This is a genomic window from Streptomyces sp. NPDC102451 (assembly GCF_044765485.1).
Classification (GTDB): domain Bacteria; phylum Actinomycetota; class Actinomycetes; order Streptomycetales; family Streptomycetaceae; genus Streptomyces.
In genome coordinates this window covers 57672-114376 of sequence record NZ_JBIWKD010000001.1, presented here as the reverse complement: position 1 = coordinate 114376, position 56705 = coordinate 57672, and the positions used below count along the sequence as shown (strand labels likewise).

At 71.1% G+C, this 56705-nt stretch carries 53 protein-coding genes (2 of these 53 cut by a window edge); 18 read left to right on the top strand and 35 right to left on the bottom strand.

Features of this window, described 5'->3' with window-relative positions; all coding sequences use genetic code 11:
* From nirB to ACIRD8_RS00480, 3 genes are all read left to right on the top strand, one after another.
* A protein-coding gene (gene nirB / locus ACIRD8_RS00490) for a nitrite reductase large subunit NirB (protein WP_403984474.1) crosses the window boundary here: on the top strand, positions 1-633 show its 3' portion. It extends 1956 nt beyond the left edge of the window; the window shows 633 of its 2589 coding nt (coding positions 1957-2589); the start codon falls outside the window, past its left edge; it ends in the stop codon at positions 631-633.
* Positions 630-989, top strand: a complete 360-nt coding sequence (nirD, locus tag ACIRD8_RS00485) for a nitrite reductase small subunit NirD (protein ID WP_403984472.1) — start codon at positions 630-632, stop codon at positions 987-989. The genes nirB and nirD overlap by 4 nt, the downstream gene beginning before the upstream one ends.
* Before the next feature lie 116 nt (positions 990-1105).
* Positions 1106-2272, top strand: coding sequence for an alkaline phosphatase PhoX (locus ACIRD8_RS00480; protein WP_403984470.1), 1167 nt, complete (start codon positions 1106-1108; stop codon positions 2270-2272).
* Positions 2273-2330: 58 nt separating this feature from the next.
* Here the strand turns inward: ACIRD8_RS00480 and ACIRD8_RS00475 are convergent, their stop codons facing one another.
* From ACIRD8_RS00475 to ACIRD8_RS00455, 5 genes are all read right to left on the bottom strand, one after another.
* Positions 2331-2741, bottom strand: coding sequence for a VOC family protein (locus ACIRD8_RS00475; protein WP_403984468.1), 411 nt, complete (start codon positions 2739-2741; stop codon positions 2331-2333).
* Positions 2742-2857: 116 nt separating this feature from the next.
* A complete protein-coding gene (locus ACIRD8_RS00470) occupies positions 2858-3859 on the bottom strand; it encodes an ArsR/SmtB family transcription factor (protein WP_403984466.1) in 1002 nt (333 codons plus the stop codon).
* 506 nt (positions 3860-4365) lie between these two features.
* Positions 4366-7077, bottom strand: a complete 2712-nt coding sequence (ppdK, locus tag ACIRD8_RS00465) for a pyruvate, phosphate dikinase (protein ID WP_403984464.1) — start codon at positions 7075-7077, stop codon at positions 4366-4368.
* A 573-nt stretch (positions 7078-7650) separates the two neighbouring features.
* Complete coding sequence (gene dusB / locus ACIRD8_RS00460) at positions 7651-8799, bottom strand: tRNA dihydrouridine synthase DusB (protein ID WP_403984462.1); 1149 nt, start codon at positions 8797-8799, stop codon at positions 7651-7653.
* Between the two features lie 45 nt (positions 8800-8844).
* Positions 8845-9747 (bottom strand): helix-turn-helix transcriptional regulator, encoded by a 903-nt coding sequence (locus tag ACIRD8_RS00455; RefSeq protein WP_403984460.1) that lies wholly within the window; start codon positions 9745-9747, stop codon positions 8845-8847.
* 149 nt (positions 9748-9896) lie between these two features.
* Here ACIRD8_RS00455 and ACIRD8_RS00450 point away from each other — a divergent pair, with 149 nt between their 5' ends.
* On the top strand, positions 9897-11318 hold the full coding sequence (locus ACIRD8_RS00450) for an MFS transporter (RefSeq protein ID WP_403985599.1): 1422 nt from the start codon (positions 9897-9899) through the stop codon (positions 11316-11318).
* 75 nt (positions 11319-11393) lie between these two features.
* Here ACIRD8_RS00450 and ACIRD8_RS00445 read toward each other — a convergent pair whose 3' ends face one another.
* The 3 genes from ACIRD8_RS00445 to ACIRD8_RS00435 form a co-directional block, all read right to left on the bottom strand.
* Positions 11394-11591 carry a DUF6243 family protein gene (locus ACIRD8_RS00445; protein ID WP_403984458.1) on the bottom strand — a complete coding sequence of 66 codons (198 nt, stop codon included), beginning with the start codon at positions 11589-11591 and terminating at the stop codon, positions 11394-11396.
* Between the two features lie 185 nt (positions 11592-11776).
* Positions 11777-11980, bottom strand: a complete 204-nt coding sequence (locus ACIRD8_RS00440) for a hypothetical protein (RefSeq protein WP_403984456.1) — start codon at positions 11978-11980, stop codon at positions 11777-11779.
* A 94-nt stretch (positions 11981-12074) separates the two neighbouring features.
* Positions 12075-13457 carry a glycine--tRNA ligase gene (locus tag ACIRD8_RS00435; RefSeq protein ID WP_099172485.1) on the bottom strand — a complete coding sequence of 461 codons (1383 nt, stop codon included), beginning with the start codon at positions 13455-13457 and terminating at the stop codon, positions 12075-12077.
* Between the two features lie 258 nt (positions 13458-13715).
* Here ACIRD8_RS00435 and ACIRD8_RS00430 point away from each other — a divergent pair, with 258 nt between their 5' ends.
* From ACIRD8_RS00430 to ACIRD8_RS00415, 4 genes are all read left to right on the top strand, one after another.
* Positions 13716-14705, top strand: coding sequence for a metal ABC transporter solute-binding protein, Zn/Mn family (locus tag ACIRD8_RS00430; protein ID WP_403984454.1), 990 nt, complete (start codon positions 13716-13718; stop codon positions 14703-14705).
* A 41-nt stretch (positions 14706-14746) separates the two neighbouring features.
* Positions 14747-15523: a metal ABC transporter ATP-binding protein gene (locus tag ACIRD8_RS00425; RefSeq protein WP_403984452.1), complete on the top strand. Its 777-nt coding sequence runs from the start codon at positions 14747-14749 to the stop codon at positions 15521-15523.
* Positions 15523-16422, top strand: a complete 900-nt coding sequence (locus ACIRD8_RS00420; protein WP_403985598.1) for a metal ABC transporter permease — start codon at positions 15523-15525, stop codon at positions 16420-16422. The genes ACIRD8_RS00425 and ACIRD8_RS00420 overlap by 1 nt, the downstream gene beginning before the upstream one ends.
* A gap of 66 nt (positions 16423-16488) precedes the next feature.
* The gene (locus tag ACIRD8_RS00415; RefSeq protein ID WP_403984450.1) at positions 16489-16923 is read left to right on the top strand and encodes a Fur family transcriptional regulator; all 435 of its coding nucleotides are present in this window, start codon (positions 16489-16491) and stop codon (positions 16921-16923) included.
* Between the two features lie 63 nt (positions 16924-16986).
* Here the strand turns inward: ACIRD8_RS00415 and ACIRD8_RS00410 are convergent, their stop codons facing one another.
* The 4 genes from ACIRD8_RS00410 to leuA form a co-directional block, all read right to left on the bottom strand.
* Positions 16987-17817 (bottom strand): isoprenyl transferase, encoded by an 831-nt coding sequence (locus ACIRD8_RS00410; protein ID WP_403984448.1) that lies wholly within the window; start codon positions 17815-17817, stop codon positions 16987-16989.
* 22 nt (positions 17818-17839) lie between these two features.
* Positions 17840-18586 carry a DNA repair protein RecO gene (gene recO, locus ACIRD8_RS00405; protein WP_014156371.1) on the bottom strand — a complete coding sequence of 249 codons (747 nt, stop codon included), beginning with the start codon at positions 18584-18586 and terminating at the stop codon, positions 17840-17842.
* 54 nt (positions 18587-18640) lie between these two features.
* Complete coding sequence (locus ACIRD8_RS00400; protein ID WP_403984446.1) at positions 18641-19342, bottom strand: TerB family tellurite resistance protein; 702 nt, start codon at positions 19340-19342, stop codon at positions 18641-18643.
* 202 nt (positions 19343-19544) lie between these two features.
* A complete protein-coding gene (gene leuA, locus ACIRD8_RS00395; protein ID WP_403984444.1) occupies positions 19545-21347 on the bottom strand; it encodes a 2-isopropylmalate synthase in 1803 nt (600 codons plus the stop codon).
* A 292-nt stretch (positions 21348-21639) separates the two neighbouring features.
* Between leuA and ACIRD8_RS00390 the strand changes: the two genes are divergently transcribed.
* Both ACIRD8_RS00390 and ACIRD8_RS00385 read left to right on the top strand, forming a co-directional pair.
* Positions 21640-22716, top strand: a complete 1077-nt coding sequence (locus tag ACIRD8_RS00390) for a M4 family metallopeptidase (RefSeq protein ID WP_403984442.1) — start codon at positions 21640-21642, stop codon at positions 22714-22716.
* A 62-nt stretch (positions 22717-22778) separates the two neighbouring features.
* Entirely contained in the window at positions 22779-23045 is a 267-nt protein-coding gene (locus tag ACIRD8_RS00385; RefSeq protein ID WP_403984440.1) for a protealysin inhibitor emfourin, read from the top strand.
* 56 nt (positions 23046-23101) lie between these two features.
* On the opposite strand, the gene era is transcribed toward ACIRD8_RS00385, so the two are convergent.
* The 3 genes from era to ACIRD8_RS00370 all read right to left on the bottom strand — a co-directional run bounded on the left by era (position 23102) and on the right by ACIRD8_RS00370 (position 25481).
* The gene (era, locus tag ACIRD8_RS00380) at positions 23102-24076 is read right to left on the bottom strand and encodes a GTPase Era (RefSeq protein ID WP_403984438.1); all 975 of its coding nucleotides are present in this window, start codon (positions 24074-24076) and stop codon (positions 23102-23104) included.
* Between the two features lie 52 nt (positions 24077-24128).
* On the bottom strand, positions 24129-24482 hold the full coding sequence (locus ACIRD8_RS00375; protein WP_403984436.1) for a cytidine deaminase: 354 nt from the start codon (positions 24480-24482) through the stop codon (positions 24129-24131).
* Between the two features lie 75 nt (positions 24483-24557).
* Positions 24558-25481, bottom strand: a complete 924-nt coding sequence (locus ACIRD8_RS00370) for a helix-turn-helix transcriptional regulator (RefSeq protein WP_403984434.1) — start codon at positions 25479-25481, stop codon at positions 24558-24560.
* Between the two features lie 100 nt (positions 25482-25581).
* On the opposite strand from ACIRD8_RS00370, the gene ACIRD8_RS00365 reads away from it, so the two are divergent.
* On the top strand, positions 25582-27000 hold the full coding sequence (locus ACIRD8_RS00365) for an MFS transporter (RefSeq protein ID WP_403984432.1): 1419 nt from the start codon (positions 25582-25584) through the stop codon (positions 26998-27000).
* A gap of 21 nt (positions 27001-27021) precedes the next feature.
* On the opposite strand, the gene ACIRD8_RS00360 is transcribed toward ACIRD8_RS00365, so the two are convergent.
* The 5 genes from ACIRD8_RS00360 to ACIRD8_RS00340 all read right to left on the bottom strand — a co-directional run bounded on the left by ACIRD8_RS00360 (position 27022) and on the right by ACIRD8_RS00340 (position 31447).
* Positions 27022-27375 (bottom strand): MmcQ/YjbR family DNA-binding protein, encoded by a 354-nt coding sequence (locus ACIRD8_RS00360; protein WP_403984430.1) that lies wholly within the window; start codon positions 27373-27375, stop codon positions 27022-27024.
* The gene (locus tag ACIRD8_RS00355; protein WP_403984428.1) at positions 27372-28655 is read right to left on the bottom strand and encodes a hemolysin family protein; all 1284 of its coding nucleotides are present in this window, start codon (positions 28653-28655) and stop codon (positions 27372-27374) included. The genes ACIRD8_RS00360 and ACIRD8_RS00355 overlap by 4 nt, the downstream gene beginning before the upstream one ends.
* The gene (ybeY, locus tag ACIRD8_RS00350; RefSeq protein ID WP_277334053.1) at positions 28652-29149 is read right to left on the bottom strand and encodes an rRNA maturation RNase YbeY; all 498 of its coding nucleotides are present in this window, start codon (positions 29147-29149) and stop codon (positions 28652-28654) included. Before ybeY ends, ACIRD8_RS00355 begins: the two co-directional genes overlap by 4 nt.
* A 12-nt stretch (positions 29150-29161) precedes the next feature.
* Positions 29162-30184, bottom strand: coding sequence for a PhoH family protein (locus ACIRD8_RS00345; protein WP_403984426.1), 1023 nt, complete (start codon positions 30182-30184; stop codon positions 29162-29164).
* A gap of 159 nt (positions 30185-30343) precedes the next feature.
* Positions 30344-31447, bottom strand: coding sequence for a carbohydrate kinase family protein (locus tag ACIRD8_RS00340; RefSeq protein WP_403984424.1), 1104 nt, complete (start codon positions 31445-31447; stop codon positions 30344-30346).
* 356 nt (positions 31448-31803) lie between these two features.
* Here ACIRD8_RS00340 and ACIRD8_RS00335 point away from each other — a divergent pair, with 356 nt between their 5' ends.
* Complete coding sequence (locus tag ACIRD8_RS00335) at positions 31804-33162, top strand: MFS transporter (RefSeq protein WP_403984422.1); 1359 nt, start codon at positions 31804-31806, stop codon at positions 33160-33162.
* On the opposite strand, the gene ACIRD8_RS00330 is transcribed toward ACIRD8_RS00335, so the two are convergent.
* The 7 genes from ACIRD8_RS00330 to hrcA all read right to left on the bottom strand — a co-directional run bounded on the left by ACIRD8_RS00330 (position 33126) and on the right by hrcA (position 39586).
* The gene (locus ACIRD8_RS00330; protein ID WP_403984420.1) at positions 33126-34118 is read right to left on the bottom strand and encodes an adenosine deaminase; all 993 of its coding nucleotides are present in this window, start codon (positions 34116-34118) and stop codon (positions 33126-33128) included. The genes ACIRD8_RS00335 and ACIRD8_RS00330 overlap by 37 nt on opposite strands.
* Before the next feature lie 10 nt (positions 34119-34128).
* The gene (locus ACIRD8_RS00325) at positions 34129-35037 is read right to left on the bottom strand and encodes a ribonuclease Z (RefSeq protein WP_403984418.1); all 909 of its coding nucleotides are present in this window, start codon (positions 35035-35037) and stop codon (positions 34129-34131) included.
* 12 nt (positions 35038-35049) lie between these two features.
* The gene (locus ACIRD8_RS00320; RefSeq protein WP_403984416.1) at positions 35050-35409 is read right to left on the bottom strand and encodes a histidine triad nucleotide-binding protein; all 360 of its coding nucleotides are present in this window, start codon (positions 35407-35409) and stop codon (positions 35050-35052) included.
* 82 nt (positions 35410-35491) lie between these two features.
* Entirely contained in the window at positions 35492-36238 is a 747-nt protein-coding gene (locus ACIRD8_RS00315; RefSeq protein WP_403984415.1) for a 16S rRNA (uracil(1498)-N(3))-methyltransferase, read from the bottom strand.
* On the bottom strand, positions 36235-37308 hold the full coding sequence (locus tag ACIRD8_RS00310) for a nitronate monooxygenase (RefSeq protein ID WP_403984413.1): 1074 nt from the start codon (positions 37306-37308) through the stop codon (positions 36235-36237). The genes ACIRD8_RS00315 and ACIRD8_RS00310 overlap by 4 nt, the downstream gene beginning before the upstream one ends.
* A gap of 124 nt (positions 37309-37432) precedes the next feature.
* A complete protein-coding gene (dnaJ, locus tag ACIRD8_RS00305) occupies positions 37433-38569 on the bottom strand; it encodes a molecular chaperone DnaJ (RefSeq protein WP_403984411.1) in 1137 nt (378 codons plus the stop codon).
* A complete protein-coding gene (gene hrcA / locus ACIRD8_RS00300; RefSeq protein ID WP_403985596.1) occupies positions 38570-39586 on the bottom strand; it encodes a heat-inducible transcriptional repressor HrcA in 1017 nt (338 codons plus the stop codon). It lies immediately after the preceding gene.
* Between the two features lie 165 nt (positions 39587-39751).
* On the opposite strand from hrcA, the gene ACIRD8_RS00295 reads away from it, so the two are divergent.
* From ACIRD8_RS00295 to ACIRD8_RS00285, 3 genes are all read left to right on the top strand, one after another.
* The gene (locus ACIRD8_RS00295) at positions 39752-40474 is read left to right on the top strand and encodes an MBL fold metallo-hydrolase (RefSeq protein ID WP_403984409.1); all 723 of its coding nucleotides are present in this window, start codon (positions 39752-39754) and stop codon (positions 40472-40474) included.
* A gap of 42 nt (positions 40475-40516) precedes the next feature.
* Entirely contained in the window at positions 40517-41335 is an 819-nt protein-coding gene (locus ACIRD8_RS00290; RefSeq protein WP_403984407.1) for a DUF3097 domain-containing protein, read from the top strand.
* Between the two features lie 120 nt (positions 41336-41455).
* Complete coding sequence (locus ACIRD8_RS00285; RefSeq protein ID WP_403984405.1) at positions 41456-44341, top strand: ABC transporter substrate-binding protein; 2886 nt, start codon at positions 41456-41458, stop codon at positions 44339-44341.
* A 13-nt stretch (positions 44342-44354) separates the two neighbouring features.
* On the opposite strand, the gene hemW is transcribed toward ACIRD8_RS00285, so the two are convergent.
* The 4 genes from hemW to lepA form a co-directional block, all read right to left on the bottom strand.
* Positions 44355-45587, bottom strand: a complete 1233-nt coding sequence (gene hemW, locus ACIRD8_RS00280; protein WP_403984403.1) for a radical SAM family heme chaperone HemW — start codon at positions 45585-45587, stop codon at positions 44355-44357.
* Positions 45588-45598: 11 nt separating this feature from the next.
* The gene (locus tag ACIRD8_RS00275) at positions 45599-47569 is read right to left on the bottom strand and encodes a SpoIIE family protein phosphatase (RefSeq protein ID WP_403984401.1); all 1971 of its coding nucleotides are present in this window, start codon (positions 47567-47569) and stop codon (positions 45599-45601) included.
* Positions 47570-47762: 193 nt separating this feature from the next.
* On the bottom strand, positions 47763-49652 hold the full coding sequence (locus ACIRD8_RS00270; protein WP_403984399.1) for an AMP-dependent synthetase/ligase: 1890 nt from the start codon (positions 49650-49652) through the stop codon (positions 47763-47765).
* 311 nt (positions 49653-49963) lie between these two features.
* Positions 49964-51838 (bottom strand): translation elongation factor 4, encoded by a 1875-nt coding sequence (gene lepA, locus ACIRD8_RS00265; protein ID WP_403984397.1) that lies wholly within the window; start codon positions 51836-51838, stop codon positions 49964-49966.
* 215 nt (positions 51839-52053) lie between these two features.
* On the opposite strand from lepA, the gene rpsT reads away from it, so the two are divergent.
* Positions 52054-52320, top strand: coding sequence for a 30S ribosomal protein S20 (rpsT, locus tag ACIRD8_RS00260; protein WP_014156344.1), 267 nt, complete (start codon positions 52054-52056; stop codon positions 52318-52320).
* A 218-nt stretch (positions 52321-52538) separates the two neighbouring features.
* Here the strand turns inward: rpsT and holA are convergent, their stop codons facing one another.
* The gene (gene holA / locus ACIRD8_RS00255; RefSeq protein WP_403984395.1) at positions 52539-53528 is read right to left on the bottom strand and encodes a DNA polymerase III subunit delta; all 990 of its coding nucleotides are present in this window, start codon (positions 53526-53528) and stop codon (positions 52539-52541) included.
* Between the two features lie 89 nt (positions 53529-53617).
* Between holA and ACIRD8_RS00250 the strand changes: the two genes are divergently transcribed.
* Positions 53618-53863, top strand: a complete 246-nt coding sequence (locus ACIRD8_RS00250; protein WP_403984393.1) for a hypothetical protein — start codon at positions 53618-53620, stop codon at positions 53861-53863.
* Positions 53864-53925: 62 nt separating this feature from the next.
* Here ACIRD8_RS00250 and ACIRD8_RS00245 read toward each other — a convergent pair whose 3' ends face one another.
* Positions 53926-54810 (bottom strand): YceI family protein, encoded by an 885-nt coding sequence (locus tag ACIRD8_RS00245; protein ID WP_403985594.1) that lies wholly within the window; start codon positions 54808-54810, stop codon positions 53926-53928.
* A gap of 239 nt (positions 54811-55049) precedes the next feature.
* Positions 55050-55880, bottom strand: coding sequence for an arylamine N-acetyltransferase (locus ACIRD8_RS00240; RefSeq protein ID WP_403984391.1), 831 nt, complete (start codon positions 55878-55880; stop codon positions 55050-55052).
* 100 nt (positions 55881-55980) lie between these two features.
* Between ACIRD8_RS00240 and ACIRD8_RS00235 the strand changes: the two genes are divergently transcribed.
* Entirely contained in the window at positions 55981-56436 is a 456-nt protein-coding gene (locus tag ACIRD8_RS00235; protein ID WP_403984389.1) for a pyridoxamine 5'-phosphate oxidase family protein, read from the top strand.
* Positions 56437-56558: 122 nt separating this feature from the next.
* Here the strand turns inward: ACIRD8_RS00235 and ACIRD8_RS00230 are convergent, their stop codons facing one another.
* Positions 56559-56705: the end of a ComEC/Rec2 family competence protein gene (locus ACIRD8_RS00230; protein WP_403984387.1), read on the bottom strand. The gene runs 2466 nt beyond the window's last position; the window shows 147 of its 2613 coding nt (coding positions 2467-2613); its start codon lies off the right edge, out of view; its stop codon occupies positions 56559-56561.

Here is a 56705-nt window from a genome sequence, read left to right as displayed (position 1 = left end):
CAGACCTGGTGCCGCTACGGCGTGCAGGACTCGGTGAAGATGGCCATCGACCTGGAGCTGCGCTACCGGGGGCTGCGCTCCCCGCACAAGCTGAAGTCGGCGGTCTCGGGCTGCGCCCGGGAGTGCGCGGAGGCCCGCGGCAAGGACTTCGGGATCATCGCCACGGCGCAGGGCTGGAACCTGTACGTCGGCGGCAACGGCGGCGCCACCCCGCGCCACGCGGACCTGCTCGCCCAGGACCTCTCCGACGCCGAACTGGTCCGTCTCATCGACCGGTTCCTGATGTTCTACATCCGCACGGCGGACCGTCTGGAGCGCACCTCGACCTGGCTGGACCGGATCGAGGGCGGCCTGGACCACGTGCGCGACGTGGTCGTCCACGACTCGCTGGGCCTCTGCGACGAGTTGGAGCGGCTGATGGCCGACCACGTCGCCGGCTACCGCGACGAGTGGGCCGAGACCATCAACGACCCGGAGCGGCTGCGGCGCTTCGTGACCTTCGTCAACGCCCCCGACGCACCCGACCCCTCGGTCAAGTTCGTCCCCGAGCGCGATCAGGTCAAGCCCGACCTGGACATCCTCGCGGGCCCGGTGCTCGCCATCCGTACTCTTGAAGGGACCACCTCCCGATGACGACCCAGATCATGGAAACGGCGCAGGACACCCGGACGATCCAGCTCGCGGACGGGGACGGCTGGCTGACGGTCTGCGACCGTGCGCTGCTGACCCCGGGGCGCGGGGTGGCGGCGCTCCTCCCGGACGGCCGGCAGGTGGCCCTGTTCGTGGACCGGGCGGGACGGGCGTACGCGATCGACAACCGCGACCCGTTCACCGGGGCGTACGTCCTCTCCCGGGGCCTGGTCGGCTCCGCCGGGGGGCGGCCGTTCGTCGCGTCGCCGCTGCTGAAGCAGCGCTTCGACCTGGAGACGGGCGCCTGCCTGGACGACGACGACGTCACCGTGCCGGTCTTCCCGGTCCGCGGGGACTGACTCCGGTCCGTTCACCGGCTGTTGCCGCTCCGTCAACCACTCGCCTCTACTGTCCTGACGTTCGACCCGCCGGGCCGACCGGACCGGCGGGCCCTCACGTCACCCGTGGAGTGATCGTGGAACGTCGGACCTTCTTGCGCACAGCGGTGATCGGCAGCTCGGCGGCGGCCTTCGGCGGCACCCTGTGGCGGGGTGCCGCCCTCGCGGACCCGGCCCAGCCGGCCGCGGGCCCCTACGGTGCGCTGCAGGCGGCGAACAGCAACGGCATCCTGCTGCCGAGCGGCTTCACCAGCAGGATCATCGCCCGCTCCGGGCAGACCGTCCCCGGCACCTCGTACACCTGGCACAGCGCCCCGGACGGCGGGGCCACCTTCAGCGACGGCGGCGGCTGGATCTACGTCTCCAACGCGGAGGTGTCCGCGAGCAGCGGCGGCGGGGCGAGCGCGGTGCGCTTCGACTCCTCGGGGACCGTCACCTCGGCGTACCGGACCCTGTCCGGCACGAACACCAACTGCGCGGGCGGCCGGACCCCGTGGAACACCTGGCTGTCCTGCGAGGAGGTCACCCGCGGCTTCGTGTACGAGACCGACCCCTGGGGGGTGAACGCCGCCGTGCAGCGCCCCGCGATGGGCCGGTTCAAGCACGAGGCGGCGGCCGCGGACCCCGATCACGGCTACGTCTACCTGACCGAGGACGAGACGGACGGCCGCTTCTACCGCTTCCGGCCCACCGCCTGGGGCACCCTGTCGTCCGGCACGCTCCAGGTGCTGGTGGCGGGGACCGGCACCTCGGGCCCGGTGACCTGGACGACGGTCCCCGACCCGGACGGATCGCCCGCCCAGACCCGCTACCAGGTGTCCGGCGCCAAGGTCTTCAACGGCGGCGAGGGCTGCTTCTACGCGGCGGGCACCTGCTGGTTCACCACCAAGGGCGACAACCGGGTGTGGGCGTACGACGCGAACGCCTCGTCCCTCTCGCTCGTCTACGACGACTCGCTCGTCACGGGCGGCGCCGCCCCGCTGACCGGGGTCGACAACGTCACCCGCGCCGCCTCCGGTGACCTGTACGTCGCGGAGGACGGCGGGAACATGGAGATCTGCCTGATCACCCCGGACGACACCGTCGCCCCGTTCCTGCGGATCAGCGGCCAGTCGGGCTCGGAGATCACCGGTCCGGCCTTCTCGCCGGACGGCAGGCGGCTCTACTTCTCCTCGCAGCGCGGGACGAGCGGGAGCTCGTCCGGCGGCATCACGTACGAGGTCACGGGGCCGTTCCGCTCCTGATCCACCTCGTGAGGCAGCGGTCGCGGCGCCGGCTCCGCGACCGCTGCCCCGCCAGGTGTCAGGCCTGGCCCTCGACGGCGGCCGGGTCCATCCAGACGACCTCCCAGATGTGGCCGTCCGGGTCCTGGAACGAGCGGCCGTACATGAAGCCCTCGTCCATCGGGTCGTTGGCGGGCGAGCCGCCGTTGGCGAGCGCGGCGTCGGCCAGCTCGTCGACCTTCTCGCGGCTGTCCGCGCTCAGGGCGATGAGGACCTCGGTCGTCACCGAGGCGTCGGCGATCTCCTTCTTGGTGAAGTCCTTGAAGCGCGGCTCGCTGATCAGCATGGCGAAGATCGTGTCACTGATGACCAGACAGGCCGTCGTGTCGTCGCTGAACTGCGGGTTGAAGCCGTAGCCGAGCTTCGCGAAGAAGTTCTTGGTCGTTCCGAGGTCCTTGACCGGCAGGTTCACGAAGATCATCTGAGGCATGGTTCCCAACTCTTCCGTCCGGCACCCTGGGTGCTCCCGCGCGCTCCGTACGAGCGCTCACAAGAGGTAGACCGGGACCGCCCGCAGAACTCATCGCTCCGGGCGCGAGCGGCTTCTCACGGCACGGCGAGCGGGGCTCCGCCCCTGAGCAGCGCGGCGCCCAGCGGGGTGAGCGTGTGCAGGACCGAGCTGCCGTGGCGCAGGGTGCGGACCAGGCCGGCCTCGCGCAGCACAGAGGCGTGCTGGCTCGCCGAGGCGAGGGAGACCCCGGTCCTGCGGGCCAGCTCGCTCGTCGTGCAGCCGTTGCCTATGGACCGCAGGACCGCGGAGCGGGTGTGGCCCACGAGCCGGCCGAGCCAGGGGCCGGGCCCGGCGTCGGCCGGGGCGCCGGGGTGGGTGACCGGGTAGACGAGGACCGGCGGGAGGCCGGGGTCGCGGTAGACGACGGGGGTGCCCCGGCAGAAGAACGACGGCTGGAGCAGCAGACCCCGTCCGTCCAGGCGCAGCTCACGGTCGACGGGGTAGTCCGCCTCCAGGACCGGGGCCCGCCAGCGGATCATCGGCGGCAGGGTGGCCAGGAGCTCGTCGGCGCCGCCGTCCAGCAGGGCGCGGCCCCGGACGGCACGGTCGGCCTCGACGCTCGCCCGGATGTGCGGCCAGTACGGCTCGACCGCGGCGCGGTGGTAGGCGCGCAGCGCGGAGATGAGGCGGCCCAACGGCTCCGTACGCCCCTCCGCCAGCGCCTCCGGCACGGCCATGGGCGCGTGTCGCCGGGCAGGGGTGCCGTTCCCCGTCAGCAGCGCGAGTTCGCCGCGGATGCGGTCCGTGGGCGTGTCACGCAGCACCTCGATCCCGGCATCGAGCCCGAGCGGCTCGGCGCCTTCCCCGGAGGGCGTCAGGAAGTCGGGGAAATAGCCGCGGGGCGGAACGACCGCGGACAGCAGCCGCGCTTCACCATTCAGCCGGCTGCGGGATTCCTTCCGCCATTTCCCGAACACCGTCGAACCGCGCCGGTCCCGCAACCGGTGAAAACTGAGAATGGTCTCCCACATCGCGTCCGGCCTCGTGGCCATCCGCACACGCGAAAGGTCCACTCCGGACACATGGATACGCAGCACCGCCGAAACCCCCACCTGTTGCACCCGCAATTGCCCCCGCCGAAGCGTATGCACAGCGTCACAGGAGGTCACCACGGAGTTTCGGCCACAGTTGAAATGTCTCGCCCGTATCCCCTCCAGCCGAAAAGCTGTACGACGTCGGGTACGCATCCGGCGTCACCGAATGAGCGGGTGAGGGCCGTGGGGGGCTTCGCCTGTTCGGCGGCGGTGAGCGACGGTGCGGCTCCGTACCCGGCAGGGGTAAGCGGGTGCGGTCCGGGGGTGGGGATCCCCGGGCCGCACCCAGGCCGTACGTCCTCGATTTGCGCACCGAACGGTGAAAAGGCAACCAGTTGCGGGGCACTCACCGGGCACTTTAAGTGGTTCGCTTTTCAAATTGACGAAGCGGCGGCACCCCCGCACAGGGTGCCGCCGCTTCCGGGTAATCCGGCCCGCCGGAGGACCGATGAGGGTCTCTGTCATCCGCCGGCGGTATCCGGAGTCGTGTCAGGCGCTTCCGCCGGGGCTCAGCGGCTGTCGCTGCCCCGCGATTCGGCGGCGGCGCGGCCCGCTTCCAGCCGGGCGACCGGAATGCGGAACGGGGAGCAGGAGACGTAGTCCAGGCCCACCTCGTGGAAGAAGTGCACCGACTCCGGGTCCCCGCCGTGCTCACCGCAGATGCCGAGCTTGAGGTCGGGACGGGTGGCCCGGCCGGCCTCCACGGCGCTGCGCACGAGGGCGCCGACGCCGTCCTTGTCGATCGTCTCGAACGGCGACACCCCGAAGATGCCCTTCTCCAGGTACGCGGTGAAGAACGAGGCCTCCACGTCGTCGCGGGAGAAGCCCCACACCGTCTGGGTGAGGTCGTTCGTGCCGAAGGAGAAGAACTGCGCGGCCTCGGCGATCTGGCCGGCGGTCAGTGCGGCGCGGGGCAGCTCGATCATCGTGCCGATGCTCAGCTTCAGCTGCGTACCGGTGGCCGCCTCGACCTCCGCGATGACACCGTCGGCCTCCTCGCGGACGATCTCCAGCTCCTGGACCGTGCCGACGAGCGGGATCATGATCTCGGCGCGCGGGTCTCCCTTGGCGTTCTTGCGCTCCGCCGCGGCCTCCGCGATCGCCCGGACCTGCATCGCGAACAGACCCGGGATGACCAGGCCGAGGCGCACTCCGCGCAGGCCGAGCATCGGGTTCTGCTCGTGCAGCTTGTGCACGGCCTGCAGGAGGCGCAGGTCGTTCTCGTTGGCGTCCTTGCGGGACTCGGCGAGCGCGACACGGACGGAGAGCTCCGTGATGTCGGGCAGGAACTCGTGCAGCGGCGGGTCGAGCAGCCGCACGGTGACGGGCAGTCCGTCCATCGACTCGAACAGCTCGATGAAGTCGGCCTTCTGGAGCGGCAGCAGTGCCTCCAGCGCGGCCTCGCGCTCGTCGTCGGTGTCGGCGAGGATCAGCTTCTCGACCATCTCGCGGCGCTCACCGAGGAACATGTGCTCGGTGCGGCACAGGCCGATGCCCTGGGCGCCGAAGCGACGGGCCCGCGAGGCGTCCTCGGCGTTGTCCGCGTTCGCCCGCACCCGCAGCCGGCGCACCCGGTCGGCGTACGCCATGATCCGGTGCACGGCGGCGACGAGCTCGTCGGCGTCGTCGGCGCCCGCGTGCATGCGGCCCTCGAAGTACTCGACGACCGGGGACGGTACGACGGGTACCTCGCCCAGGTACACCTTGCCGGTGGAACCGTCCACGGAGACGAGGTCGCCCTCCTCCACCACGGTGTCCCCGACCGTGAGCCGGCGGCGCTTGGTGTCGACCTCGATCTCCTCGGCGCCGCAGACACAGGTCTTGCCCATGCCGCGGGCAACGACGGCGGCGTGCGAGGTCTTGCCGCCGCGCGAGGTCAGGATGCCCTCGGCCGCGATCATGCCGTCGAGGTCGTCGGGGTTGGTCTCGCGGCGGATCAGGATGACCTTCTCGCCGGACCGCGACCACTTGACGGCGGTGTACGAGTCGAAGACGGCCTTGCCGACGGCCGCGCCCGGCGAGGCGGCGATCCCGCGTCCCAGCAGGACGGTGCTGGCCGCGTCGTCGAAGCGCGGGAACATCAGCTGCGCGAGCTGGGCGCCGTTCACCCGCTGGAGCGCCTCGGCCTCGTCGATGAGGCCCTGGTCGACGAGCTGGGTGGCGATGCGGAAGGCGGCACCGGCGGTGCGCTTGCCGACCCGCGTCTGGAGCATCCAGAGCTGACCGCGCTCGATGGTGAACTCGATGTCGCAGAGATCCTTGTAGTGGGTCTCCAGCGTCTCCATGATCTTCATCAGCTGGTCGTACGACGCCTTGTCGATCGTCTCCAGCTCGGCGAGCGCCACCGTGTTGCGGATGCCCGCGACGACGTCCTCGCCCTGCGCGTTCTGGAGGTAGTCGCCGTAGACGCCCTGGTGGCCGCTGGCCGGGTCACGGGTGAAGGCGACGCCCGTACCCGAGTCGGGGCCGAGGTTGCCGAAGACCATCGAACAGATGTTGACGGCCGTGCCGAGATCGCCGGGGATGCGCTCCTGGCGGCGGTAGAGCTTGGCCCGGTCGGTGTTCCACGAGTCGAAGACCGCCTTTATGGCCAGGTCCATCTGCTCACGCGGGTCCTGCGGGAAGTCGCGGCCCGCGTCCCGGGTGACGATCTTCTTGAACTGCTTGACCAGCTTCTTCAGGTCGGCGGCGTCCAGGTCCACGTCGACGGTGACGCCCTTGGCCTCCTTGGCGGCCTCCAGGGCCTCCTCGAAGAGGTCGCCGTCGACGCCGAGCACCGTCTTGCCGAACATCTGGATGAGGCGGCGGTACGAGTCCCAGGCGAAGCGCTCGTCGCCGGCCTGGGCGGCGAGCCCGACGACCGAGGCGTCGGAGAGACCGATGTTGAGGACCGTGTCCATCATTCCGGGCATCGAGAACTTCGCGCCGGAGCGGACGGAGACCAGCAGCGGGTCGTCGGCCTGGCCGAGGTTCTTGCCCATCCGCTGCTCGAGCGCCGCGAGGTGCGCGCCGACCTCGTCGCGCAGCTCGGCCGGCTCGTCACCGCTGTCGAGGTAGACCTTGCACGCCTCGGTGGTGATGGTGAAGCCCGGAGGGACGGGCAGCCCGAGGTTGGTCATCTCGGCGAGGTTGGCGCCCTTGCCGCCCAGAAGATCTTTCAGATCCTTGTTGCCCTCGGTGAAGTCGTAGACGAACTTCTGGGGATCTTTGTGTTCCGACACGGGTCTCGACTCCTCGAGGACGCGGTGGCTGCCCTGACGGCGAGGAACATACCCAGATCGAAGGTGTCTGGGTACGCCCACTTGCGCGTCATGAGGGCTCAACCACCCGTCCGCCAGCAGATCGAAAGTAACGCGGCGGTACACCGGATGGACGAGGATCGTTCATTTCTTGAAGTCATCATCACGAAGGGTGTGCACATCTGCGCTATTTTCTGACGCACAGTGATGGATGATTTGATCGATCAAAGTAAACCCGCCTGGCACCCAGTGCCGCCATTTGAGAAGTACAGCATCCAAAAGAGTGCTCATCTGAGCCAACCCTCCCTCAAGGGTGGCGAGAATCACGCCCTCGCTCGCGCTCAGATGTCATCATCCGGACGCCGTCGGGCCGACGAACGGTCACCCCAGAGCTACCTGTTACTGACGGAGAGCGAGGGGGTGGCCCCGGAAGGAGAGCGGGCCCACACGTCTGCCGGGAAAGCGCGGGGGAACGCACCGTATCCAGCAGAAAAGCCCGCTCATCTGAGCGGACTCGTTCTGGGGGCACTCGGTGCCCCGGGTGCAGGGGGGCGCTCAGCCGCCCGAGGTGTCCAGCTCCGCCTCGGCGCCCACGCCCGCGCAGTCGTACGGATCCTTGAGCCAGCCGTCCGGCAGCGCCACCCGGTTGTTGCCGGAGGTACGCCCACGGGGGCCGTCCGCGCCGTCCGGCCAGGGCTGGTCCAGGTCGAGCTCCTGGAGCTGTCCGCCGAGCTCCTCCAGGGACGAGGTGACCGCGAGCCTCCTGCGCATGTCCGAGCCGACCGCGAAGCCCTTGAGGTACCAGGCCACGTGCTTACGGAAGTCGATCACTCCGCGGCTCTCGTCGCCGATCCACTCCCCCAGCAGCGTCGCGTGACGCAGCATGACGTCCGCGACCTGGCGCAGGGCGGGCGCCTGCCTCGTCCCCGTGCCCTCGAAGGCGCTGACGAGGTCGCCGAAGAGCCAGGGGCGCCCCAGGCAGCCCCGGCCGACGACGACGCCGTCGCAGCCCGTCTCACGCATCATCCGCAGCGCGTCGTCGGCGCTCCAGATGTCGCCGTTGCCGAGGACGGGGATCTCGGGGACGTGCTCCTTGAGGCGCGCGATGGCGTCCCAGTCGGCCGTGCCGCCGTAGTGCTGGGCGGTGGTCCTGCCGTGCAGGGCGACGGCCGTGATGCCCTCCTCGACGGCGATGCGGCCCGCGTCGAGGTAGGTCATGTGGTCGTCGTCGATGCCCTTGCGCATCTTGATGGTGACCGGGAGGTCGCCCGCCTCGGCCACGGCCTCACGGAGGATCGCGCGGAGGAGCGGCCGCTTGTACGGGAGTGCGGAGCCGCCGCCCTTACGGGTGACCTTGGGGACGGGGCAGCCGAAGTTCAGGTCGATGTGGTCGGCGAGGTCCTCGTCGACGATCATGCGGACCGCCTTGCCGACGGTGACCGGGTCCACCCCGTACAGCTGGATCGAACGCGGGGTCTCGCTCGCGTCGAAGTGGATCAGCTGCATGGTCTTCTCGTTGCGTTCGACCAGCGCCCGCGTGGTGATCATCTCGCTGACGAACAGCCCCTTGCCGCCCGAGAACTCTCGGCACAGGGTGCGGAAGGGCGCGTTGGTGATGCCGGCCATGGGGGCGAGCACGACCGGCGGCTGCACGGTGTGCGGGCCGATCCTGAGCAGCGGGAGGGCGGGGGCGAGCGTGGTCATGGCCCCATTGTCCCGTACGCGGGCGGTGGTCCGGATGCCGCCCGCTCAGACCTCGGCGAGGGACCCCGCACGGGGCGCCTGCGGGGACTCCGCGAGGACCGACTCCATCAGCCGCTCGAGCCCCAGCCGGGACTGCTCGTCCGAGGGGACGTACGTCACCATGCGCGGCCCCGCCGAGGGCCCCAGCCACAGGTCGGTGTGGTCGAGCCTGAGCATCCCCACCCGGGAGTTACGGAAGATCTTGGTGCGGTTCGAGGAGCCGACGACCTCGTGCCGGGCCCAGATCTCGCCGAACTCGGGCGAGGCCGCCTCCAGCCGCCCCAGCAGCGCCTTCCAGGCGGGCTCGGCCAGGTGTTCCGCCATCGCGGCCCGGAACTTGGCGGCCATCACCCTGCGCATCCCGGGCAGATCGACCACGGACTCACGCCATTCCTCATTGAGGTAGGCGAGCAGCATGCAGTTGCGGTCCTCGGGGGCGACGGCGTCCAGGTCGCACAGCAGCCGGCCGTAGGTGCGGTTGTGGGCGAGGATGTCGTACCGGCTGTTCTGGATGCACGCCGGGAACGGTTCCAGGCGCGTGAGCATCTCTTGGAACACCGGGGTGATACCGGTGCAGTCCGAGCCCGGTGCCGGGTCGACGGCCCCGGCGAGGGCGAAGAGATGGGTGCGCTCGCTGCGGTCGAGCAGCAGCGCGCGGGCCAGGGAGTCCAGGACCTGCGGGGACACCTGGATGTCGCGGGCCTGCTCCAGCCACGTGTACCAGGTGACGCCGACGGCCGAGAGCTGTGCGACCTCCTCGCGGCGCAGTCCCGGGGTCCGCCTGCGGCGGCCGCGGGGCAGCCCCACCTGCTCGGGGGTGATCCGCTCGCGACGGCTGCGGAGGAAACCGGCGAGCTCGTGCCGCCGGATGTCTGCCCCGGGTGTCCCGGTCGCCACGGTCGTCGTCATGTTCCCAGCGTGCCGAATCTCCGGGCGTATTGCCAGGTGCTCCCTGTACCAGGATAAGGAGACTCTGGTACCAGGCTGAGTGCGGGTCCATCGTCGTTGTCGTGAGTGAATCCTCCGTACTGACGAACCCATCCGCCACCCGCGCCTCCGTGGCACGGTACGACCACCCGGCGCCGGTCCTCGGCGGGCTCGGGCTGTTCACCGTGCTGCTCGGCGCGGCGCTCCCGCTCATCGACTTCTTCATCGTCAACGTCGCCCTGCCCACCATCGACCACGACCTGGCCGCGGGCCCCGCCCTGCTGGAGCTGGTCGTCGCGGGCTACGGCCTCTCCTACGCCGTGCTGCTCGTCCTCGGCGGGCGCCTCGGCGACATGGCCGGACGGCGCAGGCTCTTCCTCATCGGGATGGCCGCCTTCGGCCTCACCTCCCTCGCCTGCGGCCTGGCCCCGGACGCCTGGACCCTCGTGGGGGCGCGGGTGGCGCAGGGCGCGGCGGCGGCCCTGATGCTGCCGCAGGTGCTCGCCACCATCCAGTCCGCCACGGCCGGACATCGCAGGGCGCGGGCCATGAGCCTGTACGGGGCGACCGCGGGCCTCTCCATGGTCGCCGGCCAGATCCTCGGCGGTGTACTGGTCTCCGCCGCCCCGCTGTCCTCGGTGTTCGGGGAGAGCGCGGGCTGGCGGTCGGTGTTCCTGGTGAACGTCCCGGTGGCCCTGGTGGGGCTGGTCCTGGCCGTCCGCTCGGTGCCGGAGAGCCGCTCGGACCGGCCCGCCCCCGTCGACGTGCCAGGCACGCTGCTGCTGGCGGTCTCGCTGGTGACGCTCCTGGCCCCGCTGACCGAGGGCCGCGCCGCGGGCTGGCCCCTGTGGACCTGGGTGTCGCTCGGCCTGTTCCCGTTCGCCGCGATGGCCTTCTACCGGGTGGAGCGCAAGGCCGACGCGCAGGGCCGTACCCCGCTCGTACCGCCGAGCCTGCTGCGGCTGGATTCGCTGCGGCGCGGCCTGACGCTGGTGGTGCCGTTCTCGATCGGCTTCGGCGGCTTCATGTTCGTGATCGCGGTGGCCCTCCAGCAGGGCCTGGAGATGGGTCCGGCCGCCGCGGGGCTGTCCCTGGCGCCGATGGCCGCCGCCTTCTTCCTGGCCTCGCTGGCCGGCCCCCGGCTGGTCCGGCGCTTCGGCAGCCGGGTCGTGACGGCCGGCGGCCTGATCCAGGCTGTGGGCGTCACGGTGCTGGCGCTGACCGTGTGGCGCGGCTGGCCGGACCTGGGACTGCTCGGGCTGCTGCCGGGCGTCGCGATCGCGGGCCTGGGGCAGGGGCTCCAGCTGCCCGTGCTGTTCCGGATCGTGCTGTCCGACGTACCGGCCGAGCGGGCCGGGGTGGGCGGCGGCGTGATGACGACGACCCAGCAGGCCGCCCTGGCGCTCGGGGTCGCCACGCTCGGGACGCTGTTCCTCGCGCTGGTGCCGGGCCAGGGGATGCGGGACGCGCTGATCGTGACGCTGCTGGTGCAGCTGTCGGCCGTCGTCCTGACGACCCTGCTGAGCCTGCGGCTGCCCCGCACGGTGCGGTGAGGGGACGGACACGGGCCCGGGCCATCGAGGTGGTCCGGGCCCGTGGTCGTACGGGTGGTGCGTGGTGCGAGGAGGTCAGCTCTCGGCCGGTTCGTCCTGAGCCGGTGCCGCGGCGGCGGCGCGCTCACGCATCTTGCGCACCAGCTCCTGCTTCTTGTCCTCGGCGGCCTTGCGGTCGTTGTCGCGCGCGGGGCCCGCGCCCTGCTGTTCGGCGCGGGACAGCTTCTTGCGCTGTCCGCCGACGCCGAGGAGGTTGTTGCGGCTCTTGGCCACGGGGTTCTCCCATTCGTGGTGAGGAAGTGAGGATGACGTGTCGTGATCGATCCGATGGGCGACGGGCCGGTCGGGCCCGTCGCGCGCTCACTCGTAGATCTGGAAGAACGAAGACATAGCCAAGAAGGTACCCCGGCGGGCAGGGCACCTCATCCGCTTTTTCCGGCCGCGCCCCGGCGCCGGGCTCAGGCGGTCGGGTCGACCGTGGCCTGGTGGACCTCGGTCAGGTGCTCCTCGGCCTTGAGCCAGGGCAGGAACTGCGCCCCCTTGCGCCAGCCGCAGGTCTCGCACGTCAGCTGCCGCTGCATCCCCGACTTCCTTACGTGGACGATGTGTTCACGGCCGTGCTGGTCCCATCTGGTGACCTTGCTCGTGGTCATGGACGGCATGTGGGGCCTCCCTGTGGACGAGTGCGCCCAGTGTGCACGAAGCCCCCGGTTCCGTACGCCGGAACCGGGGGCTTCGTTATGAGGTCGAGTGCGTTCAGCAGCCCAGCAGGCGGGAGCCGAGGTAGCTCTGGATCTGGTCCAGGGAGACGCGCTCCTGCTTCATGGTGTCGCGCTCGCGCACGGTCACCGCGTTGTCGTCGAGGGTGTCGAAGTCGACGGTGACGCAGAACGGCGTGCCGATCTCGTCCTGGCGGCGGTAGCGGCGGCCGATGGCGCCCGCGTCGTCGAACTCGATGTTCCAGTTCTGCCGCAGGTCGGCGGCGAGGCCCTTGGCCTTCGGCGACAGCTGCGGGTTGCGGGACAGCGGCAGGACGGCGACCTTGACCGGCGCGAGGCGCGGGTCGAGGCGCATCACGGCGCGCTTCTCCATGACGCCCTTGGCGTTGGGGGCCTCGTCCTCGCTGTACGCGTCGAGGAGGAAGGCCAGCATCGCGCGGCCGACACCGGCCGCCGGCTCGATGACGTACGGCGTGTAGCGCTCGCTCTTCTCCTGGTCGAAGTAGGAGAGGTCCGTGCCGGACGCCTTGGAGTGCGCCGTGAGGTCGTAGTCGGTGCGGTTGGCGACGCCCTCCAGCTCACCCCACTCGCTGCCGCCGAAGCGGAAGCGGTACTCGATGTCGGCGGTGCGCTTGGAGTAGTGGGAGAGCTTCTCCTGCGGGTGCTCGAACCAGCGCATGTTCTCCTCGCGCATGCCGAGGCCCGTGTACCAGTTCCAGCGCTGCTGCATCCAGTACTCCTGCCACTCCTCGTCCTCACCCGGCTTGACGAAGAACTCCATCTCCATCTGCTCGAACTCGCGGGTGCGGAAGATGAAGTTGCCCGGAGTGATCTCGTTCCGGAAGGACTTGCCCATCTGCGCGATGCCGAACGGCGGCTTCTTGCGCGAGGTCTGCTGCACCTGGCCGAAGTTGGTGAAGATGCCCTGGGCGGTCTCGGGGCGCAGGTAGGCGACCGAGCCGGAGTCCTGGGTCGGGCCGAGGTGCGTGGAGAGCAGGCCCGAGAACTGCTTGGGCTCGGTGAAGGTGCCCTTGTTGCCGCAGTTGGGGCAGTTGAGGTCGGCGAGGCCGTTGACCGGGGGCTTGCCGTGCTTCTCCTCGTACGCCTCCTCCAGGTGGTCGGCGCGGTAGCGCTTGTGACAGGAGGTGCACTCGGTGAGCGGGTCGGAGAACGTGGCGACGTGGCCCGACGCGACCCAGACCTCGGGGGCCAGGATGACCGACGAGTCGAGACCGACCACGTCCTCGCGCGAGGTGACCATGTAGCGCCACCACTGGCGCTTGAGGTTCTCCTTCAGCTCGACGCCCAGGGGTCCGTAGTCCCAGGCGGCCTTCTGGCCACCGTAGATCTCACTGCAGGGGTAGACGAAGCCACGGCGCTTGCTCAGGCTGACGATGGTGTCGATCTTGTCGGCGGCCACGGTGCTCTCTTCATTACGACGGCGGAACTGGACAGGGGGGCGGCGCGAACGCCTCGGTGAGGGAAGACGTACAGCCAGGGGCGCGGAGCGCCTCGGTGGGGGGTGATGGTCGGGTGCGGGCGGGCGAATACCCCAGATTACCGGCGGGCGCACCCCCCATATCAAATCGGTGGGGCGCATCGCGGTCACCGGGTTCGGATCCGGGCATCTCATCAGCCTTGTTGACAATCGTTTCCACTTTTGTTGAAAATGACTGTCATGAACGTACGCCGCCTCATACCCACAGCCGCCGTCGCCGGAGCAGTCGCCCTCGGCCTCACCGCGCTCTCCGCCTGCTCCTCCTCCGACGCGGCCGAGGGCGGGAGCGACGGCAAGCTGGACGTGGTGGCGTCCTTCTACCCGATGCAGTTCCTGGCCGAGGAGATCGGCGGGTCGCACGTCTCCGTCACCACCCTCACCGAGCCGGGCACCGAGCCGCACGACCTGGAGCTCTCCCCCCGGCAGATCGGCGGCCTCGGCGACGCCGACTACATCCTCTTCCTCAAGGGCGTCCAGCCCGCCGTCGACGACGCCGTCGCCCAGGCCGGCGTGAAGAACACCGTGGACGCGGCGAAGCTCACCACGCTGGAGAACCACGGCTCCGAGGTCGAGGGCCACGACCACGCCGCGGGCGAGGAGCACGGGGACCACGAGGACGGGGAGCACGGGCACGAGGGCGAGGAGGCCGGCCTCGACCCGCACATCTGGCTGGACCCGGTGAAGTACGCCGAGGTCGCCGAGGGCGTGGGCAAGTCCCTGGAGAAGGCCGACCCGGACCACGCCGCCGACTACCGCAAGAACACGGACACCCTGGTCGCCGAGCTGAACAAGCTCGACAAGGCCTACGGGACCGGGCTGAAGAACACCGCGACGAAGACCTTCATCACCACGCACTCCGCCTTCGGTTACCTCGCCGAGCGCTACGGCCTCACCCAGGAGGGCATCGCCGGCATCGACCCCGAGGCCGAGCCCAGCCCCGCCCGGATCGACGAGATCCACCACGTCGCCGAGGAGACCAACGCGACCACCGTGTTCTTCGAGACGCTCGCCAGCGACAAGACCGCGAAGACGCTGGCGAAGGACCTCGGCCTGAAGACCGGCGTCCTGGACCCGCTGGAGGGAATCACGGACAAGTCCGCGGGCGCTGACTACATCGAGGTCATGCAGTCCAACCTCACCGCGCTCCAGAAGGCCCTCGGCGCGAAGTGACCCCCGCAGCATCCGAACCCGCAGCAGCACCGGAGGCGATCATGCCCGAGCCCAGTACGCCAGAACCCGTGATCAGCATGCGCGGAGCCACGGCGACGCTCGGTGCTCGCCCGGTGCTGCGCGGTGTCGACCTCACCGTCCACCGCGGCGAGGTCGTGGCGCTGCTCGGTGCCAACGGATCCGGCAAGTCCACAGCCGTACGCTCCGTCATCGGCCAGGTGCCGCTCACCGGCGGGACCGTCGAGCTGTTCGGCACCCCGCTGCGCCGCTTCCGCCGCTGGGCCCGCGTCGGATACGTACCGCAGCGCACCACGGCGGCCGGCGGCGTCCCCGCCACGATCCGCGAGGTCGTCGCCTCCGGGCGCCTGTCCCGTACGGGGCTCAGGCTGCCGGGGCGGGCGGACCGGGCGGCCGTGGACCGGGCCATCGAGCTCGTCGGCCTCTCCGACCGCGCCAAGGACTCCGTGAACGCCCTCTCCGGCGGCCAGCACCAGCGGGTCCTGATCGCCCGCGCGCTCGCCGCCGAGCCCGAGCTGCTGATCATGGACGAGCCGATGGCGGGCGTCGACCTGGCCAGCCAGGAGATCCTCGCCTCGACGCTGCGCGAGCAGGTCGCCGGCGGGGCGACGGTGCTGCTCGTCCTGCACGAGCTCGGCGCCCTGGAACCGCTGATCGACCGGGCGATCGTCCTGCGCGACGGCTGTGTCATGCACGACGGACCGCCCCCCGAGGCCGTCGGCCAGCACGCGCTGCCCGGCCACGACCACGTACACCCCCACGCGGCCTCCGAGCCCGTCCGGACGGGACTGCTGACCTGATCATGCTGGAATTCCTGAACCCCCCCTTCATGCAGCGGGCCCTGATCGCGGCCGTCCTGGTCGGCATCACCGCGCCCGCCATCGGCATCTATCTGGTCCAGCGCCGCCAGGCCCTGATGGGCGACGGCATCGGGCACGTCGCGATGACCGGTGTCGGCCTCGGCTTCCTGCTCTCCACCAACCCGGTCTGGATGGCGACGCTCGTCGCCGTGGCCGGCTCGGTCGTGATGGAGCTGATCCGCTGGTACGGGCGCACCCGCGGCGACATCGCCCTGGCCATGCTGTTCTACGGCGGTATGGCGGGCGGGGTGATGCTGATCAACCTCTCGGACACCGGCTCCAACGCCAACCTGACCTCGTTCCTCTTCGGCTCCCTGTCGACGGTCTCGGAGGAGGACGTCACCACGATCCTCGTCCTGGCCGCGTTCGTGGTGCTGGTCACCGTGGGGCTGCGGCGGCAGCTGTTCGCGGTCAGCCAGGACGAGGAGTTCGCCCGGGTCACCGGCCTGCCCGTACGCGCGCTCAACCTGCTGGTCGCCGTGACGGCCGCGGTGACCGTGACCGTGGCGATGCGGGTCGTCGGCCTGCTGCTGGTCAGCGCGCTGATGGTGGTGCCGGTCGCCGCCGCGCAGCAGATCGCGAAGTCCTTCAAGGTGACGTTCGTCCTGGCCGTCGTCATCGGTACGGCCGTCACCCTGGCCGGCACCGTGACCTCGTACTACCGGGACGTGCCGCCCGGCGCGACGATCGTGCTGCTGGCCATCGCCACGTTCATCGTGCTCACGGCGCTCGCCACGCCGCTGGCCCGCAGGCGGGCCAGGGGCGACGACAGCGAGGCGGACCGGTGCACCCTGGAGGTACCGGCGGCCCGTCCGGCCCAGGACGACGTCCAGGTGTGACCGCACCGACGGGACGGGCTGGCACAATGGCCCCGACATACGTACGGGCGACACGAGGAGGCAGCTGTGGCGACGGCGCCGATCAGTGGCACGAACGCGGCTCCGGTGCGCGGCCGGTCGACCCGGCAGCGGGCGGCGGTCGCGGCGGCGCTCGACGAGGTCGACGAGTTCCGCAGTGCCCAGGACCTGCACGACGTGCTCAAGCACCGGGGCGACTCGGTCGGACTGACCACGGTCTACCGCACGCTCCAGTCCCTCGCCGACGCCGGCGAGGTCGACGTCCTGCGCACGACCGAGGGCGAGGCCGTCTACCGGCGCTGCTCGACGGGTGACCACCATCACCATCTGGTCTGCCGCGTCTGCGGCAAGGCCGTCGAGGTGGAAGGACCTGCCGTGGAGCAGTGGGCCGAGAGCATCGCCTCGCAGCACGGCTATGTGAACGTGGCCCACACGGTGGAGATCTTCGGGACCTGCGCGGACTGCGCGGGCGCCGCGGACTGAACCCCGGCACAGCACGACCGGCCTCGGAGGGGGCCCCGGCGACGGGGCCCCCTCCGCGTGCTCTCAGCCCTCGGCGGTCTTCTCGTCCTTGGTGATCTCCTCCGCGCCGCCGAAGCGCCGGTCGCGCCGGGCGAACTCCAGGCAGGCGTTCCACAGGTCGCGGCGGTCGAAGTCGGGCCACAGGACGTCCTGGAAGACCATCTCGGCGTACGCGCTCTGCCAGATCAGGTAGTTGGACGTGCGCTGCTCACCGCTGGGGCGTACGAAGAGGTCCACGTCCGGCATGTCCGGGTAGTAGATGTACTTCGCGAACGTCTTCTCGTTGACCTTCGAGGGGTCGAGCTTCCCCTCGGCGACGTCCTGGGCGATGCGCTGCGCCGCGTCGGCGATCTCGGCCCGGCCGCCGTAGTTGACGCAGAAGTACAGCGTCATTTTGTCGTTGTCCTTGGTCTGCTCCTGGGCGACCTGGAGCTCCTGGACGACGGACTTCCACAGCTTCGGCATGCGGCCGACCCAGCGGATACGGATGCCGAGCTCGTCCATCTCGTCGCGGCGGCGGCGGATGACGTCGCGGTTGAAGTTCATGAGGAACTTCACCTCGTCCGGCGAACGCTTCCAGTTCTCCGTGGAGAACGCGTACAGCGAGAGGTTCTTGACGCCCATCTCGATGCAGCCCTTGAGGACGTCCATGACGACGCCCTCACCGACCTTGTGGCCCTCGGTGCGCGGAAGTCCCCGCTCCTTGGCCCAGCGGCCGTTCCCGTCCATCACGACGGCGACGTGCTTGGGCACGAGCTCGCCGGGGATCTTCGGCGGGGTGGCGCCGGAGGGGTGCGGCTCGGGGGTCTTGTACTCACGCCGGTTACGGCCGCCGAGCATCCCGCGTACTGCCATGGGCTTCTCTCGTCTCCCTGTGTCACTTCTCTACGTACCGCAGCGAGCGCAGTCCGCGCTCCAGATGCCAGTGCAGATAGGCGGACACGAGCCCGCTCCCCTCCCTGACATGACGCGCCTCGGACGCGTCGGCCGTCTCCCAGTCACCGGTGAGCAGTGCGCTCAGCAGTTCGACGGCCTCCGCCGAGGGTACGACGCTGCCGGGCACCCGGCAGTCGCCGCATATGACGCCGCCCGCCGCGACGGAGAAGAAACGGTTCGGTCCGGGCATTCCGCACTTGGCGCAGTCGACGAAGCTCGGGGCGTAGCCGTTGACCGCCAGGGAGCGCAGCAGGAACGCGTCCAGGATGAGGTTCGGCGCGTGTTCTGCGCGTGCGAGGGTGCGCAGCCCTCCGACGAGCAGCAGGTACTGCTGGACGGCCGGCTCGCCCTCGTGGTCGGTGAACCGCTCGGCGGTCTCCAGCATCGCGGTGCCCGCGGTGTAGCGGGCGTAGTCGGAGACGATGCCGCCGCCGTACGGAGCGATCGTCTCGCTCTGCGTGCACAGGGGAAGGCCCCGGCCGATCAGTTCGCTGCCGCGTGCGAAGAACTGCACGTCCACATGGGAGAAGGGTTCGAGCCTCGCCCCGAACTTGGACTTGGTGCGGCGCACCCCGCGGGCGACGGCGCGCACCCGCCCGTGGCCGCGGGTCAGGATCGTGATGATCCGGTCGGCCTCGCCCAGCTTCTGCGTACGCAGCACGACGCCGTCGTCCCGGAACAAGCTCATACGCCCATTGTCGCCCACCGGGCCGCTCGGGGGCCCCACGAGGGCCCGGAAGCCCTACGAAGGCGTGCGCGCCGCCTCCAGCAGCTTCGCCGTGTCCGTGGGACAGAGCTGGAGCGCGCTGCCCACCGTGGTCAGCACCTCGCGCTCCGCCTGGGTGTACGGGCCGTCGGCGAGCGCGATCCGGGCGCCCCGCAGCAGGACGGCCTCGCGGCCGGGCACGGCCAGGTGCGGGGCGAGCGGCTTCAGGACCTCGTGGAGCTCGATGGCGAGGGCGGCGCCGCAGGCCTCGGCGGCGGGGTCGGCCCCGTCGCCGGCCCCGGTGTCGGCGGCGAGCACCTCGACGATGGTGAAGAGCTGCTCCTGGGAGCAGTCGTCGAGTCCCGCGTCACGGACGGTGGCCGCGGCGGTCTCCAGGACCGTACGGGAGGTGGTGCCGCCCGCGGCGAGCACGGCGAGCGTGACGGTGTGCACGGCCTCCCGCAGCATCGCCGAGAAGCGGGTGGTGGTGGGGTGGTCGAGGGAGTCGGGCGCGCAGTGCGTCCCGCAGGCGGCGCATTCGACGACGGGACCGGCACTCCCCCGGCGCAGCAGGGGCACTCCGAGGACGGTGAGGCGGTGGCGCCCGGTGAGGCGCCGGTAGTTGCGGTCGCCGCCGCAGCACGGGCAGAAGAACTCGCCGTCGCCGACGGTTTCCCAGACGGTGCGGATGCCGTAGATGCGCAGTCCTGTGGCGCGTTGTCCTTTGGCTGTCCGCACGTCGCACACCTCCGTAATGCCACGGCAACATTGCCGCGTAGGACGTGATGTTAGCCACATGCGTGATGCGGCGTCAGTATCCCGGAGGTCAAAACCCCGGGATATGGCCGAACCCCGCCCACCCTTGGCGGGTGAACGGGGCTCTCGGGCCGGGCAGTTCAGCGACGTATCGGGCCTATGCCCGGAATGCCGCGTGGGGAGGTCAGCGGGTCGCGCGGTTGACCGCGGAGACGACCGCCTTCAGCGAGGCGCGCGTGGTGTTGGCGTCGATACCGATGCCCCACAGCACCTTGCCGTCGATCGCGCACTCGATGTAGGAGGCGGCCTGCGCGCTCGCGCCCTCGCTCATCGTGTGCTCGGTGTAGTCCAGCAGACGGGCGTCGATGCCGATGGCCTGCAGCGCTTCGAAGAACGCGGAGATCGGGCCGTTGCCCGTGCCGGTCAGCACCGTGTCCGTGCCGTCGACCGTGGCTTCGACGGTGATCGTGTCCTGGCCGTCGGAACCGGTCGTGGTCTGGCCGGAGCGGATCTGCACGCGACCCCATCGTCCCGCAGTGTTCTCGGGGCTCGGCAGGTACTCGTCCCGGAAGGTCGACCAGATCTGGGTCGGGGTGACCTCGCCGCCCTCGGCGTCGGTCTTGGCCTGAATGATCCGGGAGAACTCGATCTGCATCCGGCGCGGCAGGTCCAGCTTGTGGTCGTTCTTCAGGACGTACGCGATTCCGCCCTTGCCGGACTGCGAGTTGACCCGGATGACCGCCTCGTAGGAGCGGCCGACGTCCTTCGGGTCGATCGGCAGGTACGGCACCGCCCACTCGATGTCGTCGACGGTCTTCCCCTGGGAGGCGGCGTCGGCCTCCATGGCGTCGAAGCCCTTCTTGATGGCGTCCTGGTGGGAGCCGGAGAAGGCGGTGTAGACCAGGTCGCCCGCGTAGGGGTGGCGCGGGTGGACCTCCATCTGGTTGCAGTACTCGCTGGTGCGGCGGATCTCGTCGATCTGCGAGAAGTCGATCTGCGGGTCGACGCCCTGCGAGAAGAGGTTCATGCCCAGGGTGACCAGGTCGACGTTGCCGGTGCGCTCGCCCTGGCCGAACAGGCAGCCCTCGATGCGGTCGGCGCCCGCCATGATCGCCAGCTCGGCGGCGGCGACGGCGGTGCCCCGGTCGTTGTGCGGGTGGACCGACAGGCAGACGTACTCGCGGCGGCTCAGGTTGCGCGACATCCACTCGAAGCGGTCCGCGTGGGTGGAGGGCGTCGAACGCTCCACGGTGGCGGGCAGGTTGAGGATGATCTCGCGGCCCTCCTCCGGCTGCCAGACGTCACAGACGGCCTCGCAGACCTCCAGGGCGAAGTCCAGCTCGGTGTCCGTGAAGATCTCCGGGCTGTACTGGTAGCCGAAGATCGTCTCGTCGCCCAGGATCTTGTCCGCGTACTCCATGACCAGGCGCGTGCCGTCCACGGCGATCTGCTTGACCTCTTCCTTCGAGCCGCGGAAGACCACGCGGCGGAAGGTGGGAGCGGTGGCGTTGTACAGGTGGACGGTGGCGCGCCGCGCCCCGACCAGTGATTCGACGGTGCGCTCGATCAGTTCCTCGCGGGCCTGCGTCAGGACGGAGATCGTCACGTCCTCGGGGATCGCGCCCTCTTCGATGATGGAGCGTACGAACGCGAAGTCGGTCTCGCCGGAGGACGGGAAGCCGACCTCGATCTCCTTGTAGCCCATGCGTACGAGCAGATCGAACATCTCGCGCTTACGGGCCGGCGACATGGGGTCGATCAGGGCCTGGTTGCCGTCGCGCAGATCGGTGGACAGCCAGCGGGGCGCCACGGTGATGCGGTTGTCCGGCCAGGTGCGGTCGGAGATGTCCACGGCCTCGTAGCCGCGGTACTTGTGGACCGGCATTCCGGAAGGCTTCTGCAGCTGACGCGCGTTGGTCACCGGGGTGGGACCACCGACGGGGGTGGTGACGGCATCGGTGTGCGCGGGGGAATTCACTGCGGTCATGGCGTACGGCTCCTCTGAGGTCCAGCAGGGGCGGCCGACTGTGTCGCTGCAACAGCGAACTCCGCGGGGAGGGAGCCGGCCTACGACTACAGGCCCTCGCCGCGGCAGCTAAGAAGGAGCAGCCCGAAACGCATGATGCGGCAACACTAACCGAGGGGCGCCTGGTGCGTCGGTCCGTATCAGTATGCGGGATCGGGCTCTCATGGGGACAGAACAGTGATACATCACTCTATTTCGTCAATCGCCATCGCAACCAGTGACAGTTCGGTGACTGAGTGCCACAGTCATTTGCATGCAGCTTCGACCGAACAGCGAGTTCCAGCCCGTCTTCTGCACGATCGTGCCGCCCCATGTCCTCGACAAGCTCTCCCAGTCGGACGACCCGCAACTGGCCGATCCCGCCCGCCGCACCCTGGAGGCCGACGGGGCCCGGCGCCACCACCGGCGGGTGACCGCGCTGGCCTGGACCCCCCAGGCCGCCCGCACCTCCGCCCCGGTCCCCACCAAGCCCCACCGCACCCTGTACGACTGCCGGCACGGTACGGACCTGCCCGGCGTCAAGGTCCGCGACGAGGGCGAGGAGGCGACCCAGGACGCCAGCGTCAACCGCGCGTACGCGGGGCTCGGCGCCACCTTCGACCTGCTCCTCACGGAGTACGGCCGCAGCTCGATCGACGGCAAGGGGCTGCCGCTCATCGGCTCCGTGCACTACGACGAGAAGTACAACAACGCGTTCTTCGACGGCGAGCAGATGGTCTTCGGGGACGGCGACGGGGAGATCTTCCTCGACTTCACGGTCGCCATCGACGTGATCGCCCACGAGCTGGCGCACGGCCTCACCCAGTACACGGCCAACCTGGCCTACCAGGGCCAGTCCGGCGCGCTCAACGAGTCGGTCTCGGACGTCTTCGGCTCCCTGGTCAAGCAGTACTCGCTGGGCCAGAGCGCCGACCAGGGCGACTGGCTGATCGGCGCCGGGCTGCTCGCCCCCCGGGTCAGCGGCGTCGCGCTGCGCTCGATGAAGGCTCCGGGCACGGCGTACGACGACGATGTGCTCGGCAAGGACCCGCAGCCCGGCTCCATGGACGACTACGTCGACACGGACGACGACAACGGCGGGGTCCACATCAACTCGGGCATCCCCAACCGGGCCTTCTACCTGCTGGCCACGGCCCTCGGCGGCAACGCGTGGGAGCGGGCCGGGCGGATCTGGTTCGACGTGCTGACCGGCGGTGAGCTGGCCCAGGACGCGTCCTTCAAGGACTTCGCCAAGCTCACCGTCGCGGCGGCGCAGCACAGGTTCGGGGAGGGCGACGAGGCGGAGGCGGTGCTCAAGGCCTGGTCGGAGGTGGGCGTGCCGACCCGCTGACCGGGTAGGTACACGCGGGACCGTCCGGGCGGGGTCGAGGTGTCAGGCAGGAGCCGGTACGCATGCGCATTCAGGTGAGCCGGACCGGCGGGTTCGCCGGCATCGCACGCCATGGCGAGATCGATACCTCGGGGCGGCCCGACGCCGCCGACTGGGAGGCCCTGGCCGAGTCGGCACTCACCGTCGGCCGGGGCGGCCCGCCCGCGGGGGTGCCGGACGGCTTCCGCTACCGGATCACGGTGGGCGACCGGACGGTCGACTGCGCGGATCCCCGGCTGACCGAGGCACAGCGGGCATTGATCTCCCGGGTCCTCAAGGAAGGCGCGTAGGCCCGGGCTCAGGGAAGACGCGTAGGCCCGGGCCCCCACCAGGGCCCGGGGCGGCCTCAGAATCCCAGCTTGCGCAGCTGCTTGGGGTCGCGCTGCCAGTCCTTGGCGACCTTCACGTGCAGGTCGAGGAAGACCGGGGTGCCCAGCAGCGCCTCGATGTGCTTGCGTGACTTGGTGCCGACGTCCTTGAGCCGCTTCCCCTTCGGGCCGATGATGATGCCCTTCTGGCTGGGCCGCTCGATGTAGACGTTCGCGTGGATGTCCAGCAGCGGCTTGTCGGCCGGCCGGTCCTCGCGGGGCAGCATCTCCTCGACGACGACGGCGATGGAGTGCGGCAGCTCGTCCCGCACGCCCTCCAGCGCGGCCTCGCGGATGAGTTCCGCGACCATGACCATCTCGGGCTCGTCGGTGAGGTCGCCCTCCGGGTAGAGCGGGGGGCTCTCGGGCAGCAGCGGGGCGATGAGGTCGGCGAGCAGGCTCACCTGCTGGTCCTTGACCGCCGAGACCGGGATGATCTCCGCCCACTCGAAGCCGAGCTCGTCGGCCAGCGCGGAGACGGCGAGCAGCTGCTCGGCGAGGGCCTTGGACTCCACCAGGTCGGTCTTGGTGATGATCGCGATCTTCGGGGTCTTCTTGATCGCGGCGAGTTCCTTGACGATGAACTTGTCGCCGGGGCCGAGCTTCTGGTCGGCGGGCAGGCAGAAGCCGATGACGTCGACCTCGGCCCAGGTGGTCCGCACGACGTCGTTCAGCCGCTCCCCGAGCAGCGTGCGCGGCTTGTGGAGGCCGGGCGTGTCCACCAGGATCAGCTGGGCGTCGTCGCGGTGCACGATGCCCCGGACCGTGTGCCTGGTGGTCTGGGGGCGGTTGGAGGTGATCGCCACCTTCTGACCGACCAGAGCGTTCGTGAGGGTGGACTTGCCCGCGTTGGGGCGGCCCACGAAGCAGGCGAAGCCGGCCCGGTGGGGGGCGGTGTTCTCAGCCTGCTGCGCAGCAGCTTCTGTGTTCGGTCGAGCGCTCATGGCGCCCATTCTCCCCGATCCCGGCGGCCGCATTGCACAGCAGGGCGGGCACCGCCCCGATTCAGCCCGCGCTCACCGTGGACCGGAGCGTGCCGTCGGGCCCCGCGAGCAGCACGGGAGTGCCGGCTCCGCCCAGGTCACGGACGGCGGCAAGGTCGGCGTCCGAGGCGGCCGCGGCGTCGGAGACGACGGCCGCCGCCTCCAGGGATGTGGCGCCACTGGCGACCGCCATCGCGACGGCGGTCTGCAGCGCGCTGAGCTTCAGCGACTCCAGGGCCACGGTGCCTGCGGCGTACGTACGTCCCGTCTCGTCCCTTACCGCGGCGCCCTCCGGCACCGCGTTGCGGGCGCGGACGCTGCGCGCCAGGGTGACGATCTTGCGGTCCTCGGCGCCGAGGCCGGTGCTGTCGGTCATGTGCTGAGCATACGAAGCGTGCCTGCGCCCGCCCGACGACGGGGTCCGTTCACCCCGTTCACCCTGTTCACGCGGTCACCCCGGGACCGGGTACATCGAGCCGCGCCGGCCCTCGGGCGAGTCCAGCCACTGGAGCTTGGCCTCCGTGCCGGTGTCGGGGAGCGGGGTGTGGAGCACGATCACCAGGTCGGGGCGCGCGGGCACCCTCAGCTGGGTGGATTCCACGTGCAGCGTGCCGACGAGCGGATGCTCCAGCTCCTTGCTGATCTGGCCGCCCGGGGCGACGTCGCGGCGGTCCCACAGGGCCGCGAACTCGGGGCTGAGCTCCCTCACCTCGGCGACCACCGCCCGGAACCCCTCGTCGTCGGGGTTGTCCGAGCAGGCTGCCCGGTACTGGGCGACGACCTGCCCCGCGATGGTCTCCCAGTGCTTCGACCTGGCCCGGTACACGGGGTCGGTGAAGAAGGCGATCATGCAGTTCTGCACGATCCCGGGGCGCATGCCGAGCACCGCCGACGCCGCGTCGTTGTAGAGCACGGTGTTCCAGTAGCGGTCCATGATGTGGGCCGGGAAGGGCATCCAGGCGTCGATGAGCCTGTTGAGCCCCGCGCACATGTCACGGTGGGCCGGGTCGACCTCCGGGGCGGGCGGGTTGAGCCCGGCCAGGACGTAGAGATGGCGGCGCTCCGCGCTGCTGAGGCGCAGGACGCGGGCCACGGCGTCCAGGACCTGCGGCGACACGGTGATGTCGCGGCCCTGCTCCAGCCACTGGTACCAGGAGACGCCCACGCCCGCCAGGACGGCGACCTCCTCGCGGCGCAGGCCCGGCGTGCGCCGGCGCGCCCCGCCGTCCGGGAGGCCCGCGTCGGCCGGGGTGACCCGGGCCCTGCGGCTCATCAGGAACTCCCGGAGCTCCGCGAGGCGGTGCGTCTTGTCGTCGGCGCCGGGCCGGGCCGTGCCGGTCCGGACCGCGTCGGTGTTCTGGGCCGGTGAAGCCACGTACTCCCCCTGGTGTCCGTGTGCGTGCCTGCCTGGTGGTGCGGCCAACAGGATAAGTGCCCGCTCCCCACGGATATTCCGGCGCATCCAGGGTGTGGACATGGCGATCGAAACCCCAACTCCTGCCGCTGTCCCCGCCGGTGTCCCCGGCTCCGTTGCCCCCGCTCCGCCCACGCTCTCCGGGCGGGCCCGGCTGGTGCTCTTCGTGCTGTGCGCCGCCCAGTTCATGGTGGCGCTCGACTTCTCCGTACTGAACGTGTCCCTGCCCGTCCTCGGCGAGGACCTGGGACTGAGCCGGTCCGGGCTCCAGTGGGCCGTCACCGCGTTCGCCCTGCCGTCCGGCGGCTTCCTGCTGCTCTTCGGCCGGGTCGCCGATCTCTACGGCAGGCGCAGGCTGTTCCTCACCGGGCTCGCCGTCTTCGGGGCGTCCTCGCTGCTCGCGACGCTGGCCTGGGACCCGGCGTCCTTCCTGGCCGGGCGGGCGCTGCAGGGCCTCGGGGCCGCGGTCATCGTGCCGACCGGGATGTCCCTCCTGACCACCACCTTCCCGGAGGGCCCGCTGCGGGACCGGGCGCTGGGCATCAGCGGGACGCTGCTCTCGCTGGGCTTCACCGTCGGCATGGTGGCGGGTGGTGTGCTCACCGACACACTGGGCTGGCGCTCGACGATGGGGCTGCTGACCGGTGCCGCGGTGCTCGTGTCCGTGCTGGCGCCGAAGCTGCTGGAGGAGTCGCGTACGCCGGAGCGGCCGAAGCTCGACGTGCCGGGTGCCGTCACCGTCACCGGCGGTCTGCTCGCGCTGATCTACTCACTGTCGACGGCGGCCGAGCGGGGCTTCGGCGGCGCGGACGTGGTGGTCACCCTGGTGCTGGGCGTGGCCCTGCTGACCGCCTTCGTGGTCGTCGAGTCCCGCTCGGCCGCCCCGCTGGTCTCCCTGCCGATGCTGCGGCGCCGTACGGTCGCGTTCGGCAACCTGGGCGGTCTGGCCACCTTCTCGATGATGAGCACCATCGTCTTCGTCCTGACGCTCTACCTCCAGGACCTGCTGCACCTGTCGGCACTCGGCACCGGGCTCGTCTTCGGGGTCCAGGGCCTGGCCTCGGTCGCCGCCGGGGTCTACGCCCCGAGGATCGTCGGGCGGATCGGTGCGCGCCGGGTGCTGGTCCTGTCGCTGATCGGCCAGGGCGTGTTCATCGGTGCGCTGCTCGGCCTGGGCGAGGACTCGGGCGTCTGGCTGGCCACCGTGGCGGTGTCGCTGGCGAGCGCCTTCCACCTGGGCGCCATCATCGCCTACGGCCTGACGGTGACCTCGGGCGTGCCGAACGAGGAGCAGGGCCTGGCGACCGGCCTGGTCACCACCACCCAGCAGGTGGGCCTCACCGTCGGCATCCCGCTGCTGGGGGTGCTCTCCACCACGCAGGGCTCGCTGTTCGACGGCGTACGTCTGGTGGTGGCCGCCGCGGCGGTGGTCCTGGTCGCGACGGGACTCGTGGTGGCGGCGGGCCTGCGACGGGCCTGACGAGGCGGGCGCCGCAGGCCCCTACGGCCGGTCCAGGCGCAGCCGTTCGGCCTTGGGGAGCCCGGCCACCACCAGGTCGTAGCTGTCCTCCACGAGCTCCCGGACCATCCGGTCCGGGAGCTCGGAGACCGTCACGGTGTTCCAGTGCCGCTTGTTGAGGTGCCAGCCGGGGACGACGGCGGGGTGCTCCTTGCGAAGCCGCAGCGCCTCGTCCGGGTCGCACTTGAGGCTGACCTTCAGAGGCCCCGCGTCGAGCACGCTGAGCGCGAACATCTTTCCCAGGACCTTGAACACCGAGGCGTCGGGCCCGAAGGGGAACTCCTCCGTGCTCGCGTTGAACTCCAGGCAGAACGCGCGCAGCTCCTGGGGCGTCATGACGGCTCCGTTCCCTCCGGTTCCACCAGCACCGTGACGATCTTGTTCCTGCGGCCCGCCGGGGACTCCGCGGTGAGGCGGAGCTTGCGCCCGTCGGGGAGGTCGACGATCGAGGACGCGCCGGAGATCGGGACCCGCCCGAGCGCCTTCGCCAGCAGACCGCCGACCGTCTCCACGTCCTCGTCGTCGTACGCGTCGAGGCCGAACAGCTCGCCGAGGTCCCCGATGTCGAGCCGGGCGGTCACCCGGAAGCAGCCGTTCTCCAGCTCCTGGACGGGCGGGAGTTCACGGTCGTACTCGTCGGTGATCTCGCCGACGATCTCCTCCAGGATGTCCTCGATGGTGACGATGCCGGCCGTGCCGCCGTACTCGTCGATGACGACGGCGACGTGGCTGCGGTCCTGCTGCATCTCGCGCAGCAGGTCACCGGCGTTCTTCGTGTCGGGGACGAACGCGGCGGGGCGCATCGCCGTGGAGACCAGGTCCGCCTCCGCGTCCCGGTTGATGTGCGTCTTGCGGACCAGGTCCTTGAGGTAGACGATCCCGACGATGTCGTCCTCGTTCTCCCCGGTGACCGGGATCCGCGAGAAACCGGAGCGCAGCGCGAGGGTCAGCGCCTGACGGACCGTCTTGTAGCGCTCGATGCAGACCAGGTCGGTGCGGGGCACCATGACCTCGCGCACGAGGGTGTCGCCGAGCTCGAAGACCGAGTGCACCATGCGGCGCTCCTCGTCCTCGATGAGCGACTCCTGCTCGGCGAGGTCGACCATCGCGCGCAGCTCCGCCTCGCTGGCGAAGGGGCCCTTGCGGAAGCCCTTGCCCGGGGTCAGCGCGTTGCCCAGCAGGATCAGCAGCTGCGGGATCGGCCCCATGATCCTGGCCAGCGGCAGCAGGACGTACGCCGCGGCGGTGGCCGTGTTCAGCGGGTGCTGGCGGCCGATGGTGCGCGGCGAGACCCCGATGGCGACGTAGCTGACGAGGACCATCACGCCCATGGCGACGGCCAGCGCCTCCCAGGTCTCCGGGAACTCCTTGAGGCAGGCGTACGTCACGAGGACCCCGGCCGACATCTCGCAGGCGATCCGGACGAGCAGGGCCACGTTGAGATAGCGGGTGGGGTCGGCGGCGATCTGCTCCAGCTTGGCACTGCCGCGCCGCCCGGCCCGGACGGCCTCCGCCGCCCGGAAGCTGGACGTGCGCGCGATGCCGGTCTCGGCGCAGGCGGCGAGCCACCCGACGACGATCAGGAGGACGACCCCGGAGACGAGGGGAACGCTCACGAGACGGTGGGGGCGGGGGACGGGCCGGTCAGCCCGCGCTCACCGCGCCAGCCGTCGACGATCGCCGCCTGGAGGCCGAACATCTCGGCCTTCTCGTCCGGCTCCTCGTGGTCGTACCCGAGGAGGTGCAGCACCCCGTGGACGGTGAGGAGCTGGAGCTCCTCGTCCATCGAGTGCTGCGTCTCCGCGTCCTCGCCCTGCTTCTTCGCGACCTCCGGGCAGAGCACGATGTCGCCGAGGAGCCCCTGCGGGGGCTCCTCGTCGTCCTTGGCCGGCGGACGGAGCTCGTCCATCGGGAAGGACATGACGTCCGTCGGGCCCGGGAGGTCCATCCACTGGATGTGGAGCTGCTCCATGGCGGCGGTGTCCACCACGATCACCGAGAGTTCGGACAGCGGGTGGATCCGCATCCGGGCGAGCGCGTAGCGGGCGATGTCGAGGATCGCCTGCTCGTCGACCTCGGTTCCGGACTCGTTGTTGACGTCGATCGACATGGTGCGCTGCGACTACTTCCCGTTGCGGCCGGTGCGGCCCTCTGCGTTGTCGTACTTCTCGTACGCGTCGACGATACGGCCGACGAGCTTGTGCCGGACGACATCCTGCGAGGTGAGCCTGGAGAAGTGCACGTCCTGGACACCCTCCAGGATCTCCTGGACCTGGCGCAGACCGCTCTTGGTGCCGGTCGGCAGGTCGACCTGGGTGACGTCACCGGTGACGACGATCTTCGAGTCGAAGCCGAGGCGGGTGAGGAACATCTTCATCTGCTCGGCGCTGGTGTTCTGCGCCTCGTCGAGGATGATGAACGCGTCATTGAGCGTACGGCCACGCATGTACGCCAGCGGCGCCACCTCGATCGTGCCCGCGGCCATGAGCCGGGGGATCGAGTCGGGGTCGAGCATGTCGTGCAGCGCGTCGTAGAGCGGGCGCAGATACGGGTCGATCTTGTCGAAGAGCGTGCCGGGCAGGAAGCCGAGCCGCTCCCCCGCCTCGACGGCGGGCCTGGTGAGGATGATCCGGCTGACCTGCTTGGACTGCAGGGCCTGGACCGCCTTGGCCATGGCGAGATAGGTCTTGCCCGTGCCCGCGGGGCCGATGCCGAAGACGATGGTGTGCTTGTCGATCGCGTCGACGTACCGCTTCTGGTTCAGCGTCTTGGGGCGGATCGTGCGGCCGCGGCTGGAGAGGATGTTCTGGGTGAGCACCTCGGCGGGCGTCTCGGCGCCCTCCCCCTCGCCGTTCCCGCTCGCCCTGAGCATGGCGATCGAGCGTTCCACAGCGTCCTCCGTCATCGGCAGTCCGGTGCGGAGCACCAGCACCATCTCGTCGAACAGGCGCTGGATCAGGGCGACGTCCGCCGCGCTTCCAGTCGCGCTTATCTCGTTGCCCCGGACATGGATGTCGACGGCCGGGAACGCCGTTTCGATCACGCGCAGGAGCGAATCGCCCGACCCCAGGAGCATCACCATGGGGTGTGCGGCCGGAATGCGGATCTGGGCGCGCGCCTGCGGCTGTGTGGGTGACTGAGTCATGGGCCGGCCCTCGGGCCTGCGCATACCTCCCGTTGCAGGGCAGTCGCTGCTCGACCGCCTCTGGACTACCAGCGTACGACTCCCCACCGACAACACCAGCGGTTTTACCCGGTGATCGTCAGCATCCGGGACCATCAGCACCCGGTGTTCATCGGCCCTTCACTGCCGGAAGCCGATGGTCGGGACGGCACGGCGCAGGGGCCACGCCCTGCTGGTGGCCGGCAGCAGCTCCTCCAGGAAGGCGTAGCGCTCCAGGGCCGCCGGGTCCTGGTCGGCGCAGGTGCGTACCTGCTGCCACCAGCCGGCGATCTCCGCCCATCCGGGTGCGGACAGCGATCCGCCGAACTCCTGCACGGACAGGGCGGCCGTCAGCCCGGCGAAGGCGAGGCGGTCGGCCAGCGGCCAGCCGGCCAGCGTCCCGGTGACGAACCCGGCGACGAAGACGTCCCCCGCCCCGGTGGGGTCCAGGGCCTCCACCGCGATGGCGGGCACCTCGGCGGCCGTCCCGGTCGTCCGGTCGACCGCGTACGCCCCCTCCGCCCCCAGGGTGACCACGGCGAGGGGGACCCGCTCGGCCAGGGCGTGGGCGGCGGCGCGCGGGCAGTCCGTGCGGGTGTAGCGCATGGCCTCCTCGGCGTTGGGCAGGAAGGCCAGGCAGTGCCCGAGGTCGGGCAGGGCGTCCAGGTCCCAGCGGCCGGTCTCGTCCCAGCCGACGTCGGCGAAGACCATCGCACCGTTCCGGGCGGCCCCGGCCACCCAGGGCTCGCTGCGGCCGGGGGTCAGTGAGGCGACGGCTGCGCGGGCGCGCGGCGGGCAGTCCGGGAAGGTGCGGCCGGGTGCAGGCGGGACGGCGGGGGCCGGTGCCTCGTGGCCGTGCGAGACCATCGTGCGCTCGCCCTCGTACGCCATGGAGACGGTGACGGGCGAGTGCCAGCCGGGGACCGTGCGCGACATGGACAGGTCGATGCCCTCACCCCGTTCGAGGGCGTCCCAGCAGTACTCGCCGTAGTGGTCGTCGCCGAACGCGGCGGCCAGCGAGGTGCGCAGGCCGAGCCGCGCGAGGGCGGTGGCCATGTTGGCGACGCCTCCGGGGCTCGATCCCATCCCCCGGGCCCAGGACTCCGTCCCGCGCACCGGTGCGCTGTCCAGCCCGGTGAAGATGATGTCGAGGAAGACCGTCCCGGTCAGGAAGACGTCACAGGCGGGGTCCTGCGGGGCACGCAGCCCGAGCAGCGGGTCGATGCCTGGATCAGCTGTACTCACCGTGCGCTCCCCGGCCGTGGCAGATCTGAACAGTGTGCGGGATGCGGCCAGTGTGCCGGATCCGCCGCGCCTTCCGGAGGGTCCGCGCCGTGGCCCGCACACTCACTCCCACCTGCATAAACATGCGCAGCTACCCGGCTCGATCATGCATAAACCTTAATGTGACCCAGATCACATCGAGCCGACTTTCCGTCGGCTGGGCGCGCTTGATACAAATTGGCCCGCGAGCACCGATCGGGACGACTGACGACGAGTGCCGCTTCTCCCGCTTTCTCGCTCCACCCTCCTCTGCCTCACCCCTGCCTTACCCTCCCCTGCCTTCTTCCGCCTCCTCTGGCATGTCTTCAGGAACGCCCATGTCCTCGCGCCCTCGCGCCGCGTGGCCCCTGGTCGCCGTGTTCACCGCCGGTTACCTCGCCGCCTATCTGCTCCCCACCATCGTCGGCCGCCTCAGCACCTACCTGGGCCTGACCTCCGCCCAGGCCGGCCTGGTCGGCAGCGCGCTCCTGCTCAGCTCGGCCTCGGCCGGCTTCGCGCTGGCGGGGCGCGTCGAGAGATTCGGGTCGCGGAGACCGGCGCGCGCGGGGCTGCTGCTCGCCGCACTCGGCTACGGCTGCGCGGCGCTGACCACCTCGATGCCGCTGGTGATCGTGGGTGTCGTGGCCGGCGGTTTCGGCTCCGGTACGGCGACCGCCGTCGCGGCGTCCGGCATCGCCGCGCAGCGCGACCCGCACCGGACCTCGTCGCTCGGGCTGCTCAGCGTCTCGGCGACGGCGGGCGCCCTCTACCTGACGATCCCCCACCTGGGCGGCGGCCACCGGCTGCCGTTCGCCTCCATCGCGCTGGTCGCCCTGCTCGTCTGGCCCGCCACCTCCCGGCTGGGCGGCCCCGCGCCGGTCAACGGGACGTCACCCGTGCAGGGGCGGCTGCCGCACCGGCAGTCGGGGCTGGTGCTGGCCGGCGGGATGCTCGTCTGGTCCATGGCGCAGAACGCCCTGTGGGGCGTGAGCAGCCGCATCGGCGCCGAGCAGGTGGGTCTCTCCGAGGTGACCGTCGGCGCGGTGTTCGCCGCCGCGCTGGGAGCGGGACTCCTCGGCGTGATGGGCGCCGGCGTGCTGGGCGCCCGGCTCGGGCGCGCGGTGCCGATCGGCCTCGGGACGATGATCATCGCGGGGAGCATCGTACTCAGCTCCTCGGCCGAGGACCTGGGGTCCTTCGCGACCGGTGAGATCGCGTGGAACACCTTCTACCCGGTGGTCCTGTCGTATCTGATCGGACTGGCGGCCTCCCTGGACGTGCGCGGCCGCTGGGCGGTCCTCGCCGGCTCGGCGGCGTCCGTCGGCACGGCCTGCGGCCCCCTGCTCGGCAGCGTGCTCTCCGAGCAGGCGGGCTACGCCGTGATGGGCCTGATCCTGGGGGCCGCCACGCTCCTGGTCGCGGCCCCCGTCACCGCGGTGGCGCTGCACACCGGCGGCCGGCCGCTGGTGCCCGGTTCCGTACGGCGCAGGGGCGGCGCCCCGGCCGCGCTGCTCGCCGCCACGACCAACAGCCTGTCCGGCGCGGTGCCCAAGCTGGGCGCGCCGGAGCAGGCGGTCGCGGAGATCAGCGTGCCCGCGCTGCGGCGCAGGCGGCTGGTGCGGAGCGCGATCCGGACGGCGGGCCCGGACGGAGGTTCCGGTCAGTCGAACGCGTACGCCTCGACCTCGGAGAGGTAGCGCGCCCTGCGCTCCTCGTCGTGGTCGAGGAAGGCCGCCTCGAAGGAGTTACGGGCCAGGGTGCGCAGCTGCTCGCGGTCCAGGCCGAGCGCCTCGTGCACGGCGTGGAAGGTGTCTCCGACGTAACCGCCGAAGTAGGCGGGGTCGTCGGAGTTCACCGTGCAGAGCAGCCCCGCGTCCATCATGGCCCGCAGCGGGTGCTGTTCCAGGACGTCGATGGCGCGCAGCCGTACGTTGGAGAGCGGGCAGAGCGTCAGCGGGATCCGCTCGGAGACCAGCCGGTCCACCAGCTCCGGGTCCTCCATGCAGCGCAGCCCGTGGTCGATCCGTTCGACGCCGAGGACGTCGAGGGCCTCCCGGATGTACTCGGGCGGGCCCTCCTCGCCGGCGTGGGCGACCTTGCGCAGCCCGAGGGCCGTGGCGGCCGCGTACACCTCGCGGAACTTCGCGGGCGGGTGCCCGACCTCCGCGGAGTCGAGGCCCACGGCGCTGATGCGGTGGAGGTACGGCTTCGCGGCCTCCAGGGTCTCCAGTGCCGACTCGGCGGACTTGTCGCGCAGGAAGCACATGATCAGCTGGGTGGAGATGCCGTGCGTCTCCTCGCTGCGGTCGAGCGCCCTGCCGAGTCCCTCGATCACGGTGCCGATCGGCACGCCGCGGTCGGTGTGGGCCTGCGGGTCGAAGAAGATCTCCGCGTGCCGGACGCCCTGGGCGGCGGCGCGGGCGAGGTAGGCGTCGGCCAGTTCGGCGAAGTCCTCCTCGGTGCGCAGCACGGCCATCAGGGCGTAGTACAGGTCGAGGAAGGTCTGCAGGTCCTCGAAGAGGTAGGCCTTGCGGAGCTCTTCGGTGTCCGCGTGGGGCAGTTCGACGCCGTTGCGTGCGGCGAGGGCGAAGGCCAGCTCGGGTTCGAGGGTCCCCTCGATGTGGAGGTGGAGTTCGGCTTTGGGGAGGTGCACGGGGTTCTCGTTACGTGTGGCGGGTGGGTACCGGGACCCTGATCAGGTCCTGGGCGATGGTCAGTTCACCTTCGTAGCCGGCTGCCCTGGCCTGGCGTTCGAAGGCGTCGGGGTCCGTGTAGCGCTGGGAGAAGTGCGTCAGCACGAGGTGCCGTACGCCCGACTCCTTCGCCACCCGGGCCGCCTGTCCTGCGGTGAGGTGGCCGTGGTCGGCGGCGAGCCTGCCGTCCTCGTCGAGGAACGTCGACTCGATGACCAGCATGTCGCATCCCTCGGCGAGCGCGAACGCGCCGTCGCAGAGACGGGTGTCCATGACGAACGCGAAGCGCTGTCCGCGGCGGGTCTCGGAGACCTCTTCCAGCGGGGTGCCGCGCAGGACGCCCTCGCGCTGGATCCGTCCGACGTCGGGCCCGCCGATGCCGTGCTCGGCCAGCTTCGCGGGCAGCATGCGCAGCCGGTCGGGCTCGGTGAGGCGGTAGCCGTAGGACTCGACCGGGTGCGAGAGCCGGTGGCTGTCCAGGGTGTACGAGCCGGTGGTGGCCAGGACGCCGTCGGCGGCGACCGGGGCCTCGGTCAGCTCGACGGACTCGCGGTAGGCGGTCGAGTACCGGAGCCGGTCGAAGAAGTGCTGTCCGCTCGCCGGGAAGTGGGCGGTGACGGGGTGCGGGACCTGGTCGAGGTTGATCCGCTGGATCACGCCCGCCAGGCCGAGCGAGTGGTCGCCGTGGAAGTGCGTGACGCAGATCCGGTGGATGTCGTGAGCGGCGACGCCCGCCCGCAGCATCTGGCGCTGGGTGCCCTCGCCCGGGTCGAAGAGGATGCCCTCCCCGTCCCAGCGCAGCAGGTAGCCGTTGTGGTTGCGGTGACGGGTCGGCACCTGGCTGGCGGTGCCGAGGATCACCAGTTCTCGTACGGACACGGGTGGTTGGCCCTATCCGGGGGGCCACTGCATCCCGCGCCCGCCCAGGACGTGGGCGTGCGCGTGGAAGACGGTCTGCCCGGCGCCCGCGCCGGTGTTGAGGACGATGCGGTAGCCGCTCTCGGTGATCTTCTCGTCGGCGGCGACCAGTCCCGCCTCGCGCAGCACGTCGGCGGCTGCCTGCGGGTCGGCGGCGGCGAGCGCGGCGGCGTCCGGGTAGTGCGCCTTGGGGATGACCAGGACGTGGGTGGGGGCCTGGGGGTTTATGTCGCGGAAGGCGACGGTCGTCCCGCTCTCACGGACGATGGTCGCCGGGATGTCCCCGGTAACGATCTTGCAGAACAGGCAGTCGGTCTGCGGCTCTCCCGCCATGGCCCGGCCTCCTCGGTCGTTCGGTCCTCGTGATCAGTACACCGGCATGCTATCCGGCCGGGGCGGGGAGAGCGGGCCGCCGTCAGCTCCAGCGGCCGGTGCGCCCCATCAGGAGGGCCGCCGCGGCGGTCCCCGCGGTCGAGGTGCGCAGCACACTGGGACCGAGCCGGTACGGGGGCGCCCCCGCCTCGGCGAACGCGGCCAGCTCCTGGGGCGAGACCCCGCCCTCCGGGCCCACGACCAGCACGATCGTTCCGTGGGCGGGGAGTTCGGCGGTGGCGAGCGGCTCGCTGCCACTGTCCCGGTCCTCGTGCAGGACGCCCGCGAAGTCCGCCCCGGCCAGCAGGGCCGCGACCTGCTTGGTCGTCATGACGTCCGCCACCTCGGGGAACCGCACCCGGCGCGACTGCTTCCCCGCCTCGCGCGCGGTGCTCCGCCACTTGGCGAGGGACTTGAGGCCCCGGTCGCCCTTCCACTGCGTGATGCAGCGCGCGGCCTGCCAGGGCACGACCGCGTCGACGCCCGTCTCGGTCATCGTCTCCACGGCGAGCTCGCCCCGGTCGCCCTTGGGCAGCGCCTGGACGACGGTGATGCGGGGCGCGGGCGCCGCCTCCTCGTGGACGCTCCCGAGGACGGTGACCACCAGCCGGTCCTTGCCCTCGGCCGCCCGTACGACGCCCTCCGCCCAGCGGCCCCGTCCGTCGGTGAGGACGAGGTCCTCCCCCGGGTTCAGCCGTTTCACGGAGACGGCGTGCCGTCCCTCGGGGCCGTCCAGGACGAACTCCGGCCCGTCGGGCAGCTGTTCGACGACGAAGACCGGTGCCGTCACCGGGCACTCCTCACACTCACGGCCGCTCGGGCGGCTTCCATCTCTGCGGCGAGCAGGCTCACGAGCTCCCCGGCGGGCAGCTCGCGTGCCATCCGGTGGCCCTGGCCCGCCCACAGGGCCATGCCCTGGGCGTCCCCGGCCTTGGCGGCGGCCCTGCGCAGCCCGCTGGTCAGCTGGTGCACCTGCGGGTAGGCGGCGGGGGCGTACGGCCCGTGCTCCCGTACGAACCGGTTGACCAGGCCGCGCGCGGGGCGGCCGGAGAAGGCCCGGGTCAGGGCCGTGGTCACGAACAGCGGGTTGGTCAGGGCCTGCTTGTGCAGCGGGTGCGCCCCGGACTCGGGGCACGGCAGGAACGCCGTGCCGAGCTGGGCGGCGTCGGCCCCGGCGGCCAGGACGGCCGTGATCTGGGAGCCGCGCATCAGCCCGCCGGCGGCGATGACCGGCAGCTGGACCGACTCGCGGACCTCGGTGATCAGCGGGAGCAGCCCGGTGGCGGCGAGGCCGCCCTGCGGGTCGTCGCGGTGCGTGGACTGGTGGCCGCCCGCCTCGGTGCCCTGGACGCAGAGCGCGTCGGCGCCCGCCCACCGGGCGTTCCGCGCCTCCTGGGGCGAGGTGACCGTGACGACGGTGGACGTGCCGACGGCGGCGAACGCGGCGAGGACCTCGCGGGTGGGGCAGCCGAAGGTGAAGGAGACCAGGGGGACCGGGTCCTCCAGCAGGATCGCGACCTTGGCCTCGTAGCCGTCGTCGCCGCTGGAGTCCGGGTCGCCGAGCGGGGTCTCGTACCAGGCGGCCTCTCCGGCGAGCTGGTTGCTGTAGATCTCGACGGCGCCGGGGTCGGCGACCTGCGGCTGCGGCATGAAGAGGTTCACGCCGAAGGGCCCGCCGGTCAGCCTCCGCACCTGCTCGACCTCGTTGTACATCCCGTCGGCTGTCTTGTAGCCGGCGGCGAGGAAGCCGATCCCGCCGGCCTCGGTGACGGCGGCGGCCAGCTCCGGCCGGGACGCGCCGCCCGCCATCGGGGCCTGCACGATCGGGTACCGGCAGAGATCGGTCAGGGCCAAGGACATGACCGCATCGTGCCACGTCCCGCGGATCGTGCCGAATCAGCCCTTTCACACGGTGGACGGGTCCCCTCGGGCACAGCACCGCCCCACCGGTACGGGACCGGCGGGGCGGGTGCGGTGACAGGGTTCAGCGGCCGTTGAAGGCGTCCTTCAGACGGGAGAAGAGGCCCTGCTGTCCCGGCTGGAACTGACCCGTGGGCCGCTCCTCGCCGCGCAGCTTGGCCAGCTCCCGCAGGAGGCGCTCCTGCTCGGGGTCCATCTTCGTCGGGGTCATGACCTCGACGTGCACGATCAGGTCGCCGCGCCCGCCGCCGCGCAGGTGCGTGATGCCGCGCCCGTGCAGCGGGACCGACTGGCCGGACTGGGTGCCCGGCCTGATGTCGATCTCCTCCAGGCCGTCGAGCGTCTCCAGCGGCACCTGGGTGCCGAGCGCCGCGGCCGTCATCGGGATGGTGACCGTGCAGTGCAGATCGTCGCCGCGCCGCTGGAACACGGCGTGCGGGAGCTCGTGGATCTCGACGTACAGGTCGCCGGCGGGGCCGCCGCCGGGGCCGACCTCGCCCTCGCCCGCGAGCTGGATCCGGGTGCCGTTGTCGACACCGGCGGGGATCTTCACGGTGAGGGTGCGCCGCGAGCGGATGCGTCCGTCACCGGCGCACTCGGGGCACGGGGTCGGCACGACCGTGCCGAAGCCCTGGCACTGCGGGCAGGGCCGCGAGGTCATGACCTGGCCGAGGAACGACCTGGTGACCTGGGAGACCTCGCCGCGGCCGCGGCACATGTCACAGGTCTGCGCGGAGGTGCCGGGTGCGGCGCCCTCGCCACTGCAGGTCGTACAGACGACCGCCGTGTCGACCTGGATGTCCTTGGTGGTGCCGAAGGCCGCCTCGGAGAGGTCGATCTCCAGGCGGATCATCGCGTCCTGGCCGCGCCGGGTGCGCGAGCGGGGCCCGCGCTGCGACGCCGTGCCGAAGAACGCGTCCATGATGTCGCTGAAGTTGCCGAAGCCGCCGGCTCCGAACCCTCCCGCGCCGCCGCCGCCCGACTGGGACAGCGGGTCGCCGCCGAGGTCGTAGACCTGCTTCTTCTGCGGGTCCGACAGCACCTCGTAAGCGGCGTTGATCTCCTTGAACCGCTCCTGGGTCTTCGGATCCGGGTTGACATCCGGGTGCAGCTCGCGGGCGAGCCGACGGAATGCCTTCTTGATCTCGTCCTGAGATGCGTCGCGGCGCACGCCTAGTACGGCGTAGTAGTCCGTGGCCACTTACGAATCCGCCAGGATCTGTCCGACGTAACGTGCCACTGCGCGTACCGCTCCCATCGTTCCGGGGTAGTCCATGCGGGTCGGTCCGACCACGCCGAGTTTGGCGACTGCCTCGTCGCCCGAACCGTAGCCGACCGCGACGACGGACGTGGAGTTGAGGCCCTCGTGGGCGTTCTCGTGCCCGATCCGTACGGTCATGCCTGAGTCCGTCGCCTCACCGAGCAGCTTCAGCAGCACGACCTGCTCCTCCAATGCCTCCAGCACCGGCCGGATCATCACAGGGAAGTCGTGCCCGAAGCGGGTGAGGTTGGAGGTGCCGCCGATGATCAGCCGCTCCTCCGTCTCTTCGACCAGAGTCTCGAGGAGGACGGAGAGCACCGTCGATACGGTTCCCCGGTCCTCGGTCTCGAAGGACTCCGGAAGGTCCTGCACCAGCCGCGGGACGTCCGCGAAGCGTCGTCCCACGACCCGGCTGTTGAGCCGGGCCCGCAGATCGGCCAGTGACGTGTCACCGAACGGTGCAGGACAGTCGATCATACGCTGTTCGACCCGGCCCGTGTCCGTGATCAGGACGAGCATCAGCCGGGCCGGAGCCAGGAGAAGCAGCTCCACGTGCCGGACCGTCGAACGGGTCAGCGAGGGGTACTGCACGACGGCGACCTGCCTGGTCAGCTGCGCGAGCAGCCGGACCGTGCGGCCCACGACGTCGTCGAGGTCGACCGCGCCGTCGAGGAAATTCTGAATGGCCCGGCGCTCCGGCGACGACAGGGGCTTGACGCCCGCCAGCTTGTCGACGAAGAGACGGTAGCCCTTGTCCGTCGGAATGCGCCCCGCACTCGTGTGGGGCTGGGCGATGAAGCCCTCGTCCTCCAGCACCGCCATGTCGTTGCGGACAGTCGCCGGGGAGACCCCGAGGCTGTGCCGCTCCGTGAGCGCCTTGGAGCCGACGGGCTCCTCGGTGCCGACATAGTCCTGGACGATGGCGCGCAGCACTTCGAGTCTGCGTTCGCTGAGCACCGCGCACACCTCCAGCTGTGGTTCTTCGGCGTCTGCCTGGCACTCTGTGCGTTCGAGTGCCAGCATCCCCCCCGGTCAGTGTACGGGGGCGGGGTGGGCCCGGGGCAAGGGCGACCGGCCACGCCGTCGCAGGACCGCGCAGGTCGTTGCCGATAGCGTCGTCGTATGGACGCCTCTTGGGAAGAGTTCGGCTGGGAGCGGTTGGGCAACGGTACGGGACGGCGGCGCCTTCCCGTCTGGGACGCGACCGCCGCGCTGGTGGCCGGGGCGGACGGTGCGCTGCTCTACGACACCGGCGCGACGCTCCGGGAGGGGGTCGAGCTGCGCACCCAGGCCGAGGAGCTGCTGGGCCGCAGGGTGACACATATCGCACTGAGCCATCCGCACTTCGACCATGTGCTGGGCACCGCCGCCTTCTCCGGGGCGGAGGTCTACGGGGCGGTGGGCACGGCGGAACTCCTGGGACGGGGGGCCGCGGAGCTGCGCGCGGACGCGCTGCGGCACGGGATGAGTGAGGCGGACGCCACAGCGTCCACGGACGCCCTGGTGGCCCCGCGGCATCAGGTCAGCGGCGAGTGGACGCTCGATCTCGGCGGCGGGTTTCAGGTGCTGCTGGCCAATGTGGGGCCCGGTCACAGCGGCCACGACCTCGCGGTGCTGGTGCCCGGCTCACCCGTCGTGGTGCTCTGCGGCGATCTGGTCGAGGAGTCCGGGGAGCCGCAGGCGGGCCGGGACGCGGTCCCCTCGCACTGGCCGGCCGCGCTGGACCGGCTGCTGGAGCTCGGCGGCGAGGACGCGCTGTACGTGCCGGGGCACGGGGCGGTGGTGGACGCGGCGTTCGTACGGGCGCAGCGCGATCAACTGGCCGCCCGCTTCGGCGTGTCGTGACGGGGGCGCCCTTGTGAAAGGGGCGCCGATTATCGTCGTGCCATGCGCAGCTACCAGCCGGATCTGACCCCGCCGTGGAAGAAGTCCGCCCCCGCCCCCGAGGTCCCCGCCGAGCCCGATCTGGTCGTCGAGGAGGCCGTCACCGGCTTCTGCGGGGCGGTGATCCGGTGCGAGAGGACGGCCCAGGGGCCCACGGTCACGCTGGAGGACCGCTTCGGCAAGCACCGGGTCTTCCCGATGGAGCCGCGCGGCTTCCTGCTGGAGGGCAGGGTGGTCACCCTGGTGCGCCCGTCCGCCGGCGGCCCCGCCCGGCCCTCGCGTACGGCCTCCGGGTCGGTGGCGGTCCCCGGGGCGCGGGCCCGGGTGGCGCGGGCGGGCCGGATCTATGTGGAGGGCCGGCACGACGCCGAGCTCGTCGAACGGGTCTGGGGCGACGACCTGCGCATCGAGGGCGTGGTGGTGGAGTACCTGGAGGGCGTCGACGACCTTCCGGCGATCGTGCGGGAGTTCGCGCCCGGCCCGGACGCCCGGCTCGGTGTCCTGGTCGACCACCTGGTGCCCGGTTCCAAGGAGTCCCGGATCGCCGCCCAGGTCACCGACGCGCACGTGCTGGTGGTGGGGCACCCGTACATCGACGTGTGGGAGGCCGTGAAGCCGTCGTCCGTGGGCATCCCCGGGTGGCCGGTGGTGCCGCGCGGCCAGGACTGGAAGACGGGCGTGTGCCGGGCGCTGGGCTGGCCGGAGAACACGGGCGCGGCCTGGCAGCACATTCTCTCCAAGGTCGGCTCGTACAAGGACCTGGAGCCACAACTCCTGGGCCGGGTAGAGGAATTGATCGACTTCGTCACTCTTCCTTCCTGATGTCCCCGGGCCGCTGAGGAGGATCCGGTATCGATCCCCCTGATCGCCTGCGCAGCACCCGCACCATCCGTTATTGAGAGACGACGGCAGGGCCGGACGCAGCGGAAGGCACGGGGGCTGATGACGCGCGAAGTGTGGCGGGACAGTGCCAAGAACGAGGCGGCCTCCGCTGTCTTCCACCTCATGCAGGAGCTGATCGACCAGTACCGGGTCAACCGGCCGGTGATGCCTCTGGTGGTGGCGCAGGCGGAGGACGCCTCGGCGGGTCCGGAGATCGACGGCAGGGTCGAGCAGATCGTCCATCAGGTCCACCGGGCGAACCGGCTGCGGCGGGTCCCGGTGAAGCTGCTCGACGGCGTCGGCACCACCCCGTACGAGGCGGCGCTCTCCATGGTCCGCACCCTCACCGAGCGGCCCTGGGAGACCCGGGGCACCTCGCAGTACAAGCCCTTCGTCTTCCCCCGTTCCCGGCTGCTCGCCGCCATCGAGCAGGCCACCGCGACGGTCGTCGCCCAGCCGGACCGGGGCTCCGCCCGGGAGCGCGACGAACGGATCCTGGAACAGCTGGGCAGCCTGCGCTGGCGTGCGAGCCGGTCCGGGCGCAACACCTGGTGGGACTCCCTGCGCGCCTCGGTCCGCCCGGAGACCTTCCTGGGGGCCGTCTTCATCGCGGTGCTCAGCGTGCTGCTGGGCGAGATCGGCTGGGTGCTGACCACCCTGGTCGCCGCCGCGGCCCTGTTCGGGCTGGCGGTCGTACGGCTGATGACGAGGGCGGCGCCGCCGCTGCTGTGGCTGCGCCCGGCCAGCAGGTGGCTCGCCACCACGTCGTCACTGGCCGCGTCGAGCACCGCGTATCCGTCCGACGGCTGGTCGCGTTTCTCCCCGAGCGGTTCGTGGCGGGTGATCCGCGCGCGGGCCGCGGCCGTCGCGGAACGGGTGGCGGACGCGGGGGCGGGCGACGAGCACGCGCGCCAGTTCCATCTGGAGCTGCGGGTCCAGGCGCTGCTGGAGGACCTGCTGGACAGCTACCGCGCGCACGCCCTGGACTGGCGGCGCGGCAAGCGCACCGTCCCGCCGGTGGTGTTCCTGCCCACGGCCACCCAGGACAACGGCGGCGTCCTGCTGATCAACGCCATCAACAACGTGCGCTCCCGGCGCAGCGAGGTGGATCCGCTGCTGCTCCTCGCCTCCCTGCCGGCGGACCGGATCATGCGGCACACCCCGCCGCTGCCTCCGGAGCCGCCCGCGGACGGCGGCTCCGGCTCGGGAGCCCGCGCGCGGTACGAGTCCTGGGTCGAGGACCTGAGCGTCGGCCAGGCCCCGGCGGCGGCCGTGACCCTGGCGTGGGTGCTGCGGCTGCCGCTGCCCACCGAGCAGCTGACCCACGAGCACGCACACGTCCAGCTCGTCACCCATCGGGTCCGGCGCACCTGGGCGTGGTGGGTGATGTCGGGCAGGGCCGTCGCCCTCGTGCTGGTCGGCGCGCTGCTGGGGACGTTCCTGTGGAGCGAGCACTGGAAGGAGACGTACTGCTACGGCCCGCTCGTGGGCCGCAGCACGGACGCGGTCCTGCTGGGCGGCCCCGGGGGTGCCCAGGAGTGCGTCGGGGTGGCGACGGCCTCCCGGGTGCGCTTCGCCGAGGGCAACACCCTGGAGCTGAACGGGGTGGGCGAGGGCGTCACCTTCGAGCGGATCGAGCAGGCGGTACGGGAGCAGAACGCCGGGATCAAGCCGGACGAGCCCCGGGTCACCGTCGTCTACGCGGGCCCGCTCACCGGGACCGACACGAACCGGGAGGACACCCGCAAGGGCCTGGAGGAGCTGACCGGGATCTATCTCCACCAGCGGTTCGTCAACGACACGGCGAATCGTTCCGTCAAGCTCCGGGTCCTCACGGCCAACGGCGGCCAGGACATGCTGCGCCAGACGACGGCGGTCAGGAAGATCATCGAGGTCGCCCGGCGGGACCCCTCCGTCGTCGGCGTGGTGGGCCTGGGCCGCAACACCACGGACAGCGCGGCGGCCACCGGGCTCCTCCAGCGCGCCGGACTGCCCGTGGTGGACACCACGAACTCCGGCAGCGACCTGGCCCGCCTGTACCCGAACTACTTCGGCCTCGCCGCGACCGACGAGGAGCAGGCGGACGCCGTCGGGCTGATCGCCCGGCAGCTGGCGGGCCGGCTGGACCGTCCGCAGGCCGTCGTCCTGTCCAGGAAGGTGGGCAACGAGGACAAGGACCGCTACACCACCGAGCAGCGCAGGGTCGGCCTGCAGATGCTGAAGGAGTCCGGCTTCGCCCTGGCCGCGGACACCCGGTACTCCCTGTCCAAGGACGGCGGCTCCGCCAACCTCGACGCTCCCCTGCACGCGATCTGCGGGGCGGAGCGCGTGCCCGACGCCCTGTACTTCGCCGGCCGGGTCGAGGACGTCAACACGCTGATGTCCGGTCTCGGGCAGACGGCCGGCTGCTCCGACAAGAAGATCACGGTCTTCACCGGCGACGACCTGACCAAGGCGCGCTTCGACGACTCGACGAAGCTCGCGGACAAGGTCACGCTCTACTACGGCGCGCTCGCGCCCATGAGCCAGGGCGGCGGCCGGGCGTTCTACGAGGACTCCCGCAAGGCCCTGCAGTCGCTGCTCCCCGCGGGGCCGCAGCTGCCGGCGCTGCCGAAGGAGCGCCCGTACGAGGACATGATGTACGCCAGCGGCCAGACCGTCATCTCCTACCAGGCGGCGGCGGCCCTCTACGCCGCGGCGACCCGGGGTGACACCCCGCAGAGCGCGGCGGAGACCTGGGCGACGCTCTACTCGGTGGCCCTGCACGACATGCCGACCGGGACCATCACCTTCCGGGGGACGATCCCGTACGCCGACCAGAAGGTGCACGGGCTGAACATCGTCGAGGTCACCCGCCTGGGGCCGGACGCGCAGAGCCGCGTCGTGTGCGGCCGGGCCGCGGGCGACCGCAAGCCGCTCACCCGCGCGGACTGCCGGGTGCCGTAGGGCGCGCGGGGGCTCAGTCCACCAGGTCGCGCACCACGGCGTCGGCCAGCAGTCGTCCCCGCAGGGTGAGGACCGCGCGGCCCTCGCCGTACGGTCCGGGCTCCAGCAGGCCGTCCTTCACCGCGCGTCCGGCGGCCGCGAGACCGGCGGGGGCGAGCAGGGAGAGCGGGCAGCCCTCGACAAGCCGCAGCTCCAGCAGGATGCGCTCGACCCGCCGGTCCTCGTCGCCGAGCACCTCACGGCCGGCCCCGGGCGAGCGGCCCTCGGCCAGGGCCTGCGCGTAGGCGCCGGGGTGCTTGACGTTCCACCAGCGCACCCCGCCGACGTGGCTGTGCGCCCCCGGGCCGGCGCCCCACCAGTCGGCGCCGCGCCAGTACAGCTCGTTGTGCAGGCAGCGGCCCTCGGGCGTACGGGACCAGTTCGACACCTCGTACCAGGAGAAGCCGGCCGCGGCCATGGCCTCGTCGGCGATCAGGTAGCGGTCGGCGTGGACGTCGTCGTCCGTCATCGGGACCTCGCCGCGGCGGATGCGCCGGGCGAGCTGGGTGCCCTCCTCGACGATCAGCGCGTACGCCGACACATGGTCGGGTCCGGCGCCGATCGCCGCGTCGAGGGAGGCCCGCCAGTCGTCGTCGGACTCGCCGGGCGTCCCGTAGATCAGGTCGAGGTTGACGTGCTCGAAGCCGGCCTCGCGGGCCTCGGCGACACATGCCTCGGGCCTGCCGGGGGTGTGGGTGCGGTCCAGGATCTTCAGGACGTGCTTCCGGGCGCTCTGCATCCCGAAGGAGACCCGGTTGAAGCCGCCCTCGCGCAGCGCCGCGAGATACGCCGGATCGACGGACTCCGGGTTGGCCTCCGTGGTGATCTCCGCGTCGTCCGCGAGCCCGAACTCGTCGCGGATCGCCGCGAGCATCCGGACGAGGTCGGCGGCGGGCAGCAGCGTCGGCGTACCGCCGCCGACGAAGACCGTGCGCACCGGGCGGGGGTCGTCGCCGAGCACCTTGCGGGCCTGGCGGACCTCCTCGACGAGGTGGGCCGCGTAGTTGTCCCGGGACGCCAGGGCGCCGCCGGAGCCGCGCAGCTCGGTCGCGGTGTAGGTGTTGAAGTCGCAGTAGCCGCAGCGGGTGGCGCAGTAGGGCACGTGCAGGTAGAAACCGAGCGGGCGGTCGGCGGCGCCTTCCAGGGCATGGCGGGGCAGCGCCCCGTCGTCGGGCATGGGCTCACCATCGGGCAGTACGGAAGGCATACCGTCCATTGTCACTCGCCGGCGGAGCCGCCCCGCACAACCGTGTGGTGTTCCCCGTCGACCTGGAGGACGAGCAGGGCCAGGTCGTCGTCGGGCGGGCGCTCGGCGAAGGTGTGGACGGCCTGCTTGATCCGGTCGGCTATCCCGGCGGCCGGAAGCCCCGCGCAGCCCGCCAGGACCCGTGCGAGGCCGTCGCCGTCGTCGAACATCAGCCGTCCCGAGCGCCGCTCCGTGACCCCGTCGGTGACGCAGAGGAGGCTGTCGCCGGGCCCCAGGTCGAAGCTCTGGCTCCCGTACGCCACGTCCTCGACGATGCCGAGCAGCACCTGCGGCTCGGCGGCCGGGCGTACGGAGCCGTCGGGGCGCAGCAGCAGCGGGAGCGGATGTCCGGCGCTCGCCACGGTGCAGCGGACCCCGCCGTCCGGAAGCGGCACGAGGTCGCCGTAGAGCAGGGAGAGGAAGCGGGACTGGGTGCCGTCCTGATTCTGCTCACCGTCCTGGATCTGCTGGCCGCCGGCCGCCGCGACCATGAGGGCGGCGGCCTCGGCCGCTTCCATGGCGTCGTCCAGGAGGAGCCGGTTGAGCCGGTCGAGGACCTCGCCGACGCGGAAGCCCTCCCGGGACAGCAGGCGCAGCCATGGCCGGGCGAGGCCGGTGACGACTGCGGCTTCGGGGCCGCTGCCCTGGACGTCACCGAGCACGAAGCACCAGCGGCCGCCGGGACACGGGAAGAGGTCGTAGAAGTCGCCGCCGACCACGCCGTCGTCCCCCGGCTCGTACACCAGGGCGCTGGTGACCCCGGGTATCTCGGCCACCTTGCTCGGCAGCAGGCCGCGCTGCAGGATGCGGCTGATGGTGGCCTGCCGGGTGTAGGCGCGGGCGGCGCCCACGGCGAGGCCGACCCGGCGCACGAAGTCCGCGAGGAGGGCGGCCGCCTCGTCGGGGATGTGGTCGGCTCCCTCACGGCCCACCAGGACGGCGCCGAGCGTGCGCCCGCCCGAGATGATGCGGTGGGCGAGCGCGGCGCCCGTGGCGTCCGTGCCGTCGGCGGTCCCCGCCGTGGCGCCCGACGGCCAAGGGATGGGCACGGGGCCGGTACCGACGCTTCCGGGCAGGCGGAGCGGTTCCTTCTCCAGGGCGGGGCGCAGCAGCTCGGCCCGTGCCTCGTCCCGGTGCCAGACCCCGGCGAGCCTGGGGGCGGCCGCCGGGCCGCCGCCCTCGCTCTCCAGCCATATCGCGCACCAGTCGGCGAGCCGGGGCACCAGGAGCCGGCCCGCCGTCGTGGCCACCAGGTCCTCGTCGAGCTGGCCCGCGAGGAGACCGGACGCCTCGGCGAGGAAGGAGAGCCCGCCTCGCCCGGCCCAGCCCGCGTCGTCGCGGAGCACGGGCCCGCCGTCGGGGGTCACGATCCGGCGGGGGCGCGGGCCGCGTCCCCGGGTGACGCCGTCGGGAGCGGGTGTGTCGGGCAGTCCGTAGCGGTCGTCGCCGGGGAGCCGGGCCCAGACGGTCTTGAGGCCGGTGCGGTAGGTGATGCCCCAGGATTCGGCAAGGGTGGCGACGAGCTGGAGCCCCCGGCCGTATTCGGCGGGGTCGGGCCGCTCGGGGCGCTCGTCGCGCACCGACCGGGCGGGGTGGTGGTCGGTGATCTCCAGTACCAGCGCGGCCGGCTCGGGCCCGGCCGAGTCCTCCAGTCTGAGGAGCAGCTCGACCGTCGTACCGGCGTGCACGACCGCGTTGGTGACCAGTTCGCTGGCCACGGTCAGGGCGTCGTCGGTGAGCCGTTCGCCGAACTCTCCGGTGGTGGGCAGGCCGAGCCCGGTCCAGTCGGCGAGCGCGGCCCGGACGAATCTGCGGGCCGCGGCCGAGGCCTGCGGGATTCCGGGCAGGCTCGTGCGTGCGACCGGCCATGGATCGTCGCCCTGGCCTGCGACGACGGTCCCGGGACGCTGAACGATGTCCCGCTGCAAGGGTATGGGCCCCACGGTGCGGCTCCTGACGGTCTCGCGAAACGCCGCTGACGTATCCCGACAGGGTGACAGACCGGGCGTGCCCATAAGCGCCGAGTGACGGAAGTGGCCGGAGTCGGACGGAAACGAGCCGGGGCCGGAGGGCGCTTCCGCACCCACCGGCCCCGGCTCCGGCCTGTTCTTGGCTGTTACGCCTCGCGTCCGGTCGTCACGCCTCGCGGGAGCCCGCGTACATGTCGTCGATGAGATCCTTGTACTCGCGCTCGACGACCGGCCGCTTCAGCTTGAGGCTGGGCGTCAGCTCGCCGTGCTCGATGTCGAGGTCGCGCGGCAGGAGCCGGAACTTCTTGATGGTCTGCCAGCGCTGGAGGCCCTCGTTGAGGCGCTTCACATAGCCCTCGATGAGCTCCACGGCCTGGGGGGAGGCCACCACGTCGGCGTACGGCTTGTCGCCCAGCCCGTTCTCCTTCGCCCAGCCGAGGATCGTCGGCTCGTCGAGCGCGATGAGGGCGGTACAGAAGTTACGGTCCGCGCCGTGCACCAGGATGTTGGAGACGAACGGGCACACGGCCTTGAACTGGCCCTCGACCTCGGCCGGGGCGATGTACTTGCCGCCGGACGTCTTGATCAGGTCCTTCTTGCGGTCGGTGATCCGCAGGTAACCGTCCTGGGAGAGCTCGCCGATGTCGCCGGTGTGGAACCAGCCGTCGGACTCCAGCACCTCGGCGGTCTTCTCGGGCAGCCGGTGGTAGCCCTCCATCAGACCGGGGCCGCGCAGCAGGATCTCGCCGTCGTCGGCGATCCGGACCTCGGTGCCGGGGAGCGGCTTGCCGACGGTCCCGGTGCGGTAGGCCTCGCCCGGGTTGACGAAGGAGGCGGCGCTGGACTCGGTGAGCCCGTACCCCTCCAGGATGTGGATGCCCGCTCCGGAGAAGAAGAGGCCGATGTCGGGGGCGAGGGCGGCCGAGCCGGAGACGCAGGCACGCAGCCGCCCGCCGAAGGCCTCGCGGATCTTCGCGAAGACGAGGGTGTCGGCGACCTTGTGCTTGGCGCCGAGCCCGAAGGGCACGGAGGCCTTGCCGGTGCGCCGGAAGTTGTCCTGCGAGACCGTGGCGTACTCACGGGCGACCCCCGCCGCCCACTGGAAGATCTTGTACTTGGCGCCGCCGCCGGCCCGGGCCTTGGCGGCGACCCCGTTGTAGACCTTCTCGAAGATGCGGGGAACGGCCGCCATGTAGGTCGGCTGGACCACCGGAAGGTTCTCGATGATCTTGTCGACGCGTCCGTCGACGGCGGTGACGTGGCCGACCTCGATCTGGCCGGACGTGAGCACCTTGCCGAAGACGTGCGCGAGCGGCAGCCAGAGGTACTGGACGTCGCCCGCGGTGATCAGCCCGGTCGCCACGGTCGCCTTGGCCATGTACGACCAGTTGTCGTGCGGCAGCCGTACGCCCTTGGGGCGGCCCGTGGTGCCCGAGGTATAGATCAGGGTCGCCAGCTGGTCGGGGGTGATCGCGGAGACCCGGTCGGTGATCGCGTCCGGGTTCTTCACCAGGTACTCGTTGCCCCGGGCCTCGAGCTCGGCCAGGGTGAGCACCCAGCCCTCGGGGTCGCCCTCCACGGGCTCGGCGCCGGCCGGGTCGATGACGACGACGTGCGCCAGCTGGGGCAGGCCGGCCCTGTTCTCACGGGCCTTCGCCAGCTGGGCGGCGTCCTCGGCGATCAGGACGCGGCTGTCGGAGTCGGCCAGGATGAAGGCGGACTCCTCGGTGTTCGTCGAGGGGTAGATCGTCGTGGTCGCCGCGCCCGCGCACATCACGCCGAGGTCGGCGAGGATCCACTCGACGCGGGTGGAGGAGGCGAGTGCGACCCGCTCCTCCGGCTGGACACCCAGAGCGATCAGACCGGCCGCGATGGCATGGACCCGCTCGGCGGCCTGCGCCCAGGTGAGCGAATTCCAGTCGTCCGGTCCCTGCCCCGAAGCGGCCGGAACCGGGTAGCGGTACGCCTCCCCGTCCGGGGTGGCCGCCACGCGGTCGATGAAGAGAGTCGCCACGGAGGGCGGTCGGCTATCGATCAAGGTCTGTGTGTCGCTCACGACGTCCTCCGGGCCTGCGGCATTGCTACGACCGGCTTATGGGCTGCTGCTTGTATGTCCTGCTTCTCGTTCCCGCTCGGCCTGCTTGTTTAACTGGCGAGTAACTAACGGGTGGTGATCAGACTAGAGCGCGTGGGACCGTCGCGTAAGAGGCAACAGGCAGCCGCTTGATAACGAACCGGGCCCCTGTGCGGCGGACGTCCGCTACACAGGGGCCCGTTGGGCTACTCCCGGGTACGCCCGACGACGTACTCCGACGGCGTACTCCGACGGCGTACTTCCGGGTGGCTCCGGGCGGGGCGCGGGTGGCGCTACTTCTTGCCCTTGCTCTCGCCGGCCGACTCGTCGGTCGACAGTACGGAGATGAACGCGTCCTGCGGCACCTCCACGTTGCCGACCATCTTCATCCGCTTCTTGCCTTCCTTCTGCTTCTCCAGCAGCTTCCGCTTACGGGAGATGTCACCGCCGTAGCACTTGGCGAGGACGTCCTTGCGGATGGCGCGGACCGTCTCACGGGCGATGACCCGGGAGCCGATGGCCGCCTGGATCGGCACCTCGAAGTTCTGCCGGGGGATGAGCTTCTGCAGCTTGGCGACGAGCCGGACGCCGTACGCGTACGCCTTGTCCTTGTGCGTGACCGCGGAGAAGGCATCGACCTTGTCGCCGTGGAGCAGGATGTCGACCTTGACGAGCTGGGCGGACTGCTCGCCGGTGGGCTCGTAGTCGAGTGAGGCGTAACCACGGGTCTTGGACTTCAGCTGGTCGAAGAAGTCGAAGACGATCTCGGCGAGCGGCAGGGTGTAGCGGATCTCCACCCGGTCCTCGGAGAGGTAGTCCATGCCGAGCAGGGTGCCGCGCCGGTTCTGGCAGAGCTCCATGATCGCGCCGATGAACTCGCTGGGCGCCAGGACCGTGGCCCGTACGACCGGCTCGTGCACCTTGTCGATCTTGCCCTCGGGGAACTCGCTCGGGTTGGTGACGGTGTGCTCGCTGCCGTCCTCCATCTCGACGCGGTAGACCACGTTGGGGGCGGTGGCGATGAGCTCGAGACCGAACTCGCGCTCCAGGCGCTCGCGGATCACGTCGAGGTGCAGCAGACCGAGGAATCCGACGCGGAAGCCGAAGCCGAGCGCGGCCGAGGTCTCCGGCTCGTAGACCAGGGCGGCGTCGTTGAGCTGGAGCTTGTCCAGCGCCTCGCGCAGGTCCGGGTAGTCGGAGCCGTCCAGGGGGTAGAGCCCCGAGAACACCATCGGCTTGGGATCCTTGTAGCCGCCCAGCGCCTCGGTCGCCCCCTTGTTCAGGGAGGTGATCGTGTCACCGACCTTGGACTGCCGGACGTCCTTCACACCGGTGATGATGTAGCCGACCTCGCCCACACCGATGCCGTCGGCCGGGGTCATCTCCGGGGAGGAGACACCGATCTCCAGCAGCTCGTGGGTGGCGCCCGTCGACATCATCCGGATGCGCTCGCGCTTGTTGAGCTGGCCGTCGACGACCCTGACGTAGGTGACGACGCCGCGGTAGGCGTCGTAGACCGAGTCGAAGATCATCGCGCGGGCCGGGGCGTCCGCCTGGCCGACGGGGGCCGGGACGTCGCGCACGACCCGGTCGAGCAGCGCGTCCACGCCGATACCGGTCTTCGCCGAGACCTTGAGCACGTCCTCGGGCTGGCAGCCGATGAGGTTGGCCAGCTCCTCGGAGAACTTCTCGGGCTGCGCGGCGGGCAGGTCGATCTTGTTGAGCACCGGGACGATGGTGAGGTCGTTCTCCATCGCCAGGTAGAGGTTGGCCAGCGTCTGCGCCTCGATGCCCTGGGCCGCGTCGACCAGGAGGACGGTGCCCTCGCACGCGGCCAGCGAGCGGGAGACCTCGTAGGTGAAGTCCACGTGGCCCGGGGTGTCGATCATGTTGAGGATGTGGGTCGACCCCTTGTCCTCGCCCTCGGTGGGCGCCCACGGCAGACGGACCGCCTGGGACTTGATGGTGATGCCGCGCTCGCGCTCGATGTCCATCCGGTCGAGATACTGGGCGCGCATCTGCCGCTGGTCGACCACGCCCGTCAGCTGGAGCATCCGGTCGGCAAGGGTCGACTTGCCGTGGTCGATGTGCGCGATGATGCAGAAGTTGCGGATCAGCGCCGGGTCGGTACGGCTCGGCTCGGGCACGTTGGTAGGAGTCGCGGGCACGCAGGGTCCTGATTCTTGAGACGCCGGACGCCGTGTCTCGGGTCGATGTCGGGTCGGACGGATCGATACGTAGCCTCCATGGTCCCACGCCTGCGGGGCCGGGACCGGTTTGGGCCGGTCCGAGGGTGACTGCTACCGTGGGGAGCTGTGCCTCGTGGCCCTCAGAAGCGGCGTGGCGCACATAGGAGATCCAACGAACCTGAAAAGGCTCTTTCGTGGCGAACATCAAGTCCCAGATCAAGCGGAACAAGACGAACGAGAAGGCGCGCCTGCGCAACAAGGCCGTCAAGTCCTCGCTCAAGACCTCGATCCGCAAGGCCCGTGAGGCTGCCGCTGCCGGTGACGTCGAGAAGGCCACTGTGGCCGTCCGCGACGCCTCCCGCCAGCTCGACAAGGCTGTCTCGAAGGGTGTCATCCACAAGAACGCCGCCGCCAACAAGAAGTCGGCGCTGGCGCTCAAGGTTGCCGCCCTCCAGGGCTGAGCTAATGATGTGATCGCCGGAACGGACTCAGCGGGCCCTCTCTCCCGCTCCTGACCGGCACTCCGCGCCGCACACCGAACCTGCGTTCGCCACGCGGGTGCGGCGCACCAAGCGTGAACCGAAGGCCCCGGCCGCGTCCTCCCCAGGACGGCGGCCGGGGCCTTCGTGCGTGTGGGTCAGCGTGTGCCTCAGCGGGCCGCGCGGGGCCTGGCCCGGTTTCAGCGGCCGCCGGAGCGGGCCGCGCGGGCGACGGCGACCACGGCCTTCTCCAGGGCGTACTCGGGGTCGTCCCCGCCGCCCTTCACCCCGGCGTCGGCCGCCGCGACGGCGATCAGCGCCGCCGCCACCCCGTCCGGTGTCCATCCGCGCATCTGCTGGCGGACCCGGTCGATCTTCCAGGGCGGCATGCCGAGCTCGCGGGCCAGGTCCGCGGGCCGGCCGCCCCGGGCCGAGGAGAGCTTGCCGATCGCACGGACTCCCTGCGCGAGGGCGCTGGTGATCAGGACGGGGGCGACACCGGTGGACAGCGACCACCGCAGCGCCTCCAGCGCCTCCGCCGCCCGGCCCTCGACCGCGCGGTCGGCGACGGTGAAGGAGGACGCCTCGGCCCTGCCCGTGTAGTAGCGGCCGACGACCGCTTCGTCGATGGTGCCCTCGACGTCCGCGACCAGCTGCGAGGCGGCGCTCGCCAGCTCCCGCAGGTCGCTGCCGATGGAGTCCACCAGCGCCTGGCACGCCTCCGGGGTCGCCGAGCGACCGAGCGCCCTGAACTCCGACCGTACGAAGGAGAGCCGCTCGGCCGGCTTGGTGGTCTTGGGGCACGCCACCTCGCGCGCCCCCGCCTTCCGCACCGCGTCCAGCAGGCCCTTGCCCTTGGCCCCGCCCGCGTGCAGGAGCACCAGGGTGATCTCCTCGGCGGGGGCACCCAGGTACGCCTTGACGTCCTTGACCGTGTCGGCGGACAGATCGTGCGCGTTCCGCACGACGACCACCTTGCGCTCGGCGAAGAGCGAGGGGCTGGTGAGCTCCGCGAGCGTGCCGGGCTGCAGCTGGTCCGGGGTGAGGTCGCGGACGTCCGTGTCGGCGTCGGAGGCGCGGGCCGCGGCCACCACGTGCTGCACGGCACGGTCCAGGAGCAGGTCTTCCTGGCCCACGGCGAGCGTGACGGGGGCGAGCGGGTCGTCGGTGGAACTACGTCTGGTGGCCATCGCGGTCAAGCATCCCACGCACCTGTGACAAGGCCGCGGGGCAGCCGCCCCGGCGCACCGCTCCCCCGGGCGTACCGGAGAATGTCGGGGTGAGCGATGTGAGACATGTGCTGGTGCTGCCCGACCGCGACGCGGCCGAGGAGGTCGCCGGGGGGCTGTCCGACCGGTTCGGCGTCACCGAGGAGCCTCAGCTCGTGCGGGACGCCCTGGCCGGTGAGGACGATGCCGAGGACGCCCAGTGGCTGGTGGTGGTGGAGGACCCTGCCGCGCGGCTGGACTCCGCGGCCCTCGACGCGTTCGCCGCTGAGTACGAGGGCTGGCTGGAGGCGCCGTAGCGGCGCGGTCGGGCTCCGGTACGCCGAGTGGCGTCATCCCCGTGGTGTCAGCCCCTGGGGTGTCAGCCCTTGGGGACGATCTGGACGTCCATCTCGATCTTGATGCTCGGGCCGACCACGGCGATGCCGCGGGCCAGCATCGTCTGCCATGTGAGTGTGAAGTCCTCGCGGTGCAGTTCGGTGGACGCCCGGCAGGCGGCCCGGGTCTCGCCCTCCAGGCCGTTGCCCAGACCGAGGTACTGGGCGTCCAGCGTGACGGTGCGACTCACTCCGTGCAGGGTGAGCGCACCGGTGACGCCCCAGCGGGTACCGCCGCGGTGGACGAAGCGCTCGCTGTAGAACTCGAGGGTCGGGTAGCGCTCGACGTCGAGGAAGTCGCCGGACCGCAGGTGGTCGTCGCGCATCCGGACGTTGGTGTCGATCGACGACGCGTCGATGATGACGTGCATGGCGGAGTCCTCCATGCGGTCGGCGATCCGCACGGCACCGGCGAAGGTGTTGAACCTGCCATGGATGCGGGCCATGCCGATGTGACGCGCCGTGAAGCCGATCTGGGAGTGCGACGGCTCGATCTCCCAGTCACCCGGGTCGGGGAGCTGCGGCGGCTGGGCCACCTGGAGGGAGACGTCTCCGAGGCTCGCGTGGCCGCCGTGGGCCACGGTCGCCGAACCGTGGAAGGGAGTGAAGCCCTCGGCCGTGACGCCCAGTCGGTAGTCGCCCGCCGGGACAGTGGCGACGACGTTCCCGAAGGGGTCCGTCTCTCCGCCGACGACCTTGCGCCCCGCGCTGTCGGTGACGACGAAATCGGCCTGCCGTACGGGCTCGGAGACGGGGTCCAGCACCCGGCAGCTCAGCATTCCGGCGTTCTGCGGCACCGGGAGCCCGGCGAGGGCGTTGCTCTGCGCGGTGCCGGACTTCGCTCTGCTGCCTAGCCAACGGCCGAACATGTGCACGTACTCCCCAGGGGCGGTTCTCACCTCGGACCCCTGACAGCCGGACGTCGTTGTCGGAGCAGCGGTCCGCCGACGAATACGTATTCGATCACCGTTGCGACGTTCGAGGCAAACTCTGCAGCTCAGAGGGGGTTGTGCCGACCTGTACACAGCTGTGCGCCGCTGTACACAGCTGCTACCTAAGGTCCGTATTGACCGGTGCTCCGCCCAGGCCATCAACATCGGCATCGGTATCAGGTGTTGAGCATCAGAGGGGGCCGCACCGTGGGCGGGTGGGTGAGCGCCAGACCGAAGTGGTCGCGGTAGGCGGCGAGCACCTCGGCGTCGTCGTGCAGCTCCTTCTCGTGCCGCTCGCCGCGCACGGTCGTGATCAGGGTGCGGCCGCGGAGCGTCACCCGGCCGTCCCCGGTGCGCCGGGAGCAGATGAGTGACCGTGAGAAGTGGGAGTCCGGCGAGGTGCGGTGATACCAGGCGCCGGCCCGGAAGTCGGCCAGCACGCGCGGCCGCAGATCCAGGCGGAACTGCCGCGAACCGTCGCGCAGCAGATCGAGGTCTCCCTGCGGCGCCTCCCGGAGACGGAACCTGCCGCAGGGATCGACCTGTTCGGGGCGGGCCTCCAGCTGGAGAGGGTGCAGGGCATGGTCGCCGAACCCGACATCGGCGAGCCAGGGGCCCGTACCGTCGTCGGTCTCCACGCGCAGGGCGACATGGTCGTACGGGATGCCGAGGCGCCCACCGTCGCCGAACACCCGTGCCTGGAGCAGGGTGACGCGGAAGCCCAGCTCGCGCAGCAGCGCGGCGAAGGCTCCGTTGAGCTCGTAACAGAAGCCGCCGCGGCGGTCCGTGACGATCTTGTGGACGAGCTTGGTCTCCTCCAGGACGATGTCCTCGGCGAGATGGATCGAGAGGTTCTCGAAGGGCACGGCCATCAGATGGCGGACCTGCAGCTCGCGCAGTGCCGCGGCGTCGGAGCGCGAGGGACGTGCGGCACCGATGCGTTCCAGATAGGCGGTCACCCAGGCAGGGGCGGGTGCGGGGGCCTGCTGCAGCGGTTCCTCGTTCATGCCGAGAGTCTGTCGCGGGGCGTGGGGCGGCGCCATGGGGCCCCGGACCTAGGACCGCCGCCCGATGCGGCGGCCGTTGCCGGTGGATAGCGTCCCGGCCATGAGTGAGCGAGAGCCGGCACGCAGCCCGGAACAGCGCAAGCAGGACGCACTCGATCGCCTGGAGAAGGAGGAAGACGTCTGGGTGGCGACGGCCTCCGCCGACGGGGTCCCGTGTCTGGTGCCGCTGTCGTTCGTGTGGGACCGCGGCACCTTGCTGATGGCCACCCGTCGCACCAACCCGACGGCGGTGAACGTGAACCCGTCCGGGCAGGCCAGGCTGACTCTCGGCCACACCCGCGATGTGGTGCTGATCGAGGGAACGGCGGAGATCGTGGAAGGGGCGGACCTTCCCGCCGAGTCGGGGGACGCCTTCGCCGAGAAGCTCGTCTGGGACCCGCGCGCACGCCCCGCATGGGTGTATCTGCGCATCACTCCGCACACCGTCAAGGCATGGCGCGAGGTGAACGAACTGGCCGGGCGCGATCTGATGCGCGACTCCACCTGGCTGATCTGACGGCGCCTCCTGGGCCCCCCGCGAAGACGGCTGCGACTGCGGCTGCGACTGCAGTTGTGGCCGTGGCTGTGGCTGTGGGGACGGCTGCGCCGGCGGGGCGGCACACCGGGCGCACGGCGCGTTCATGACCGGCCTGTCGCGCGCAGCCCCGCGCCTGTACCCGTCACCGCGATCGCACCATGGATGTCGGTGCGCAGAACCTTCGCCCCCGTCGCTTCGAGCGCCTCGAGCGTACGGGCTGCCGGATGGCCGTACGGATTGTCCGTGCC

Coding starts and splice junctions, on each gene's coding strand:
- nirD (WP_403984472.1), top strand. CDS start 630: ATGACGACCCAGATCATGGAAACGGCGCAGGACACCCGGACGATCCAG.
- ACIRD8_RS00430 (WP_403984454.1), top strand. CDS start 13,716: ATGAACGTACGCCGCCTCATACCCACAGCCGCCGTCGCCGGAGCAGTC.
- ACIRD8_RS00345 (WP_403984426.1), bottom strand. CDS start 30,184: ATGACTCAGTCACCCACACAGCCGCAGGCGCGCGCCCAGATCCGCATT.
- ACIRD8_RS00310 (WP_403984413.1), bottom strand. CDS start 37,308: ATGTCCTTGGCCCTGACCGATCTCTGCCGGTACCCGATCGTGCAGGCC.
- ACIRD8_RS00455 (WP_403984460.1), bottom strand. CDS start 9,747: ATGACGACGACCGTGGCGACCGGGACACCCGGGGCAGACATCCGGCGG.
- ACIRD8_RS00285 (WP_403984405.1), top strand. CDS start 41,456: ATGACGCGCGAAGTGTGGCGGGACAGTGCCAAGAACGAGGCGGCCTCC.
- ACIRD8_RS00360 (WP_403984430.1), bottom strand. CDS start 27,375: ATGACGCCCCAGGAGCTGCGCGCGTTCTGCCTGGAGTTCAACGCGAGC.
- dusB (WP_403984462.1), bottom strand. CDS start 8,799: ATGACCACGCTCGCCCCCGCCCTCCCGCTGCTCAGGATCGGCCCGCAC.
- ACIRD8_RS00365 (WP_403984432.1), top strand. CDS start 25,582: ATGGCGATCGAAACCCCAACTCCTGCCGCTGTCCCCGCCGGTGTCCCC.
- ACIRD8_RS00320 (WP_403984416.1), bottom strand. CDS start 35,409: ATGGCGGGAGAGCCGCAGACCGACTGCCTGTTCTGCAAGATCGTTACC.
- era (WP_403984438.1), bottom strand. CDS start 24,076: ATGGGCGCCATGAGCGCTCGACCGAACACAGAAGCTGCTGCGCAGCAG.
- ACIRD8_RS00335 (WP_403984422.1), top strand. CDS start 31,804: ATGTCCTCGCGCCCTCGCGCCGCGTGGCCCCTGGTCGCCGTGTTCACC.
- ACIRD8_RS00475 (WP_403984468.1), bottom strand. CDS start 2,741: ATGCCTCAGATGATCTTCGTGAACCTGCCGGTCAAGGACCTCGGAACG.
- ACIRD8_RS00240 (WP_403984391.1), bottom strand. CDS start 55,880: ATGAACGAGGAACCGCTGCAGCAGGCCCCCGCACCCGCCCCTGCCTGG.
- ybeY (WP_277334053.1), bottom strand. CDS start 29,149: ATGTCGATCGACGTCAACAACGAGTCCGGAACCGAGGTCGACGAGCAG.
- holA (WP_403984395.1), bottom strand. CDS start 53,528: ATGGCCACCAGACGTAGTTCCACCGACGACCCGCTCGCCCCCGTCACG.
- ACIRD8_RS00390 (WP_403984442.1), top strand. CDS start 21,640: ATGCAGCTTCGACCGAACAGCGAGTTCCAGCCCGTCTTCTGCACGATC.
- ACIRD8_RS00295 (WP_403984409.1), top strand. CDS start 39,752: ATGGACGCCTCTTGGGAAGAGTTCGGCTGGGAGCGGTTGGGCAACGGT.
- ACIRD8_RS00290 (WP_403984407.1), top strand. CDS start 40,517: ATGCGCAGCTACCAGCCGGATCTGACCCCGCCGTGGAAGAAGTCCGCC.
- ACIRD8_RS00410 (WP_403984448.1), bottom strand. CDS start 17,817: ATGGCAGTACGCGGGATGCTCGGCGGCCGTAACCGGCGTGAGTACAAG.
- ACIRD8_RS00440 (WP_403984456.1), bottom strand. CDS start 11,980: ATGCCGTCCATGACCACGAGCAAGGTCACCAGATGGGACCAGCACGGC.
- ACIRD8_RS00385 (WP_403984440.1), top strand. CDS start 22,779: ATGCGCATTCAGGTGAGCCGGACCGGCGGGTTCGCCGGCATCGCACGC.
- ACIRD8_RS00375 (WP_403984436.1), bottom strand. CDS start 24,482: ATGACCGACAGCACCGGCCTCGGCGCCGAGGACCGCAAGATCGTCACC.
- recO (WP_014156371.1), bottom strand. CDS start 18,586: ATGAGCTTGTTCCGGGACGACGGCGTCGTGCTGCGTACGCAGAAGCTG.
- hemW (WP_403984403.1), bottom strand. CDS start 45,587: ATGCCTTCCGTACTGCCCGATGGTGAGCCCATGCCCGACGACGGGGCG.
- ACIRD8_RS00245 (WP_403985594.1), bottom strand. CDS start 54,810: ATGTTCGGCCGTTGGCTAGGCAGCAGAGCGAAGTCCGGCACCGCGCAG.
- ACIRD8_RS00235 (WP_403984389.1), top strand. CDS start 55,981: ATGAGTGAGCGAGAGCCGGCACGCAGCCCGGAACAGCGCAAGCAGGAC.
- ACIRD8_RS00425 (WP_403984452.1), top strand. CDS start 14,747: ATGCCCGAGCCCAGTACGCCAGAACCCGTGATCAGCATGCGCGGAGCC.
- leuA (WP_403984444.1), bottom strand. CDS start 21,347: ATGACCGCAGTGAATTCCCCCGCGCACACCGATGCCGTCACCACCCCC.